This window comes from Pseudomonas fluorescens, from assembly GCF_900636825.1.
In the GTDB taxonomy this organism is placed as follows: domain Bacteria; phylum Pseudomonadota; class Gammaproteobacteria; order Pseudomonadales; family Pseudomonadaceae; genus Aquipseudomonas; species Aquipseudomonas fluorescens_BG.
Window position 1 is genome coordinate 228873 of the sequence record NZ_LR134318.1, and the last position, 57066, is coordinate 285938.

53 protein-coding genes (1 of these 53 cut by a window edge) are annotated in these 57066 nt (G+C 59.2%); 23 read left to right on the top strand and 30 right to left on the bottom strand.

The features are described from left to right. The 12 genes from EL257_RS01020 to EL257_RS01075 all read left to right on the top strand — a co-directional run. Nucleotides 1–1984 carry the 3' portion of a TonB-dependent receptor gene (locus tag EL257_RS01020; protein WP_126359022.1) on the top strand. 377 nt of this gene lie to the left of the window's left edge, so 1984 of the gene's 2361 nt are visible here — the last part of the coding sequence; its start codon lies beyond the left edge, outside the window; the stop codon is at nucleotides 1982–1984. A 22-nt stretch (nucleotides 1985–2006) separates the two neighbouring features. Continuing rightward, complete coding sequence (locus EL257_RS01025) at nucleotides 2007–3350, top strand: aryl-sulfate sulfotransferase (RefSeq protein ID WP_126359024.1); 1344 nt, start codon at nucleotides 2007–2009, stop codon at nucleotides 3348–3350. A 271-nt stretch (nucleotides 3351–3621) separates the two neighbouring features. Further along, the gene (locus tag EL257_RS01030; RefSeq protein ID WP_126359027.1) at nucleotides 3622–4446 is read left to right on the top strand and encodes an energy transducer TonB; all 825 of its coding nucleotides are present in this window, start codon (nucleotides 3622–3624) and stop codon (nucleotides 4444–4446) included. Nucleotides 4447–4531: 85 nt separating this feature from the next. Continuing rightward, complete coding sequence (locus tag EL257_RS01035; protein ID WP_126359029.1) at nucleotides 4532–5257, top strand: MotA/TolQ/ExbB proton channel family protein; 726 nt, start codon at nucleotides 4532–4534, stop codon at nucleotides 5255–5257. Nucleotide 5258: 1 nt separating this feature from the next. Further along, on the top strand, nucleotides 5259–5660 hold the full coding sequence (locus EL257_RS01040; RefSeq protein WP_126359031.1) for an ExbD/TolR family protein: 402 nt from the start codon (nucleotides 5259–5261) through the stop codon (nucleotides 5658–5660). Nucleotides 5661–6005: 345 nt separating this feature from the next. Next, nucleotides 6006–6587 carry an alpha/beta hydrolase gene (locus tag EL257_RS01045; protein WP_126359033.1) on the top strand — a complete coding sequence of 194 codons (582 nt, stop codon included), beginning with the start codon at nucleotides 6006–6008 and terminating at the stop codon, nucleotides 6585–6587. A gap of 53 nt (nucleotides 6588–6640) precedes the next feature. After that, nucleotides 6641–7561: a sigma 54-interacting transcriptional regulator gene (locus EL257_RS01050; protein WP_126359035.1), complete on the top strand. Its 921-nt coding sequence runs from the start codon at nucleotides 6641–6643 to the stop codon at nucleotides 7559–7561. A gap of 257 nt (nucleotides 7562–7818) precedes the next feature. Then, the gene (locus tag EL257_RS01055; protein WP_016772222.1) at nucleotides 7819–8616 is read left to right on the top strand and encodes a MetQ/NlpA family ABC transporter substrate-binding protein; all 798 of its coding nucleotides are present in this window, start codon (nucleotides 7819–7821) and stop codon (nucleotides 8614–8616) included. Nucleotides 8617–9155: 539 nt separating this feature from the next. Then, on the top strand, nucleotides 9156–9821 hold the full coding sequence (locus EL257_RS01060; protein WP_126359037.1) for an amino acid ABC transporter permease: 666 nt from the start codon (nucleotides 9156–9158) through the stop codon (nucleotides 9819–9821). Beyond that, on the top strand, nucleotides 9802–10461 hold the full coding sequence (locus EL257_RS01065) for an amino acid ABC transporter permease (protein WP_126359039.1): 660 nt from the start codon (nucleotides 9802–9804) through the stop codon (nucleotides 10459–10461). Before EL257_RS01060 ends, EL257_RS01065 begins: the two co-directional genes overlap by 20 nt. Then, nucleotides 10458–11240 (top strand): amino acid ABC transporter ATP-binding protein, encoded by a 783-nt coding sequence (locus EL257_RS01070; protein WP_126359041.1) that lies wholly within the window; start codon nucleotides 10458–10460, stop codon nucleotides 11238–11240. Before EL257_RS01065 ends, EL257_RS01070 begins: the two co-directional genes overlap by 4 nt. Beyond that, nucleotides 11237–12109: a transporter substrate-binding domain-containing protein gene (locus EL257_RS01075; protein ID WP_126359044.1), complete on the top strand. Its 873-nt coding sequence runs from the start codon at nucleotides 11237–11239 to the stop codon at nucleotides 12107–12109. The genes EL257_RS01070 and EL257_RS01075 overlap by 4 nt, the downstream gene beginning before the upstream one ends. 221 nt (nucleotides 12110–12330) lie before the next feature. Here EL257_RS01075 and EL257_RS01080 read toward each other — a convergent pair whose 3' ends face one another. Further along, a complete protein-coding gene (locus EL257_RS01080) occupies nucleotides 12331–13491 on the bottom strand; it encodes an AAA family ATPase (protein WP_126359046.1) in 1161 nt (386 codons plus the stop codon). Between the two features lie 199 nt (nucleotides 13492–13690). Here EL257_RS01080 and EL257_RS01085 point away from each other — a divergent pair, with 199 nt between their 5' ends. The 3 genes from EL257_RS01085 to EL257_RS01095 are packed head-to-tail and all read left to right on the top strand — an operon-like array spanning nucleotide 13691 to nucleotide 18905. After that, complete coding sequence (locus EL257_RS01085) at nucleotides 13691–14794, top strand: efflux RND transporter periplasmic adaptor subunit (protein WP_126359048.1); 1104 nt, start codon at nucleotides 13691–13693, stop codon at nucleotides 14792–14794. Next, entirely contained in the window at nucleotides 14791–15855 is a 1065-nt protein-coding gene (locus EL257_RS01090; protein WP_126359050.1) for an efflux RND transporter periplasmic adaptor subunit, read from the top strand. Before EL257_RS01085 ends, EL257_RS01090 begins: the two co-directional genes overlap by 4 nt. Further along, nucleotides 15852–18905, top strand: coding sequence for an efflux RND transporter permease subunit (locus tag EL257_RS01095; RefSeq protein WP_126359052.1), 3054 nt, complete (start codon nucleotides 15852–15854; stop codon nucleotides 18903–18905). The genes EL257_RS01090 and EL257_RS01095 overlap by 4 nt, the downstream gene beginning before the upstream one ends. A 90-nt stretch (nucleotides 18906–18995) precedes the next feature. On the opposite strand, the gene EL257_RS01100 is transcribed toward EL257_RS01095, so the two are convergent. The 12 genes from EL257_RS01100 to EL257_RS01155 form a co-directional block, all read right to left on the bottom strand. Continuing rightward, nucleotides 18996–19625 carry a class I SAM-dependent methyltransferase gene (locus EL257_RS01100; protein WP_126359054.1) on the bottom strand — a complete coding sequence of 210 codons (630 nt, stop codon included), beginning with the start codon at nucleotides 19623–19625 and terminating at the stop codon, nucleotides 18996–18998. 126 nt (nucleotides 19626–19751) lie between these two features. Further along, nucleotides 19752–20396 (bottom strand): methionine ABC transporter permease, encoded by a 645-nt coding sequence (locus tag EL257_RS01105; RefSeq protein ID WP_126359056.1) that lies wholly within the window; start codon nucleotides 20394–20396, stop codon nucleotides 19752–19754. Beyond that, the gene (locus EL257_RS01110) at nucleotides 20386–21507 is read right to left on the bottom strand and encodes a methionine ABC transporter ATP-binding protein (protein ID WP_126359058.1); all 1122 of its coding nucleotides are present in this window, start codon (nucleotides 21505–21507) and stop codon (nucleotides 20386–20388) included. Before EL257_RS01110 ends, EL257_RS01105 begins: the two co-directional genes overlap by 11 nt. Before the next feature lie 2 nt (nucleotides 21508–21509). Beyond that, a complete protein-coding gene (locus EL257_RS01115; RefSeq protein ID WP_126359061.1) occupies nucleotides 21510–22319 on the bottom strand; it encodes a MetQ/NlpA family ABC transporter substrate-binding protein in 810 nt (269 codons plus the stop codon). 125 nt (nucleotides 22320–22444) lie between these two features. Further along, nucleotides 22445–23803, bottom strand: coding sequence for an LLM class flavin-dependent oxidoreductase (locus tag EL257_RS01120; protein WP_126359063.1), 1359 nt, complete (start codon nucleotides 23801–23803; stop codon nucleotides 22445–22447). Further along, nucleotides 23803–24996 carry an SfnB family sulfur acquisition oxidoreductase gene (locus EL257_RS01125; protein ID WP_126359065.1) on the bottom strand — a complete coding sequence of 398 codons (1194 nt, stop codon included), beginning with the start codon at nucleotides 24994–24996 and terminating at the stop codon, nucleotides 23803–23805. The genes EL257_RS01120 and EL257_RS01125 overlap by 1 nt, the downstream gene beginning before the upstream one ends. Nucleotides 24997–25032: 36 nt before the next feature. Further along, a complete protein-coding gene (locus EL257_RS01130; RefSeq protein WP_126359067.1) occupies nucleotides 25033–26274 on the bottom strand; it encodes an SfnB family sulfur acquisition oxidoreductase in 1242 nt (413 codons plus the stop codon). A gap of 358 nt (nucleotides 26275–26632) precedes the next feature. Then, nucleotides 26633–27397: a hypothetical protein gene (locus EL257_RS01135; RefSeq protein WP_126359069.1), complete on the bottom strand. Its 765-nt coding sequence runs from the start codon at nucleotides 27395–27397 to the stop codon at nucleotides 26633–26635. A 473-nt stretch (nucleotides 27398–27870) separates the two neighbouring features. Then, complete coding sequence (tcyN, locus tag EL257_RS01140; protein ID WP_126359071.1) at nucleotides 27871–28620, bottom strand: L-cystine ABC transporter ATP-binding protein TcyN; 750 nt, start codon at nucleotides 28618–28620, stop codon at nucleotides 27871–27873. A 4-nt stretch (nucleotides 28621–28624) separates the two neighbouring features. Then, nucleotides 28625–29290, bottom strand: coding sequence for a cystine ABC transporter permease (tcyL, locus tag EL257_RS01145; protein ID WP_016772200.1), 666 nt, complete (start codon nucleotides 29288–29290; stop codon nucleotides 28625–28627). Then, nucleotides 29290–30090, bottom strand: coding sequence for a cystine ABC transporter substrate-binding protein (tcyJ, locus tag EL257_RS01150; protein WP_126359074.1), 801 nt, complete (start codon nucleotides 30088–30090; stop codon nucleotides 29290–29292). Before tcyJ ends, tcyL begins: the two co-directional genes overlap by 1 nt. Before the next feature lie 282 nt (nucleotides 30091–30372). Further along, complete coding sequence (locus tag EL257_RS01155) at nucleotides 30373–31365, bottom strand: D-cysteine desulfhydrase (protein ID WP_126359076.1); 993 nt, start codon at nucleotides 31363–31365, stop codon at nucleotides 30373–30375. Between the two features lie 190 nt (nucleotides 31366–31555). On the opposite strand from EL257_RS01155, the gene epsC reads away from it, so the two are divergent. From epsC to mgrA, 3 genes are all read left to right on the top strand, one after another. Further along, nucleotides 31556–32482 carry a serine O-acetyltransferase EpsC gene (gene epsC / locus EL257_RS01160; protein ID WP_126359078.1) on the top strand — a complete coding sequence of 309 codons (927 nt, stop codon included), beginning with the start codon at nucleotides 31556–31558 and terminating at the stop codon, nucleotides 32480–32482. Between the two features lie 395 nt (nucleotides 32483–32877). Beyond that, the gene (gene betT, locus EL257_RS01165) at nucleotides 32878–34839 is read left to right on the top strand and encodes a choline transporter BetT (RefSeq protein ID WP_172604527.1); all 1962 of its coding nucleotides are present in this window, start codon (nucleotides 32878–32880) and stop codon (nucleotides 34837–34839) included. A 183-nt stretch (nucleotides 34840–35022) separates the two neighbouring features. Further along, nucleotides 35023–36060 carry an L-glyceraldehyde 3-phosphate reductase gene (mgrA, locus tag EL257_RS01170; RefSeq protein ID WP_126359082.1) on the top strand — a complete coding sequence of 346 codons (1038 nt, stop codon included), beginning with the start codon at nucleotides 35023–35025 and terminating at the stop codon, nucleotides 36058–36060. A gap of 210 nt (nucleotides 36061–36270) precedes the next feature. Here the strand turns inward: mgrA and tauD are convergent, their stop codons facing one another. The 7 genes from tauD to EL257_RS01205 form a co-directional block, all read right to left on the bottom strand. After that, nucleotides 36271–37113 (bottom strand): taurine dioxygenase, encoded by an 843-nt coding sequence (tauD, locus tag EL257_RS01175; RefSeq protein WP_126359084.1) that lies wholly within the window; start codon nucleotides 37111–37113, stop codon nucleotides 36271–36273. 141 nt (nucleotides 37114–37254) lie between these two features. Then, complete coding sequence (gene tauC / locus EL257_RS01180) at nucleotides 37255–38088, bottom strand: taurine ABC transporter permease TauC (RefSeq protein ID WP_126359086.1); 834 nt, start codon at nucleotides 38086–38088, stop codon at nucleotides 37255–37257. Further along, nucleotides 38085–38879 (bottom strand): taurine ABC transporter ATP-binding subunit, encoded by a 795-nt coding sequence (tauB, locus tag EL257_RS01185; RefSeq protein ID WP_126359088.1) that lies wholly within the window; start codon nucleotides 38877–38879, stop codon nucleotides 38085–38087. The genes tauC and tauB overlap by 4 nt, the downstream gene beginning before the upstream one ends. Before the next feature lie 16 nt (nucleotides 38880–38895). Continuing rightward, the gene (gene tauA / locus EL257_RS01190) at nucleotides 38896–39873 is read right to left on the bottom strand and encodes a taurine ABC transporter substrate-binding protein (RefSeq protein ID WP_126359090.1); all 978 of its coding nucleotides are present in this window, start codon (nucleotides 39871–39873) and stop codon (nucleotides 38896–38898) included. A 208-nt stretch (nucleotides 39874–40081) separates the two neighbouring features. Further along, nucleotides 40082–41665 (bottom strand): glutamate--cysteine ligase, encoded by a 1584-nt coding sequence (gene gshA / locus EL257_RS01195; protein WP_126359092.1) that lies wholly within the window; start codon nucleotides 41663–41665, stop codon nucleotides 40082–40084. A gap of 247 nt (nucleotides 41666–41912) precedes the next feature. Next, on the bottom strand, nucleotides 41913–42296 hold the full coding sequence (locus EL257_RS01200; protein WP_126359094.1) for a PaaI family thioesterase: 384 nt from the start codon (nucleotides 42294–42296) through the stop codon (nucleotides 41913–41915). After that, on the bottom strand, nucleotides 42296–44620 hold the full coding sequence (locus EL257_RS01205) for a Tex family protein (RefSeq protein WP_126359096.1): 2325 nt from the start codon (nucleotides 44618–44620) through the stop codon (nucleotides 42296–42298). The genes EL257_RS01200 and EL257_RS01205 overlap by 1 nt, the downstream gene beginning before the upstream one ends. A 358-nt stretch (nucleotides 44621–44978) precedes the next feature. Here EL257_RS01205 and ompR point away from each other — a divergent pair, with 358 nt between their 5' ends. Together ompR and EL257_RS01215 are read left to right on the top strand one after the other, a co-directional pair. Further along, the gene (ompR, locus tag EL257_RS01210; protein ID WP_008080479.1) at nucleotides 44979–45719 is read left to right on the top strand and encodes a two-component system response regulator OmpR; all 741 of its coding nucleotides are present in this window, start codon (nucleotides 44979–44981) and stop codon (nucleotides 45717–45719) included. A 113-nt stretch (nucleotides 45720–45832) separates the two neighbouring features. Beyond that, nucleotides 45833–47146, top strand: coding sequence for an ATP-binding protein (locus EL257_RS01215; RefSeq protein ID WP_126359098.1), 1314 nt, complete (start codon nucleotides 45833–45835; stop codon nucleotides 47144–47146). 85 nt (nucleotides 47147–47231) lie between these two features. Here EL257_RS01215 and rimK read toward each other — a convergent pair whose 3' ends face one another. The 3 genes from rimK to EL257_RS01230 form a co-directional block, all read right to left on the bottom strand. Further along, nucleotides 47232–48137 (bottom strand): 30S ribosomal protein S6--L-glutamate ligase, encoded by a 906-nt coding sequence (gene rimK, locus EL257_RS01220; protein WP_121731683.1) that lies wholly within the window; start codon nucleotides 48135–48137, stop codon nucleotides 47232–47234. After that, entirely contained in the window at nucleotides 48134–48547 is a 414-nt protein-coding gene (locus tag EL257_RS01225) for an ATP-dependent zinc protease (protein WP_232013092.1), read from the bottom strand. Before EL257_RS01225 ends, rimK begins: the two co-directional genes overlap by 4 nt. Nucleotides 48548–48629: 82 nt before the next feature. Beyond that, nucleotides 48630–49409, bottom strand: coding sequence for an EAL domain-containing protein (locus EL257_RS01230; RefSeq protein WP_126367961.1), 780 nt, complete (start codon nucleotides 49407–49409; stop codon nucleotides 48630–48632). A 116-nt stretch (nucleotides 49410–49525) separates the two neighbouring features. Here EL257_RS01230 and EL257_RS01235 point away from each other — a divergent pair, with 116 nt between their 5' ends. Then, nucleotides 49526–49933 carry an RNA-binding S4 domain-containing protein gene (locus EL257_RS01235; protein ID WP_126359100.1) on the top strand — a complete coding sequence of 136 codons (408 nt, stop codon included), beginning with the start codon at nucleotides 49526–49528 and terminating at the stop codon, nucleotides 49931–49933. A gap of 87 nt (nucleotides 49934–50020) precedes the next feature. Here the strand turns inward: EL257_RS01235 and EL257_RS01240 are convergent, their stop codons facing one another. Continuing rightward, nucleotides 50021–50821, bottom strand: a complete 801-nt coding sequence (locus tag EL257_RS01240) for a phosphatase PAP2 family protein (RefSeq protein ID WP_126359102.1) — start codon at nucleotides 50819–50821, stop codon at nucleotides 50021–50023. 105 nt (nucleotides 50822–50926) lie between these two features. Between EL257_RS01240 and hslO the strand changes: the two genes are divergently transcribed. Both hslO and EL257_RS01250 read left to right on the top strand, forming a co-directional pair. Next, a complete protein-coding gene (gene hslO / locus EL257_RS01245) occupies nucleotides 50927–51829 on the top strand; it encodes an Hsp33 family molecular chaperone HslO (protein ID WP_126359104.1) in 903 nt (300 codons plus the stop codon). 182 nt (nucleotides 51830–52011) lie between these two features. Further along, nucleotides 52012–53553 (top strand): phosphoenolpyruvate carboxykinase, encoded by a 1542-nt coding sequence (locus EL257_RS01250; RefSeq protein ID WP_126359106.1) that lies wholly within the window; start codon nucleotides 52012–52014, stop codon nucleotides 53551–53553. 119 nt (nucleotides 53554–53672) lie between these two features. On the opposite strand, the gene EL257_RS01255 is transcribed toward EL257_RS01250, so the two are convergent. The 6 genes from EL257_RS01255 to EL257_RS01280 form a co-directional block, all read right to left on the bottom strand. Next, complete coding sequence (locus EL257_RS01255; RefSeq protein ID WP_126359108.1) at nucleotides 53673–54272, bottom strand: Fic/DOC family protein; 600 nt, start codon at nucleotides 54270–54272, stop codon at nucleotides 53673–53675. Further along, nucleotides 54272–54442 carry a YhfG family protein gene (locus tag EL257_RS01260; RefSeq protein ID WP_007917944.1) on the bottom strand — a complete coding sequence of 57 codons (171 nt, stop codon included), beginning with the start codon at nucleotides 54440–54442 and terminating at the stop codon, nucleotides 54272–54274. Before EL257_RS01260 ends, EL257_RS01255 begins: the two co-directional genes overlap by 1 nt. Further along, on the bottom strand, nucleotides 54439–54660 hold the full coding sequence (locus EL257_RS27855; protein ID WP_232013057.1) for a hypothetical protein: 222 nt from the start codon (nucleotides 54658–54660) through the stop codon (nucleotides 54439–54441). The genes EL257_RS01260 and EL257_RS27855 overlap by 4 nt, the downstream gene beginning before the upstream one ends. A gap of 75 nt (nucleotides 54661–54735) precedes the next feature. After that, entirely contained in the window at nucleotides 54736–55035 is a 300-nt protein-coding gene (locus EL257_RS01270; RefSeq protein WP_126359110.1) for a hypothetical protein, read from the bottom strand. Between the two features lie 359 nt (nucleotides 55036–55394). Then, the gene (locus EL257_RS01275; RefSeq protein ID WP_126359112.1) at nucleotides 55395–56537 is read right to left on the bottom strand and encodes a hypothetical protein; all 1143 of its coding nucleotides are present in this window, start codon (nucleotides 56535–56537) and stop codon (nucleotides 55395–55397) included. Between the two features lie 94 nt (nucleotides 56538–56631). Further along, entirely contained in the window at nucleotides 56632–56907 is a 276-nt protein-coding gene (locus tag EL257_RS01280) for a hypothetical protein (RefSeq protein WP_126359114.1), read from the bottom strand. Nucleotides 56908–57066: the final 159 nt, after the last annotated feature.

Below are 57066 nucleotides of genomic sequence, written 5' to 3' on the forward strand. Positions count from 1 at the left end.
CGATGGGCTGGAAGGCAGCGTTGGACTGTATATCGACAACGTCTATCTCGGCCGTCCGGGTATGGCGGTATTCGATCTGATGGACATCGAACAACTCGAAGTCTTGCGCGGCCCACAGGGTACGCTGTTCGGCAAGAACACCACCGCCGGGGTCATCAACATCAGCACCCGCGCGCCGTCGTTTACTCCTGAGCGCAGCATCGAAACGTCGGTAGGCGAGGACGGTTACTTCCAAACCAAGGGCACGATTTCCGGGCCGCTCAACGACGAACTGGCTGGCCGCTTTTCGGCCTATCGCACCCGCAGCGATGGCGATATCAAAAACGAATACAACGGCCATGATCTCAACGGCGGTTCGCGAGAAGGCTTCCGCGCGCAGCTGCTGTTCAAGCCCAACGAAGACTTCAACCTGCGCTGGATCGGCGACTACAACGAAGAAGACTCCAGCGCCGGCACTCGCGTGTTGTACAACACTGGCCCGACCATCAATGGCGTCAATCTCTATTCCGCACGCGCAGCGGCGGCGGGGGCGACACTGGTCAACGGCTCGCACCGCAAGGTCAATCTGGACAGCGACCAACACGTCACCGTGCACCAGGGCGGCACCTCGGTCGAAGCGAATTGGTCGCTGCCGAGTGATTTCAGTCTGACCTCGATCAGCTCTTATCGCTTCTGGAATTTCACCCCGAAAAATGACGACGGGCTCAACGTTCCGGCGAGCTACAACGCCGGTGTTTCGGTGGAGGACAAACAGTACTCACAGGAATTTCGCCTGGCTTCGCCCAAAGGCGAGTTCTTCGACTACGTCGTCGGCGCCTACTACTTCGGCTCTGATCTGGACAACAAATCCTTCGCCTATTACGGCCCGCAAGCGGACGTCTGGAACGGCACACCGGCCGGGGCGCTCGCCAACGTTGGCAGCGTCGGCAACGGCCACATCAAGACCGACAGTTTTGCGCTGTTCGCCCAAGGCACCTGGCACCTCAGCGAGCGACTGGATTTCACCGCCGGAGTGCGTGGGACTTATGAAGAAAAATCTGCCTGGGTGACGCGTGATGCTCCGGTCGGTGGCGCTGCTGTGGCGGGCGCGGCAGCGGCGGCGCGACGTGGTCGGGCCGGCGCCTACGATTCCGGCGACCTCAATCAGTACAGCTCCAGCCCGTCCGGTTTGCTCAATCTCAGCTATCGCATCACTGACGATGTGCTGGGCTACGCGACCGTGTCCCACGGCGAGAAATCCGGCGGGGTCAACCTGGCGGTCGGTTCGGCACCGACGGCTGGCGCCGATTCGTTGCTGATTGGCACCGAGCGCGCGAACAACGCCGAACTCGGTTTCAAAAGCACCCTGTGGGATCACCGCCTGCAACTCAATGCCAACGTTTTCTGGACGCAGGTCAACGCGTATCAGACCAATGCCTACGACGCTGAGAATCGCGTTCAATACCTGACCAACGCCGGTTCGGTGCGCTCGCGCGGCGTCGAGTTCGAAAGCACGCTGATCCCGCTGCGCGGCCTGACGCTGAACGTCAACGGCTCTTTCAATGACGTCAGCTACCTGTCCTACAAAGACGCACCGTGCCCGCCGGAAATCAGCCAGGCGCCGGGCGCGCCGGCCTCCTGCGACCTCAGCGGCCATCAAGTCGTCGGCGCGTCGAAATGGATCGGCAACGCCAATGGCGAATACAAATGGAATCTGGATAACGGCTTCGAACCCTACGTCACCGCCAGCTATGCATTCCGCTCGAAAGCGGTGGGCACGGTCGAGGATTCCGATTACGGACAAATCCCCAGCTACGCCGTGGTCAACCTCTCAACCGGCCTGCGCGGTGACTTCAACCAGGGTCAGTGGGATGTCTCGCTGTGGCTGAAAAACGCCTTCGACAAAACCTATTACACGACCCTGTGGACGGGCGGCAACGGCGGCTATGAAGGCCTGCTCGGCACGCCGCGCACGCTTGGCGTTACCGGTCGCTACGACTTCTGATTCATACGTGAGGAACTGCATCATGATACGCATCAAAACGGCTTACCCGGTGCTTTTGTCCAGCGTTGTTTTCAGCGCTGGCGCCTTCGCCGCACCCAGTGTTTATCCGACTGGCGTCACGCGTTACGACCCGAACAAGGCGTTCAATCAATACGTGATTTTCAGCGGCGCCGACAAACAGACCCACCTGATCGACATGAACGGCAACGAGGTGAAAACCTGGCCGCAGGCAGGTTTCCCCTCAGCGATCATCGACCCGCAACTGGTCGGTGGCGAGCGTGGCCATGTGCTTTTGCAACTGAGCGAAAAGGATCCCGGCAAACTCGGTTCGGCCGGTAACGGCTTGGGCAATCAGAGCGTCGGCGAGCTGGACTGGAACGGCAAAGTGGTCTGGCAGTGGGGCGACAAGGCGCCGGGTGGCGCAGCTCAGCAGCATCATGACCAAAGGCGTTTGAGCAACGGTAATACCGTGGTGCTGGCGAACAAGGTGCACAAGGTCAAAGGCTTCAAAGCACCGGAGGTGATTGATGATGCCATCTACGAAGTCAGCCCCGACGGTGTGGTGAAATGGCAGTGGCTGGCTTCGGAACACCTCAACGAATTCGGCTTCACCGCACAACAGCTGAAACTGGTGCGCGCCACTGACAACCCGGACTACTTGCACATCAACAACCTTAGTCTGGTCGGGCCGAACAAATGGTTCGACGCCGGTGACCAGCGCTTCAATCCGGACAACCTGTTGATCGATTCACGCAACGCCAATTTCATCGCGATCATCGAGAAAAGCAGCGGCAAAGTGGTCTGGCGTCTCGGCCCGAATCTAGCGCCGATCAACCCGAAAACCGCGCAGACACTGCCGCGTCCGGTGGATCAGTTTGTCGGCCAGCACGACGCGCACATCATCCCCGCCGGGCTGCCTGGCGCCGGCAATCTGCTGGTTTTCGATAACCAGGGCTCGGCGGGTTATCCGAACGTCACCCTCGGGCTGATTTCCGGCTCGCGAGTGCTGGAAATCGATCCGCAGAAAAACCAAATCGTCTGGCAATACAGCGCGGCCAATTCGAAGCAACCGGGGTGGGCGTTTTACAGCTCGTTCATCAGTAGTGCGCGGCGTTTGCCCAATGGCAATACGTTGATCGACGAGGGCATGCACGGGCGGTTTTTCCAGGTCACGGCCAGCGGCGAAAACGTCTGGGAATACGTCAGTCCGTATCTGGGCAAAGCGCCGGGCAGCGATGCTATCAGCAACTGGGTCTATCGGGCGCTGCCGGTGAGTTACGACTGGGTGCCTGCCGGAACGCCACGTTCCGAGACGGCGGTGATCGCCCCGGTGGTTGGCATTCAACAAACCAATGCCAGCCGTTAATGAGCGCTGACGAATGCCGTTAGCGAATACTTTTCATGCCGCAAAAGCATGACATTTCGGGTGGATCGTTACAGGCCTTGTAATACGTGGCTCCGATCGAAACGCGCAGCTTTCATATTTCCGAAAGATCTATGCATAACCGTAAAGATTACTTTCGGTGATAAGCGTCTGGGTCAATGATTGCCCCGTCGATCACGCCGTGGGGGCTTCACAAACGGGCGGGTCGGTCGTTTGGCTCGTAGAACGAAAAGAGACCGCAGGGAGTTAAACAATGGGCAATGTCCAGACCGCCGCCAGCGCAGGGGAATTGCTGTGGCGGCAGCCGCCAAGTGGCGAACTGGTCGATCTTGGCCGGGCGCATCGTGTGCCGTTGGGGCAACTGCGTTTGCAGCGTGCGCCGAAAGGTATCTTGAGCCGGCGCGAAATCGTTCTGCTCGCGGTACTCGCGCTGGTAGTGCATGGCGCAGTGATCTACTGGATCAGCCAGAAACCGACGCCAGTGCTGCCAGTGGTGCCGCCGGAAATTCCGCCGATGACCATCGAGTTTTCACACCCGGCCCCGCCCGCGCCGCCGGCAGTGGTGCCGCCACCGCCACCCGCGCCCGTGGTCGAGCCGCCACCGCCGGTAGAGGACGAATTGGCCGTAAAGCCACCGCCCAAGCCAGCGCCGAAACCGAAACCGGTAATCAAGCCAGCGCCAAAACCCGTACCGAAGGCGGTTGAGCAACCGCCGACACCGCCGAAACCCGTTGCTCCGCTCGCCGCGCCTGCGCCTGCCGCGCCTGCGCCTGCCGCGCCACCGGCGCCAGCGCCCGTGACCCCGGCGTCCGCCAACGCGGCCTACCTGAAGAACCCGGCGCCGGAATACCCGTCGCTGGCCCAGCGTCGCGGTTGGGAAGGCACGGTGTTGTTACGGGTTCATGTGTTGGCCAGCGGCAAACCGGGTGAAATCCAGATTGCAAAAAGCAGCGGCCGACAGCAACTCGACGACGCCGCGCTGAACGCCGTAAAGCGCTGGAGTTTCGTCCCCGCCAAGCAGGGTGATGTCGCTCAGGACGGCTGGGTCAGCGTGCCCATCGATTTCAAGATTCATTAATTGGTAATCAGCTGGCTTTATTCTCGCGGTGTGTCAGGAACCGTCATCGCGAGCAAGTTCGGCTCCCACACACGAGGGATACATCATGACGTTACTGGCATCTCCACTGGAGTCCATCGAAAGCGCGGTGATCTGGCTGCTGGTGGTTTTTTCCGTCGCTACCTGGGGCCTGGCATTGCTCAAGGCTGTGCAGTTCGGTCGATTGAAGGCGCAGGATCGACGTTTTCATCAGCGCTTCTGGGCGGCGTCGAGCCTTGATGCCGCAGCCGAGTTGAGCGAAACCCAACCCGGCGCTGCGGCGCGGGTGGCGCAGGCCGGTTACGCCGCGATTCAGGTGGGCGAAGCGCCGCAGGCGAATGATCTGAGCCAGGCGATCAATCATCAGGATCGACTGGAGCGCGCCCTGCGTCAGCAGATTGTCCGCGAACGCCGTTCGCTGGAAACCGGCCTGGCCGTGGTCGCGAGTATTGGCAGCACCTCGCCGTTCATTGGCCTGTTCGGCACGGTGTGGGGAATCATGGAGGCGTTGAAAGGCATCAGTGCGGCAGGCTCGGCGAGCCTGGAAACAGTCGCCGGCCCTATCGGCGCTGCATTGGTCGCGACCGGCGTGGGTATCGCCGTCGCGGTGCCAGCGGTGCTGGTTTACAACTACTTTTTGCGGCGTCTGAAACTGACCGCGGCGGATCTCGACGACTTCGCCCACGACTTCTACAGCCTGGCGCAGAAGAGTGCGTTCCGCGTGCTCATCCATCCGAGCGCGCACAAAGTGACCGCGCCGGGCAACGCGACAAAAGTGAAGGAGGCGTCCTGATATGGCCTTCTCCACGCAAGACACGGACGAGGTACTCAGCGAGATCAACGTGACGCCGTTGGTGGATGTGATGCTGGTGCTGCTCGTGGTGTTCATCGTCACCGCGCCGCTGCTGACCAACGCAATACCAATCAACCTGCCGAAGACCGAAGCGGTGGCGCCGGTCGAGCAGAAGGATCCGCTGGTGGTGAGCATCGACGGCGCCGGCAAACTGTTTATCAACAAGGATGAAATTCAGCCGGGCCTGCTCGAATTCAACCTCAAATCGGCCAAGGCCAAAGACCCGGAGGTGCGCGTGCAGTTGCAGGCCGACGACGGCGTCAACTACGGCGAAGTGGCGCGGGCCATGGCGTCGATCGAGCGGGCAGGCATCACCAAGTTGTCGGTGATCACCGCGCGTTAACAGATTCAAGTTTTCCGGGGCCGTCTCCTTGGCAGGGTGCGGCCCTTTTTTTATGTCTTCAGGAAAGCCCCTCACCCTAACCCTCCCCCAGAGGGAGAGGGGACTGACAGTGGTGGATGGGACAGTTACGCCGACGTGAAATACCGAGTCGTACGCAACTTCAAAGCCCACGCAAATCGGCTCCCTCTCCCTCCGGGAGAGGGCCGGGGTGAGGGGAAAAGATCGAAAGCCGTGTGCAAACCTCATATTCGATTCAGATCTTGATAAATAGCTTCTTATTCCTTAACGAATATAACTCCGCTCCCTATACTCGTCCCGGAACAGACACGACGCAGGAGAGCTCCCATGCGCAACGAATCAATTCGCTACCTGATTGTGCCGGGCTGGCAAGGATCGCCAGATGATCATTGGCAGACCCATTGGCAACACAGTCTGCCGAACAGCGCGCGGGTGGAGCAGGCCGATTGGCTGACTCCGCGCCGTGAAGATTGGGTCGCCGCGCTGGCCGAAGCGATTGCTGCCGACAGCACACCAGTGATTCTCATCGCCCACAGCCTGGGCTGCATCACGGTTGCGCATTGGGCGGCCACCGCGCCGCTGCAATACCTGCGTCAGGTGCGCGGTGCGTTGCTGGTCGCGCCTGCTGACGTCGAGCGCCCGGCCTGCGCGCCGGCCCTGCGTAACTTCGCGCCGATTCCGAGTGATCTGTTGCCATTCCCGAGCCAGGTCGTCGGCTCCGACAACGACGCTGCGGTCAGTGCGCCACGTGCGCTGGAAATGGCGCGCAACTGGGGGGCGGAGGCGGGGATTCTTGCCGGGGCCGGGCACATCAACGTCAAGTCCGGACATCAGCGTTGGGAGCAGGGCTTCGCCTACCTCTATCGCCTGCAAAACCGCCTCGAACACCACGCCCTTCGTCGCGCCTGATCTTGTTTTCTTCAACGCCCCCGCCTGATGGCGGTTTTGGGTGGGAGCCTGCCATGAGTTTCGAAAATTTCGGTCAGCCCTTGCTGACCTTTCCCGATGCAGAAAAAAGCCCTCTGAGCATCCGCGCCAAAGCCTTGGTGTTTGTCGATCCGCGTTCGCGGCAATTGCGTGAAGAGCTGGAGCAATTGGCGCCACGCGCGATCTCCGTGTTGATCCGTGGCGAAACCGGCACGGGTAAAGAATTGCTCGCACGCCATATTCATCGCGCCAGCGACCGCAGCGGTCTGTTCGTTTCGGTGAACTGCGGCGCGATCAGCCCGACCTATGCCGATGCCGAACTGTTCGGCTATGCCGCCGGCAGTTACAGCGGCTCGGCCAGCAGCCGCGCCGGTTGGTTCGGTTCGGCCAACGGCGGCACCTTGTATCTCGATGAAATCGGCGACTTGCCGTTGCCAATCCAGATCAAGTTGCTCGCGGCTCTGGAGAACCATGAAGTCACCCGCGTCGGTGCACACCAGCCGAGCCCGGTGGATGTGCGCTTGGTGGCCGCGACCAGTATTGATCTGGCCCAAGCGGTGGCTGCCGGGAAATTCCACGAACGGCTTTATCACTACCTCAGCGACGGCCATCTGGAGTTGCCGGCCTTGCGCGCGCGCACCGGCGATATCCTCTCGCTGGCCGAGTATTTCCTCGGCATCTACAGTCAGCGTCTCGATTTGCCTGTGCCATTGATCAGCGAAGCGGCGCAGCACGTGCTTGAACAACACAGCTGGCCGGGCAATACCCGCGAGTTGGAAAACGTCATTCACTTTGCGCTTTTGGTCAGCACCGGTGAAGAGATTCTGCCGGAGCACCTCAATCTGCCACCGCTCTTGACGCAGATCGAAGCCCAGATCAAACAAATCATCGCCACAGGCTCCACGACTGACCAAGCCGCCCTCAAAAAAATCCTGAAAAACGCCGGCCTCCTGTAGGAGCTGGCGCAGCCTGCGATCTTTTGATCCTGCTTCGGCGATTTAACCTGTTGAAAATCAAAAGATCGCAGCCTTCGGCAGCGGCTACACGTCTAAATCGCGTGTATGAACAAAATGGAATATGAACGTGAATAAACGTTATTGTCCGGGAATAACAAATCCGGGTATTGTCCGCGTCACGCCAGCGATATCACTTCACTGGCACACGTATTAATGCCGTCGTCGATGACGACCGTGATTTTCGATAAGGACACTGCATGAAAAAGGTTCTGTTGTTTACCGCATTGGCGGCTGCTCTGACGGCTTCTTTCGCCAATGCTGGCGAGAAACTGGTGGTTGCCGCAACGCCGGTGCCGCACGCTGAGATTCTCGAACTGATCAAGCCGACCCTCGCCAAAGAAGGCGTGGATCTGGAAATCAAAGTCTTCACCGACTACGTACAGCCAAACGTGCAAGTGGGCGAGAAGCGTCTGGATGCAAACTACTTCCAGACCCTGCCATACCTGAACAGCTTCAACCAGGGCAAATACAAGGATGACAAGTCCAAGTACCTGGTGACCGTGCAGGGCGTGCATGTTGAACCGTTCGGTGGTTACTCGAGCAAGTACAAGACCCTGGCTGAACTGCCGGACGGCGCGACCATCGCCATCCCTAACGAAGGCAGCAACAGCGGCCGTGCGCTGATCCTGCTGCAGAAGGCCGGTCTGATCGAATTGAAAGACCCGAAAAATGCCTTGGCAACGCCGAAAGACATCGCCAAGAACCCACACAACTTCAAGTTCAAGGAACTGGAATCGGCCCTGCTGCCGCGCGTTCTGAAGGAAGTTGATCTGGACATGATCAACACCAACTACGCGCTGGAAGCCAAGCTGAACCCGCAGAAAGATGCGCTGGTGATCGAGGGCGCTGACTCGCCGTACGTGAACTTCCTGGTGGCCCGTGAGGACAACAAGAACAGCGACGCGATCCAGAAACTCGCCAAGGCCCTGACCAGCCCGGAAGTCAAAGCATTCATCGAGAAAAAGTACAGCGGCGCGGTATTGCCGGCGTTCTGATCTGACGCTTTGATCCGATGTAAAAACGCCGATGAGCAGCGATGGTCATCGGCGTTTTTTGTGCGTGCTGGAAAGCTAAAGATCGCAGCCTTCGGCAGCTCCTACCTTGGAATACGTTCACTGTAGGAGCTGCCGAAGGCTGCGATCTTTTGATCTTGTCGATGCGTCAGGCCACCTGCGCCTTCAACGCCCGGCGCAACGCCCTCAGCAATTTCACGATGTCCTGCGGATCCAGTCGCTGCGGTACTTTTACATCCATGTTTATCTTCCTTGTGATGAATGGCCGAGAGAGTCTGGCCAAAAGCTGTTCGTCCTTGGAGAGCTTTCGTACAAAAAAGATCCGTCCTACAGCGCAAAGGAAAATTGCCTTCTTATTCCTTCCCCGCAAACCGACAAGATAGTTTTTTGAGTGATATCAATATGCTTTATCGGTATTTAAATTATTGTTTTTATACCTATAAAGTCAGTGCCTGCCGGACAGCCACCCGCGGTCCATGGATTGTTTCACCGTCGTTTACCGAGCGACGTCAGGACACTGCATGACTTTCGATTACACCTTTATCCTCAGCACCCTGCCGGCATTCCTCAAAGCCGTCGGGGTGACGCTGCAGGTCGGTTTCATCGCCATTGGCACCTCGTTGCTGGTCGCGCTGCTCAACGCGACGATCCTGGTGTTTCGCACACCGTACCTGCGCAAACTGGTCGGCCTGTATGTGGAGCTGGCGCGTAATACGCCGCTGCTCATCCAGCTGTTCTTCGTCTACTTCGCCTTGCCGGCACTGGGGCTCAAAGTCTCCGGTTTCGCTGCGGCGATCATCACCATGACGTTTCTGGGCGGTGCCTACCTCACCGAGGTGCTGCGCGCCGGCGTCGATGCGGTACCGCACGCGCAACTGGAGTCCGGGCGTTCGATCGGCCTGTCCCACGGCCAGTTGTTGCGCTACGTAATCCTGCCGCAGGCGGGGATCCTCAGCCTGCCGTCGCTGTTCGCCAATTTCATCTTCCTGCTCAAGGAAACCACCGTGGTCTCGGCGGTGGCGGTGCCGGAAATTCTCTACACCACCAAGAGCTATATCGCGCTCTATTACAAAACCTACGAAATGCTCGCCGTGCTGACGCTGATCTGCGTGCTGCTGTTCTTGCCGTTGTCGCTGTTGCTCAGCCGTCTGGAAAGGAGGCTCCAGCATGGCCAGTTCGGGTCTTGAGTTGCTTTGGGTGTCGTTGCCGCAGTTGGCCAAAGGCGCCGGACAGACCTTGTCGATCTCGTTCCTCAGCATCGCCATCAGCACCGTCGGCGGGGTGCTTTACGGTGTGATGCGCACGTTGAACGTAACGTGGCTCAACGCGATCTTGCGCATCTATCTGGAGCTGTTCCGGGCGATACCGGTGCTGGTCTGGTTGTACCTGCTGTTTTTCGGTCTGCCGATTTTCTTCGGCCTCAGCCTGCCGAGTTTCTGGTGCGCGGTGCTGGTGCTGTCGCTGTGGGGCGCCAGCGAGGTTGGCGAAGTGGCGCGCGGTGCCCTGCATTCGTTGCCGCGCGGGCAGCGCGAAGCGGGGTTGTCGATTGGCCTGAACGCGGCGCAGTTGTATGGCTACGTGCTGTTGCCGCAAGCGCTCAAGCGCATGACGCCGCCGACCATCAACGTCTACACGCGAATCATCAAGACCAGCTCGCTGGCGGTGTTGATCGGCGTGGTCGACGTGATCAAGGTCGGTCAGCAGATCATCGAGCGCACCTACGAATCGGTGCTGATTTACGGCGCGCTGTTCCTGTTCTTCTTTTTCATCTGCTACCCGCTCTCGGCCGCCTCGCGCGTGCTGGAGCGGCGCTGGACGCAAGCATGAGCGCACTGATCGAGTTTCGTGGCTTCAACAAGTTCTATGGTGCGCAGCAGGTGCTCAACGGCATCGATCTGCAGGTGCAGAGTGGCGAAGTGATCGTCATTCTCGGCCCCAGCGGCTGCGGCAAAAGTACCTTGCTGCGTTGCCTCAATGGCCTGGAAGACGCCCACAACGGCAGCTTGAAGTTCAACGGACGCGAGCTGTTGGACAAAGCCACTGACTGGCGCGAAATCCGTCAGCAGATCGGCATGGTCTTCCAGAGCTATCACCTGTTCCCGCACATGAGTGTGCTCGACAATCTGCTGCTCGGCCCGCTCAAGGTGCAGAAGCGTCAGCGTCGCGAAGCACAACAGCAGGCCGAAGCTTTGCTCGAGCGTATCGGCCTGCTGGACAAGCGCGATGCTTTTCCTCGTCAGCTCTCCGGCGGTCAGCAGCAACGCATCGCTATCGTCCGTTCGCTGTGCATGAACCCACGGGTCATGCTCTTCGACGAAGTCACCGCCGCCCTCGACCCGGAAATGGTCAAGGAAGTGCTGCAAGTCATTCAGGGTTTGGCCCGCGAGGGCATGACCCTGTTGATCGTCACGCATGAAATGGCCTTCGCTCGCGCGGTGGCCGACCGCATTGTGTTCATGGATGCCGGGCGCATCCTTGAACAAACCCCGCCCGAGATTTTCTTTTCGAACCCGCAAACCGCACGCGCGCAGCAGTTTCTGGAGAAGTTCTCCTTCGTGGCAACACTGCCAAAAACGAACCCGTCAAAGGAACTGGAACCGCTATGAAAACTGCCGCGTTGTTACTGCCCCTGCTCAGCCTCGCCTTACTCGCCGGTTGCGGCGAAACCGAGGAGCCGCCGAAGCCGAAAGTCGCCAGCGAAAGCGCAGCGCCGGCCGGTTATCTCGAAAAGATCAAGGCTCGCGACAAATTGATTGTTGGCGTCTTCACCGACAAACCACCCTTTGGTTTTGTCGATGAGAGCGGGCGCTACGTGGGTTTCGATACGGATATCGGCCGGCGTTTCGCCAAGGATCTGCTCGGCGATGAAAACAAGGTCGAGTTCGTCGCTGTCGAGCCCGCGAGTCGTATTCCATTCCTGCAAAGTGACAAGGTCGACCTGATTCTCGCCAACATGACCGTCACCCCGGAGCGCAAGGAAGCGGTGGAATTCACCAACCCGAACCTCAAGGTCGCCGTGCAGGCGCTTGTACCACAGGGTAGCTCGGTGAAAAAACTCGATGATCTGGCGACGCGCACCACGATTGTCACCACCGGCACCACCGCGGATATCTGGCTGACCAAGAACCACCCAGACTGGAAATTGCTCAAGTTCGAAAAGAACTCTGAGTCGCTGCAAGCCTTGGCCAACGGCCGTGGCGATGCCTATGCGCAGGACAACCTGGTGCTGTTCAGCTGGGCCAAGCAGAACCCGGGGTATCGCGTGCTCGAAGAAAAGCTCGGAGCCGAGGCGCCGATTGCGCCCGCAGTGAAAAAGGGCAATCTCGAATTGCGAGACTGGGTGAACAGCGAGCTGGCCGAACTGGGCGAGGAGAAATATCTGCTCAAGCTGTATGACCAATATGTGCGCAAAGAGCTGAGCGATGACACCAAGCCTGAGAGCGTGATTGTTGAAGGGGGCAAGTGGCAGGGGTGATTGTCTATGGGGGCGGTGGTGAGGCTTGGCCCTCACCCCAGCCCTCTCCCGGAGGGAGAGGGGGCCGACCGAGGTGTCCTGCGTCACACATCGACCTGAAAAACCGAGTCGATTATGGATTCAACACAGCAAGATCAGGTCGGCGCACCTCGAATAATCAACTCGGTCGGTCCCCTCTCCCCCGGGAGAGGGCTAGGGTGAGGGGCTTTTGACCGAACTACTCAATCCGGCCAATGCCACGCCGGTTCATCCAGCAGCCGCTGCCCGACAATCCCGGTTTGCCCCAGCGTCTTCTCCAGCACGATGCAATTGCACTGCGGATCTTCCTGCAGCGCCGAAATCAACCGCCGCGCATGGGACACCACCCACACCTGACATTGCTCCGAGGCGCGGATGATCAATCGCGCCAATGCCGGCAACAGATCCGGGTGCAGGCTGGTCTCCGGTTCGTTCAACACCATCAGCGTCGGCGGTCGCGGTGTCAGCAGTGCCGCGACCAGCAGCAGATAACGCAAGGTGCCGTCCGACAGCTCAGCCGCTGACAGCGGCCGCAGCAAGCCTTCCTGGAAAAACTCGATGGCGAAGCGTCCGCCGGCCAATGGCGCGATGTTCAGTTGCGCACCGGGGAACGCATCGCTGATCGCTGCACGCAACGCGTCGTGATCGCCGATTTCGAGAATCGTCTGCAAGGCTGCCGCGAGATCGCGGCCGTCGTGGTGCAGCACTGGCGTACGCGTGCCCAGTTGCGGCTGGCGCACCGGCGCGTCGGCGTCGCTGCGAAAGTGGTCATAAAAGCGCCAGCGACGGATGAACTCGCGCATCTGGAACACTTCCGGCGAGCTGCGCAGATTGCCGACCTGATCGAACAGACTGTCAAAATTCGGCGTGTGTTGCGCCAGTACATCCCAGGCGCGACCTTCGCGGGCGCGGATCATCGGGCCATTGCGGTCCACCAGCAGGCTCGCGGGGCGAAACACCGGGCCGGCCCAGATACATTCACGCTTGATTTCCGGATCGAGGGAAAAACACGAACGGCTCGGCTCCGGCAGGCCAAGGCCAATGGCATAGCTGAAATCCTCGCTGGCGAATCCCAGGCGCAAGCGTTTCACGCCGTGACGCACGGTCGGCTCGATCGCCACTTCACCGTTGCGCATGCGTCGGCTGATGGTTTCCGGTCCGGCCCAGAACGTCGAATCCAGCCCGCCCTCACGGGCCAACGCGTTAACCACGCCGCCCTGTGCGGTTTCTGCCAGCAGGCGCAACGCGCGATAAAGATTGGATTTGCCGCTGCCATTGGGCCCGGTGATCAGATTAAGACGCCCGAGCGGAATCACCAGTTTGTTGATCGAACGATAATTTGCCACCGCCAAGGTATTGAGCATGGAATTCCTTCTCTTCAGGCGCCCATTGCAGGCGCTGCTGCAGGCTGCGATCTTTGCTTTTAATGGTCAAGATCAAAAGATCGCAGCCTTCGGCAGCTCCTACAAGGAAATGTCAGGATCGTGCGAGCGAACGTTGAACCCTGTTCTAAGCTCACAGTCGTATCGTCACTTGCACGTTCGTACACAGGAAGGAGTCTGCATGGCGAGTCCCGGAATGAAAACAGCGGTCATGCTGAGTTTGTGCACTTTGCTCAGCGCTTGCGACGACAAGCAACCCGCGCAGGAATACTTGCCCCGCGTTTTTGTACAGGACGTCAAACCCGAGAACTACGCCGCCGCGGTGACCCTCACCGGCGACGTACAGGCGCGCGTGCAGACGCAGTTGTCATTCCGCGTTGGCGGCAAGATCATCCAGCGCATGGTCGACGTCGGCGACCGGGTCACGGCCAAACAGGTGCTGGCCAGGCTCGATCCCAAGGATCTGCAGACCAACGTCGACTCCGCCCAGGCCCAGGTTGTCGCCGAACAGGCCCGCGTGAAGCAAGCGGCGGCGGCTTTCGTGCGTCAGCAAAAACTCTTGCCCAAGGGCTACACCAGCCAGAGTGAATTTGACTCCGCGCAAGCGGCGTTGCGCAGCAGTCAAAGCGCATTGAGCGCGGCGCAGGCGCAACTGGCCAACGCGAAGGATCAACTCAGCTACACCGCGTTGATCGCCGATGCGCCGGGCATCATCACCGAGCGCCAGGCCGAAGTCGGCCAGGTCGTGCAAGCCACGGCGCCGATTTTCGGTCTGGCCCGGGATGGCGATCGCGATGCGGTGTTCAACGTTTATGAATCATTGCTGGCCGAGCGTCCTTCGGACAACCGCATCACTGTGAGCCTGCTCGACAATCCCGAGATCAAAACCACCGGCACCGTGCGCGAAGTTACCCCGGCGGTGTCGGCGCAGTCCGGTACCGTGCAAGTCAAAGTCAGCCTCGACAAACTGCCGCCGGGCATGCAACTCGGTTCGGTGGTCAGCGCCACCGCCAAGGGCAGCGGCGCCTCGGCCGTTGAACTGCCATGGTCGGCGCTGACGAAAAACATCAGCGACCCGGCAGTGTGGCTGGTCGATGACAAGGGCGAGGCGCAACTGCACACGGTCACCGTCGGCCGTTACCTCACTGGCAAGGTGATCATCAGCGCAGGCCTCAAGGGCGGCGAAAAAGTCATCGTCGCGGGCGGCCAGTTGCTGCACCCCGGCATGAAAGTCGAGATCGCCGAAAACACCTACAAGGATCTGCAACCGGGAGCGCAGCCATGAAGCGTCTCGGACTGCTGTGCATGACGCTGCTGCTGAGTGCTTGCTCGGAGAAGGAAAAGCCGCCGGAACCGGTGCGCCCGGTGCTGTCGGTTACGGTCAAAGCATTGAACGAAGAAAGCCTCGGTCGTTTTGCCGGCAGCATTCAGGCGCGCTACGAGAGCAACACCGGTTTTCGCGTGGGTGGGCGCATCGCCAGCCGAAATGTCGACGTCGGCGCTGAAGTGCAGAAGGGCACGTTGCTCGCCACCCTCGACCCGTCCGACCAGCAGAATCAGCTGCGCTCGGCCCAAGGTGATCTGGCCAGGGTCCAGGCGCAACTGATCAACGCCCAGGCCAACGCGCGTCGACAGCAAGCGCTGTTCGATCGCGGCGTCGGTGCGCAGGCACAACTGGACGTCGCCAACACTGACCTGAAAACCACTCAGGCCTCGCTCGATCAAGCGCGCGCCGCGGTCAATCAAAGCAAGGATCAACTCGCTTACACCGAGCTGCGATCCGATCACAAAGCCGTGGTCACCGCGTGGAATGCTGAAGCCGGGCAGGTCGTTACGGCGGGCCAACAAGTCGTGACCCTGGCCCAACCGGACATCAAGGAAGCGGTGATCGATCTGCCAGACAGCCTGGTCGACCAGATCCCCAGTGACGTGGTGTTTTCGGTGGCCGCGCAACTTGATCCGAGCATCAACACCACGGCAATCATTCGCGAGATCGAACCCCAGGCACAAAGCGCCACGCGCACCCGTCGCGCGCGGCTTACCCTGACTGACACGCCGGACGGCTTCCGCCTCGGCACCGCAATCAGCGTAACCCTCAGCTCGGCAATCAAGCCGCGTATCGAACTGCCGCTGACCGCGTTGCAGGAAGTCGATGGCAAGGCGCGTGTCTGGGTGATCGACACTCAAAGCAAAACCGTCAGCCCGCGCGATGTCAGCGTGATCAGCCGCACCGACAGCAGTGTGGTGCTGGCTGGCGGGGTGCAGAACGGCGAGCGTGTGGTCAGCGCCGGCGTCAACAGCCTCAAACCCGGACAATCGGTAAAACTTGACGAGGACAGTCAATGAAAGGCTCTTTCAATCTCTCCGAATGGGCCCTCAAGCATCAGTCTTTCGTCTGGTATCTGATGTTCGTCGGGCTGCTCATGGGCGTGTTCTCCTATTTCAATCTGGGGCGCGAGGAAGATCCGTCGTTCACCATCAAGACCATGGTGATCCAGACCAAATGGCCGGGCGCGACCCAAGAGGAAACGCTCCAGCAAGTCACTGACCGCATCGAGAAAAAACTCGAAGAACTCGACTCCCTCGACTACGTGAAAAGCTACACGCGCCCCGGCGAATCGACGGTGTACGTGTACTTGCGCGACACCACCAGCGCCGACGACATTCCGCAAATCTGGTATCAGGTGCGCAAGAAAATCGACGACATTCGCGGCCAGTTTCCCCAAGGAATCCAGGGGCCGGGATTCAACGACGAGTTCGGCGACGTCTACGGCTCGGTCTACGCCTTCACCGCCGACGGCCTGACCATGCGCCAGCTGCGCGATTACGTGGAACAGGCGCGGGCGGAAATCCGCAACGTGCCGGGGCTCGGCAAGATCGAAATGGTCGGCCAGCAGGACGAAACGATTTATCTGAATTTTTCCACGCGCAAACTTGCCGCGCTGGGCATCGACCAACGCCAGGTTGTGCAGAGTCTGCAATCGCAGAACGCAGTGACCCCGGCCGGTGTGATCGAAGCCGGGCCCGAGCGGATCTCGGTGCGCACCTCGGGTCAGTTCGCCTCGGAGAAGGATCTGGCCGAGGTCAATCTCAAGCTCAACGACCGCTTCTATCGCCTGGCTGACATCGCCGACATCAAGCGCGGCTACGTCGACCCGGCTACGCCGCAATTTCGCTTCGACGGCAAACCGGCCATCGGCCTGGCGATTGCCATGCAGAAGGGCGGCAACGTTCAGGAATTCGGCAAGGCCTTGCACGAGCGCATCGACCAACTCACGGCAGATTTGCCGGTGGGCGTAGGCGTGCACACGGTCTCCGATCAGGCGGTGGTGGTGGAAGAGGCCGTCGGCGGCTTCACCAGCGCCCTGTTCGAGGCGGTGATCATCGTGCTGGTGGTCAGCTTCATCAGCCTCGGTGTGCGCGCCGGTCTGGTGGTGGCCTGCTCGATTCCGCTGGTGTTGGCGATGGTATTTGTATTCATGGAATACAGCGGCATCACCATGCAGCGGATTTCCCTCGGCGCGCTGATCATCGCCCTCGGCCTGTTGGTGGATGATGCGATGATCACCGTAGAGATGATGGTCACGCGCCTGGAAATGGGCGAGACCAAGGAGCAGGCGGCGACGTTTGCCTACACCTCGACGGCGTTCCCGATGCTCACCGGTACGCTGGTGACCGTCGCCGGTTTCGTGCCGATCGGCCTCAACGCCAGCTCTGCCGGTGAGTATACGTTCACGCTGTTCGCGGTGATTGCCGTGGCGATGATCGTCTCGTGGGTGGTGGCGGTGTTCTTCGCGCCGGTGATTGGCGTGCACATCCTCAGTGACAAGGTGAAGGCGCATGACGCCGAGCCGGGCCGCGTCGGTCGCGCCTTCAACGGCGGCCTGTTGTGGGCCATGCGCAATCGCTGGTGGGCGATCGGCATCACCGTGCTGTTGTTTGTCCTGTCGATTTTCTGCATGCGCTTTGTGCAGAACCAGTTTTTCCCGGCCTCCGACCGTCCGGAAATTCTGGTCGATCTGAACCTGCCGCAAAACGCTTCGATCGACGAAACCCGCAAGGCTGTCGACAAGCTCGAAGCCACCCTCAAGGGCGATCCGGACATCGTGCGTTGGAGCACTTACATCGGCCAGGGCGCGATCCGTTTCTACCTGCCGCTCGACCAGCAATTGCAAAACCCGTACTACGCGCAGCTAGTGATCGTCAGCAAGGATTTCGAAGCCCGCGAGGCCTTGAGCCAACGCCTGCGCGAGCGTTTGCACAAAGATTTCGTCGGCATCGGCAGCTACGTGCAAGCGCTGGAAATGGGCCCGCCGGTGGGGCGTCCGATTCAGTACCGGGTCAGCGGCAAAGACGTCGATCAAGTGCGCAAACACGCCATCGACCTGGCCACTGAACTCGACAAGAACTCGCACATCGGCGAGATCATCTACGACTGGAACGAGCCCGGCAAAGTCCTGCGTATCGACATCGCTCAGGACAAGGCGCGGCAACTCGGGCTGTCGTCCGAAGACGTCGCGAACCTGATGAACAGCATCGTCAGCGGCTCGCCGTTGACTCAGGTCGATGACGATATCTATCTGATCAACGTGGTCGGGCGCGCCGTGGATTCCGAACGCGGCACCCCGGAAACCTTGCAGAACCTGCAGATCGTCACGCCGAGCGGCACGTCGATTCCGCTGCTGGCATTCGCCACCGTGCGCTATGAACTGGAGCAGCCGCTGGTATGGCGCCGCGACCGTTTGCCGACCATCACCATCAAGGCTTCGGTGCGCGACGAGATCCAGCCGACTGACCTGGTGAAACTGCTCAAGCCCTCAATCGATGCCTTTGCTGCGAAACTGCCGGTCGGCTACAAGGTTGCCACCGGCGGTACGGTCGAAGAAAGCGGCAAGGCACAGGGGCCGATTGCCAAGGTTCTGCCATTGATGCTGTTTCTGATGGCAACGTTCCTGATGATCCAGTTGCACAGCGTGCAGAAGATGTTCCTGGTGGCGAGTGTCGCGCCCCTCGGACTGATCGGCGTGGTGCTGGCGCTGGTGCCGACCGGCACGCCAATGGGCTTCGTGGCGATCCTCGGGATTCTTGCGCTGATTGGCATCATCATTCGCAACTCGGTGATTCTGGTGACGCAGATCGATGAATTCGAGAAGAAGGGTTACGCGCCGTGGGACGCGGTGGTCGAAGCGACTGAGCATCGACGCCGGCCAATCCTGCTGACTGCTGCGGCGGCGAGCATGGGCATGATCCCGATCGCTCGCGAAGTGTTCTGGGGGCCGATGGCCTACGCGATGATTGGCGGGATCGTCGTGGCGACGTTGCTGACACTGCTGTTCCTGCCGGCGCTGTACGTGGCCTGGTACAAGATTCGCGAACCGAAAAAAGACACTGCCTAAGGCAAAAGCAAAAGATCGCAGCCTGCGGCAGCTCCTACAGGGAAACGCATTTCAATGTAGGAGCTGCCGCAGGCTGCGATCTTTTGATCTTCAACCCACACGCCGCCAGACACTGGCCAACCAAGGCTGCTGCTCGCGCGGTAGCCCTGCCGGCCGGAAGTAATGCTCGAGTTCGACAAACCCCGCTGCCGTCAGCAACCCGCGCCACGCCTCAAGATCGTGATACGAGCCATAACGCGGCCCGTTCCAGCCTTCACGGTTATCTCCGCGTGGGTTGGAGCTGAACAACACGCCTCCCGTTTTCAACGCCGCATGCAATTGCTTGAGTACGCGCGGCAACTCCTGCAGCGGCACGTGAAACAGCACCGCATTGGCAAAGATCCCGTCAAAGCGTTCAGCCGGCAGATCGAGCTTCAGAAAGTCCTGCTGCAACACTTCGCACCCGCTGTCCTCACGGGCCATCCGCGCGAATTCCTGCGAACCGTCGAGGCCGACGGCAACATGCCCCATGCGGGTAAACGTCTGCAAATCCCGCCCCGGCCCACAGCCGAAATCCAGAATCGTGAAGGGCGCTGAACCCTGGATATGCCGCAACAACGCATCGATGTTCTGGCTGACATCGTGATCGCGGGTGCCTTCGCGAAAGTCTTCGGCCACCGAGTTGTAATGGCCGAGGGTGGTCGCGGTGATCTGGTCGAGATCGCTTGGAGTCTGCTTCATGGTCGACTGCGGTTCAGGGAGAGATTCTCCGACTATAAGCGAAAAAATCGCAGCCTGCGGCAGCTCCTACAGGGAAACGCATTCCAATGTAGGAGCTGCCGCAGGCTGCGATCTTTTGATCTTGCTTCAGCGTTTGTTCAACCCCCGCGCCAACCGGTCCCCACCCAACTGAATCACCGCCACCAACGCCACCAGCAACGCAATCACGGTCAACATGATCTGGCTGTCAAAGCGTTGATAGCCGTAGCGATAAGCGATATCCCCTAAACCGCCAGCACCAATCGCGCCGGCCATCGCCGATGAATTGATCATCGTCACCAGCGTAATGGTGAAACCACCGACAATCCCCGGCAGGGCTTCCGGCAACAGCACGTGCCAGACGATGTGCCAACGCCGGCAGCCCATCGCTTGTGCAGCTTCGACCAAACCATGATCGACCTCGCGCAGACTTACCTCGGCGATCCGCGCGAAGAACGGCGTGGCAGCGATCGTCAACGGCACAACCGCTGCCCAGACGCCATACGTGGTGCCGACAATCAAACGGGTGAACGGGATCAGCGCGACCATCAGGATCAGAAACGGGATCGAACGGAACAGATTGACGAACGCGCCCAAGGCACGATTCAACACTGGCGCTTCGTAGATGCCGCCCTTGTCGCTGGTGACCAGAATGACCGCCATGGGAATGCCCACCAAAAGCGCGATCAGCGATGACACACCAACCATCAGGAACGTGTCGATAAACCCCTGCCACAAGCGATCAAGCCACATAGCCCAACACCTCCACTCGTTGCGCCCATGGCGCGGCGCGTTCGCGCAGTTGGTCGGCGTCGAACACCGAGCCACGCACGGCCAATATCAATTGCCCCAGCGCATGCCCCTGAATCCGTTCGACGCCGCCCTGAAGCAACTGCACCCGGCCACCGAGCCCGGCGAAGAGTGCGGCCAGATCCGGCTCGTCACGGGCGCTGCCAGTAAACTGCAGACGCAACACCAGCGCGGCCTCGGAGGAGGGCGCCTGTGGCTGCAAACGACGTTGCAACTCGTCCGGCAGCGCGTGTTGCAGCGGCGCGAGCAAGGTTTGGCTGACCTCATGGCGCGGATTGCCGAACACCTCCCACACCGGGCCTTGCTCAACGATGCGCCCGTGTTCAAGCACCACGACGCGGTCGCAGATTTCGCGAATCACCGCCATCTCGTGGGTGATCAGCACGATGGTCAGCCCCAGGCGTTTGTTGATCTCGCGCAACAGGCCGAGGATCGATTGGGTCGTCTCCGGATCCAGCGCCGAAGTGGCTTCGTCGCACAACAAGATGTCGGGGTCGTGCACCAGCGCGCGAGCGATGCCGACGCGTTGTTTCTGCCCACCGGAAAGCTGTGCCGGATACGCATTGTGCTTGCTTTGCAGGCCGACCAGCTCCAGCAATTCGCGCACTTTTTGCTCGCGCTGCTCTTTCGGCACGCCAGCCACTTTCAGCGGCAGTTCAACGTTCTGCCAGACGGTCTTGGCCGACATCAGATTGAAGTGCTGAAAGATCATGCCGATGCGCCGCCGCAGTGCGACAAGGCGGTCTTCATCGAACCCGCCGATGTACACTTGATCGATCAGCACCCGGCCCGTCGTCGGTTGCTCCAGACGATTGATCGTACGGATCAGCGACGATTTGCCGGCGCCGCTGCGGCCGATAATGCCGAACACCTCGCCACGCTGAATCGCCAGATCGATGCCCTGTAACGCCGCGACCGGGCCCTGTCGGCCCTGGTAGGTTTTGCCCAGGCCGATGAAGCGTATGTGCGCGCGGTTGAGCTCAGGATGCAGTTCGGTTTGTTCAGCAGCGTGTGGCTCTGGAGTCTCCAGTCGCCGTTGGATCGCGGCCGTCATGTTCAGCTTTCCCAACCGGCCTGATACAGCTTGCCGTGAGACTTGTCCAACGCCGCGCGAACGGCGGGAGAATGCTGGTAAATGTCGACGAACTTGATCAGGCGTGGGTCAGTCTTGCTCTTCGGCTGGATAACGAACTGGATTACGTATTCCTTGTGATCGAGCCCGTCGAACAGCAGCGCCGAGCCGGCATCGAAGGTCTTCGCCAGGCGAATGTACGCCGGGTAACCCTGGACCAGATCGGCGTCGTCATAGGCGCGCACCAGTTGCACGGCTTCGACTTGCAGGATCTTGATCTTCTTCGGGTTGGTGACAATGTCGTCTTCGGTCGCCTTATAGCCGACGCCCGGCTTAAGGGTGATCAGCCCCGCTTTGGCGAGCAGTTGCAGACCGCGTCCGCTGTTGATCGGATCGTTGGCGATCGCGACGCTGGCGCCTTCAGGCAGGTCATCGAAGCTTTTGTATTTTTTCGAATAGAGACCGACGTTGTTGATGATGCCCGGGGCAAAAGGCACCAGATCAAAACCGGACGCGGCTTTGGCGTTTTCCAGGAACGGGATGTGCTGGAAATAGTTCACGTCGATGTCGCCGGCGGCGAGGCTGACGTTGGGTGCGATCCAGTCGGTGAATTCCACCAGTTCGACTTTGAGTCCCTGTTTGGAGGCCTCTTCAACGGCTGCTTCCAAGGGGATGGCGAAGGCGGCGGTGGTGCCGATTTTCAGCGGCGCATCAGCGGCGAATACCGTTGCGCTGAACAGGCCGAGGGCCAGGGCCAGTGCTTTGACTGGGTGGGACAGGATTTTTTTGGTCATGGTGGTTTTTCCAGTCAGTGCATGAAGTTGCGGTGTATTGAATGGCCACATCGCTGGCAAGCCAGCTCCCACAGGTTTCGTGAACGCCACAGACCCTTGTGGGAGCTGGCTTGCCAGCGATGCTTTTAGCGTCGGTACGAAGATCCGGTGTGTTGTTCAGGCAACTGCGCCTCACCGTGAAACAGCTTCTCGCGCAAGCTGCCGTCGTCGTACGCGGTCTTGTACGAGCCGCGCCGCTGCAATTCGGGAATCACCAGTTCGATGAAATCCACGTAGCTCTCCGGCGTGACAATCCGGGTCAGGTTGAAGCCGTCCAGACCGGTTTCGGCAATCCACGATTCCAGCTCATCGGCCACCTGCTCGGGCGAACCGACCACCGTGATGTAGCGACCGCCGAGGGCGTGCTGATCGAGCAATTTGCGCCGGGTCCAGTCGTTGTTCTGCAGATTTCTGGTGGCCGACTGGATGGCGTTGCTCTTCACGTACTGAATCGGTTCGTCGATTTCGTACCGGGAAAAGTCGATGCCGGTAGACGCGGAAAAATGCGCCACGCCGGCCTCGGCACTGGCGTAGCTGAGGTACTCGGCATGCTTGGCCCACGCCGCTTCTTCAGTGATGCCGACGATGACGTTGAGGCCCATGAACACTTTGATGTCTTGAGGATTACGCCCGGCTGCAACAGCGCTGGCGCGGACCTTATCGACCTGTACTTTGGTCGAGGGTCTGTTCTGGCCGCTGATAAATACGCACTCAGCGTGACGGCCAGCGAAGAGCAAGCCTCGATCGGAACTGCCGGCCTGGAACAGCACAGGCGTGCGCTGCGGCGACGGTTCGCAGAGGTGATAACCCTCGACCTGATAGAACTCACCCTTGTGCTCGACCTTGTGCACTTTTGCCGGGTCGGCGTAGATGCGCCGCGCGCGGTCGTTGAGCACCGCGCCATTTTCCCAGCTGCCTTCCCAGAGTTTGTACAGCACCTGCAGGTACTCGTCGGCCTGATCGTAGCGCCGGTCATGTTCGACCTGTTCGCTGAGGCCCATGGCTTTTGCGGCGCTGTCGAGGTAGCCGGTGACGATGTTCCAGCCGATGCGACCACGGCTCAAATGATCGAGCGTCGACATGCGCCGGGCGAACAGATACGGCGGCTCGTAGGTGAGATTGGCAGTGAGGCCGAAACCCAGATTTTTCGTCACCGCAGCCATCGCCGACACCAGCAACAGCGGATCGTTGACTGGCAACTGGATCGATTCCTTCAGCGGCACATCGACCGAGTTCTGATAAACGTCGTAGACGCCGACGATGTCAGCGATGAACAGTCCGTCGAACAGTCCGCGCTCAAGCAATTGCGCCAGTTCAGTCCAGTATTCAATGGTGTTGTAGCGCGTGGAAGTATCACGCGGGTGCGTCCACAAACCGTGATTGATGTGGCCGATGCAGTTCATGTTGAACGCGTTGAGCAGGATCTTCTTTTTTGCAGCGCTCATCAGATCGTCCCTCGTAACGGCGGGTTTTCGTCGTTGAGGTAGTAATTGCCCACCGCGTGATACTTCCAGCGCACCGGGTCGTGCAGGGTGTGCACGCGGGCGTTGCGCCAGTGGCGGTCGAGACCGTGTTCGATCAAGGTGGCTTGGCTGCCGGCCAGTTCGAATAATGTGCTGCCGGCGGCGAGGGAAATTTCCGTGCTGATCGCCCGCGCTTCGGCCACTGCAATCGACGCAGCGGCGACGGTTTCGGCGTTGGTCTCGGCTTGCGCCGCATCGAGAAATTCGCCGGCGCGTTCCAGCAGAGCTTCGGTGGCGTGCAGGCGAATGCTCAAGTGGCCGAAGCTTTTCAGCGTCAGTGGATCGTCGGTGGCTTTGTCATTGCCCGAATCGATCCACGGGCGGGTTTTGCTGCGCACAAAGTGCAGGGCGTCTTCATAAGCGGCGCGGGCAATGCCGGTATCGATGGCCGCGTGAAGAATCTGCGCCAGCGGACCGACGGTGGTCGGGCGTTCGAAAGCGCTTTGAAACGGCAGCACATCTTCAGCCGCCACATAGACATCTTCGAACACCACTGAGCCGCTGCCGGTGGTGCGCTGGCCAAAGCCGCTCCAGTCGTCGATTACGGTCAGGCCCTTGCTCTGGCGCGGGACGAAGGCCAGTTGCTGCACACCATTTTCATCGATCACCGACGTCGGAATGCGCTGCGCGTAAATCGCGCCGGTCGCATAGAATTTGCGCCCGTTGATGCGATAGCCATCGCCGTCGCGTGTGAGGCGGGTGACCCGGTCGTGTGCGGTCTTGGTGCCCAGTTCCGCCAAGGCATTACCGAAGCGTTGGCCGGCAAGGACTTCGGCATACAGTCGTTGTTTTTGTTGATCGCTGCCGTTCACCCGCAGCACTTCGAGTGCGTAGAAATGGTTCTGTGGAATCTGCCCGAGGGAACCGTCAGCCTGCGCGATCAGCGCGATGACTTTCGCCAGGGTCACGTTGGAAACGCCGGCGCCGCCGAATGCCTTCGGCACGGTGATGCCCCACAGGCCGGAGCGGGAAAATACCTCCAGCTCCGGCAGCGGCAGACGCCGCTCGCGGTCGCGCAGCGCGCTGTCGCGTTTGAAATCTTCGGCCAGGTCGCTGGCGACGATCAGGGCTTGCTCATCGCTGGTGATGACCGCGACGTGATGGGAAAGCGTCATGTTTTTCTCCACTGCTCTTGAGAAAGTGTGCGGTCGTCAGATCCAGGAATGGCGCGCCGGTAAAGTACCGTTGAGGCGATAGGCGCCGACTGCGTGATACTTCCAGCGCACCGGGTCATGCAGGGTGTGCACGCGGGCATTGCGCCAGTGGCGGTCGAGGTTGAATTCGGCGAGGGTGGCGCGACTGCCGGCCAGTTCGAACAGCTTCTCGCTGGCCTGCAACGAGATCTCGGTGGTCAGCACTTTCGCCTCGGCCACGGCAATCGACGCGCGGGCGGCGGATTCGGCAGTCAGCGGCGCGGCGTGCACCTGATCGAGCACTTGTCCGGCCTTGCGCAACAGCGCTTCGGCGGCGTGCAACTCGATCTTCAGTTTGCCGATGTCGGCGATCACATAGAGGTCATCACTGGCGCGTTCGACTTTGGCATCGATCCATGGTCGCGCGCGGGTTTTGACGAACTCGATGGCGTCATCGATCGCGCCGCGTGCGATCCCGGCGTCGATCGCCGCTTGGATCAGCTGCGACACCGCGCCTTGGGTGTTCGGGCTTTCATTGATCTTCCAGTTGTCGACCACCAACGCCGCTTCGACGCGCACGTTCTTGAGCAGAATCGTGCCGCTGGCCGTGGTGCGCTGACCGAAGCCCGACCAGTCGTCAACGATGCGCAAACCCGGTGTGCCGCGACGGACGAAGGCCAGCACTTGCTTGCCGTCATCGTTAAGCGCTTTCACCGCGACCCAATGTGCGAACAAGGCGCCAGTTGAGTAGAACTTCTGGCCGTTGATCACGTAATCATCGCCGTCGGCAGTGATCCGCGCTTTCAGTTCCAGAGTGTTATTGGTGCCGCGTTCCGGGCCGGCATTGCCGATGCGCCAGCCTTCAAGAACACTTTGGAACAGCTGCTTTTTCTGCTCTTGGTTGGCGCAGCCAAGCACCAGATGGATGATGCCGAACTGGTTCTGCGGAATCTGCCCGAGCGCCGGGTCGGCGGCGGAAACAATGGAGAAGACTTCGGCCAGCGTCACGAACGACACCTGCGGGCCACCGTATTCGCGGGGGATGGCAATGCTACCCAAACCACTGCGGGTGAACTGCTCGATTTCCGACCATGGCAACTTGCGCTGACGGTCGCGTTTGGCCGCCTGTACACGGGCGGTTTGCGCCAGCTCATGGGCAGCCTTGATGGCTTGGGCGTCGTTGCGCAAAACCTGCGCCGGCAGTAACAACGGGGCGATGTCCAGATCAGACTGGACGTGTGCATCGGCCAGACTGGACATCAGCGCCACTCCCTGGCTGCACGCAATGCCCTGGCGATCTGCACTGGGGTGATTGTGTTCCGGACCATACCTACCTCACATCTCATGAATAACACCGCAAGAGTGCGGCGAACGAAAGAATGTCCGGTGGTCCGGTGCATATACCCTAAGCGTGTATAAATATTAAATAAACTAACTTATAGGAATATGCATAGAAGGGGTGATGGTCGGGTTGGTTAACGGATTTTTCTGGGTTATGAGATCTGTGGCGAGGGGATTTATCCCCGATTGGTGCGCAGCGGCCCCGCTTTCAGGATCGAAAGCAGGGGCCTGCTGCGCAGTCCATCGGGGATAAATCCCCTCGCCACAACGAATTGGATCAAGGCTTGCGGGACTCAGCAGCCTTCAGTTCCGACCTCAGCGGTGGCTTCAGGTAGGGATTTACACAGCCGATCTTCAATATGCGTGGTGGCGCCCAGCTCGAATTGTTGCCGACGCGGTCGATGACGCAGTAAGTCACATCCAGGCGCAGATCCTCGCCGGCTTCGACAATCACCGCCGGCGGCACCCAAACCTGAATCGGCAACCCGACATCTGCTGCGGTGATCGTAGCCAGATCCATTCGTACATCACCCCAGCGCAGCGTGATTTCATCACCTTCGGCCATGTTCAGATAAGGCTCGATGGTCAGCGGTATGCCGCGTTTGATCTGATTGGCATTCACGCCCTGACGGCGGATGGTGTCGGGCAGCGTCACCGGGGCCAGTTGCTGGTTTTCGTCGGCGCATAGCGCTGCAGGCTGACCGCCGGGGCAATCGAGCTTCACCTGCACCGGTGTCGCCGGCGACAGCGCGGGATCCTGACCGATCTGCATCACCCGGTAATGAATGCGCGCCGAACCGCTGGCCACGAAACTCTCCGGAACCCGCAGGCTGACTGGCGCGTCGACATCTTCAACGGTCAGTAGACGAGAGGCGACATAACAGTTGTTCCAGAACAACTCGATCAGGTCGCCGGCGTCCATGCCGGGATAGGGCTGCACATCGACCACAAGGTGCGCGGCCGCTGTCAGATTGATACCGGTTTTTTGTGCGAGCGCCAGAGTCGGCGCTGCCAGTTCGAGGGTATGCGAAGTGCGGGTCATCGATTTCTCTCCTTGAAGCGTAGCAACGAAGTCCGTTTCTGAATAAACCAAAAGGCGTGAATTAACAGGCAATACAACTGGCTGATCTTGTTGCGACAAAATGCTGGATGAATGAACTAACTTGAAGCGCTTGGCGCCTAGATAAGAGCGTGCGGGAAGTGGAGTCAATAGATGGATTTAGTTAATCCATGAATTACGGGTTAATCAGAAGCTTCCTACATTGCTCAGGGCTTCTGCCTAGGCTGGAAGTGGAATAGGGCTACGGTTTGAGGGTGTTTTCGCCGTCTGCAAGACACTTGATTTTCAACTCTGCCCCAGAGTTCCAGGCGGATTTCTAACGGGTTGTACTGTTGCGGGAAATATATGCGTGGCGAATTTTATATCTTTGCAGGGCGGTTGTTGCAGAGGAGGTGTTAAACCTGGAGAAGCGCAACTTCCATCCATGGAAGTTGGCGATGGTGCGTTGAAAGTTCTCAGGCGTGATTCAGAAACTTGCTGAGAAACTGCTTGGTGCGTTCTTCTTTTGGATTGGCAAACAACGCCTTCGCTTCACCTTGTTCGACGATCACGCCCTTGTCGAAAAACACCACACGGTTGGCCACGTCGCGAGCAAAACCCATCTCGTGGGTGACGATCACCATGGTGCGTTTCTCTTCGGCAAGACCGCGAATGGTGGCCAGCACTTCACCCACCAGTTCCGGGTCGAGCGCCGAGGTTGGCTCGTCGAACAGGATCACTTCCGGCTCCATCGCCAGCGCACGGGCAATCGCCACGCGCTGTTGCTGGCCACCGGACAGACGACGCGGATAAGCGTCCTCCTTGCCCGCCAGGCCGACTTTGGCCATGAGCTTCTTGCCCAGGGCAATGGCGGCCTCGCGCGGCATCTTCTTGACCACGATCGGGCCTTCGATGACGTTTTCCAGCGCAGTGCGATGGGGGAACAGGTTGAAGTTCTGGAACACGAAGCCAACATGCTGGCGCAGGTTGCGCACCAACGCTTGCTGCTGGTTCAGCGGGCGGCTGGTATCGATCTCGATATCGCCGACCTTGATCCGGCCGCTGGTGGGTTGTTCAAGGAAATTCAGGCAACGCAGGAACGTCGTTTTCCCCGAGCCACTTGGGCCGATGATCGCGACGACTTCGCCTTCCTTCACCTCCAGATCAATGCCGTTGAGCACGACCTGATTCTTGAATTGCTTGGTCAGTTTTTCCACGACAATCATCGTGTCAGGACTCCTGATCGTGTCGATTGACCCGCTCTTCCAACTTGTTCTGCAAGTGCGAAAGCACCGTGGCGAGAATCCAGTAGATCAGTGCGGCGGCGAGATACATGGTGAAGACTTCGAAAGTCCGCGCGGTAATCAACTGCGCCTGACGGAACAGTTCGGGCACCTGAATGGTGGCAGCCAGTGCGGTGTCCTTGACCAGCGAAATGAAGCTGTTGCCCAGTGGCGGCAGCGCTGTGCGCATGGCTTGCGGCAGGATGGCCCGACGCAATGTTTGCGCCCGGGTCATGCCAATACTCGCCGCTGCTTCCCACTGGCCACGCTCGATCGAACCGATCGCGGCGCGAAGGATTTCACAAGCGTAGGCGGCCATGTTCAGCGAGAAGCCGATCAGCGCCGCTGGCAGCGGATCCAGTTCCATGCCCAGTTGTGGCAAGCCGTAATAAATCACGAACAATTGCACCAGCAACGGCGTGCCGCGAAAGAACGATACGTAGATGCGCGCCAGCCAGCTCACTGATTTGAAGCGCGACAGGCGCATCAGCGCCAGGCCGAAGCCGAGCAGCAAGCCGAAAAACATCCCGCCGAGGCTGAGGACTACCGTGTAGTACGCGCCCTTCAACAGGAAGGGCGCGGAGTCCAGTGCGAGTTGGAAAGCTTCTTCCATTATTTGGTGACGTCAGCGTTAAAGTATTTCTTCGACAGCTTCTCGAGAGTGCCGTCGGCACGCAGTTCTTCGAGCGCCTTGTTCACCGCAGCCAGCAGTTCAGGCTCGCCTTTGCGCAGGGCGATACCGGATTCCTGACGGGAGAAGGCTTCACCGGCAGCGACGGTTTTCGGCGCTTTCTTGGCGTATTCCAGAGCAGCCAGACGGTCGATCAGGATCGCGTCGGTACGACCGTTGTTCAAATCGGCGAACTTGGTCGGATCATCGTCGTAAGTGCGCACGTCAGCACCCGGCACGTTGGCGCGAACCCATTGTTCATAGTTGGTGCCCAGGCCGACACCGACTTTTTTGCCGGACAGGTCAGCGGCGGTCTTGATGTTCAGGGCCGACTCTTTGCTTTTCAGCACGAGGGCCTGAATGCCGGAGACGGTGTACGGTTCGGAGAAGTCATATTTTTTCTTGCGCTCGTCGGAGATGGTCACTTGGTTGACCACCAGATCCAGGCGCTTGGATTCCAGTGCCGCGAGAATGCCGTCCCACTTGGTTGGCTGAATCTTGGCTTTGACGCCGAGTTTCTGCGCCAGCGCTTCAGACAGCTCGACTTCGAAACCGGACAGCTTGCCGTTCTCGTCGACGAAGCTGAACGGTGGATAAGTGCCTTCCAGGCCGACGTTGAGAACGCCCTTGTCCTTGATCTGTTGCAACTGCTCACCGGCCACTGCCTGACCGATCAAGCCGGCGCTCAGTGCAAGACCCAGCGAACCGACCAGCAGAGTGCGACGTAGTGCGGAAAAATTCATGACAAGCCCCTGTGTTTTCTTATGGAAGACGCTTAAGGAATGTAGGCAAATGGGTGATTTGGACGACAGCGCTATCCTGCCTTAAAGCAGCTTATGCGTCTCGCCCGAAATTCGCCTGCGGCGAGACTATAAGATGCCTGTTTTAGACTTGAAAATACCTAATGCGGAAACTTTTATTCATTTAAGGAATATGCGCGTCTTCTTAAAGATCGCAGCCTGCGGCAGCTCCTACAGGTGATCCCATGTAGGAGCTGCCGAAGGCTGCGATCTTTTGATCTGCTCTTACAAAAAATCCTTGTAGGCAAACAACGCCGGCGCGCCACCGGTGTGCAGGAAAATGATCGGACCCTCGTCGAAGCTCTGCCGGCCAATCCCGTCGAGCAGACCGGCCATGGCCTTGCCGGTATAGACCGGGTCAAGCAGCAGACCCTCCTGACCCGCCAACAGTTTCACCGCCGCCAAAGTGCCGGCATTCGGCTCGCCGTAACGCGGGCCGAAATATTCGTCCCACAGCTCGACCTTGAAGCTGCTCGGCAAGTCGACGCCCAGCAGCTCAGCGGTGCGTTCGGCCAAACCCTGGACCTTCGGCCGCTGATCTTCTTCGCTGCGCGAAACCGTCACGCCAATTACCGGCAGTTGCGGCAGCGCCTCACTCAGCGCCAGCCCCAGACCACTGTGAGTCCCGGCACTGCCCGACGCCAGCACGACTGCGGCGAAATCGAGGCCACTGTCGTTGATCTGCTCAGCCAGCTCCAACCCGGCGCGCACATAACCCAAAGCACCGAGCGCATTGGAGCCGCCAATCGGCACCAGATACGGCTTCTTGCCGTTGCTGCGCAGGCGTACGGCGAGGGCGGCCAATTGTTCGTCGGCATTGTCGAGGTTATCGACCAGTTCGACCTTGGTGTCGAACAGATCCAGCAGCAAGCGGTTGCCATTGCCGGTGTAATTGCTGTCGTCGGTGCCCAGCGGGTTTTCCAGCAGCGCCACACAGCCCAGGCCAAGTTTCGCGGCCAGCGCAGCGGTCTGGCGAACGTGGTTCGATTGCAGCGCACCGGCCGTGATCAGCGTGTCAGCACCTTGCGCGAGCGCGTCGGCGGCGAGGTATTCGAGTTTGCGCAGCTTGTTGCCGCCCATCGCCAGCGGCGTCAGGTCATCGCGCTTGATGTACATCTCGCGACCGAGCCACGTGGACAGGCGTTCGAGTTTTTCCAGCGGCGTGGGTCGGCTCAGCAGTTCGAGACGGGGAAAGCGTTGCAGCTGTTGTTTGATCATGAGTCCGTACTGGCGCAGAAGAATGAAAGGACTATAGGCACGCGCTTTTGCCCGGGCAACCGCGAATCGCTTATAGCCAAATGGACTGAGCCCAGCACTATCGGTTCTTAATTCGCCTGCCGATGCGTGCCGTAAAGTAGTCGCCGTTGACGCGGCCAGACAGTCCGGCCGCCCGTGAGGAGTCTTTACCGTGAGCGAGCGTTCCAGTCATTGGCAATTGCAGACCATCGTCAGTCAACTGCGCAGCGCGCGGGATCAATGGCGGGCACAAAACGGCCGGGCGTCCGGTGAGCAGGGTGGTCGCGAATTGCCGTCGCGGGCGGCGATGGCGGAGATTCTTGAAGCGCTGTGCGGCGCATTGTTTCCGATGCGCTTGGGGCCGGTGGATCTGCGTGAAGAAAGCGAGGATTTTTATGTCGGCCACACCCTTGATGTGGCGCTGAATGCCTTGTTGGCGCAGACCCGTCTGGAGCTGCGTTACGTCGCCCGTCACAACGCGCAGGCCGATACCGAAGTCGAGGCCCGTGCGATCCAGATCGTCCAGGATTTCGCCTTGGCCTTGCCGGGGTTGCGCACGTTGCTCGACACCGATGTGCTGGCGGCGTACCACGGCGATCCGGCGGCGCGCAGTGTTGACGAAGTGCTGTTGTGCTATCCGGGGATTCTGGCGGTAATTCACCATCGACTTGCCCATCATTTGTATCGCGCGGGCTTGCCGTTGTTGGCGCGCATCAGCGCGGAAATCGCCCACTCGGCAACGGGCATCGATATCCACCCGGGGGCGCAGATCGGCCGCAGCTTCTTTATCGATCACGGCACAGGCGTGGTGATCGGTGAGACCGCGATCATTGGCGAGCGCGTGCGGATTTATCAGGCGGTGACCCTGGGCGCCAAGCGTTTCCCGGCGGATGAAGACGGTCAGTTGCAGAAGGGCCATCCGCGCCATCCGATCGTTGAAGATGACGTGGTGATTTATGCCGGGGCGACGATTCTCGGGCGGATCACTATCGGCAAGGGCTCAACAATTGGCGGCAACGTGTGGCTGACGCGTAGCGTGCCAGCGGGGGCGAATCTGACCCAGGCGAACCTGCAGCATGATGACGGGACGCAAAAATAGCCTGCAACGATGCGACCTGTAGGAGCTGACGAGTGAAACGAGGCTGCGATCTTTTGATTTTTGCTTTTAAACATCTGGATCAAAAGATCGCAGCCTTCGGCAGCTCCTACAGGGGTTAGCCATGAGTTTTCTTACCGTTGAACGAATTCCCTGAAACACGCGTCATACCCCTCCTTGGGCGACCCTGGGAAACCTACCGCCCAGCCCTGCGATTAGTCCTTAGCGCCCTATTCATGTTTAACTTGAACGTTCATTCAAATTAAACCGGTGGTTCGCTGCCCGCTCACAACAGGAGGCTTGCCTTTGCTGAGTCCGATCATTTCAGCCATGTTTCAAACCCTTGAGGTGCACGTTTCATGAGTGCCTCGTCTACCCCCGCCAGCGGTCTGGTGCGCATGAATCCGCCGGTGTTCTATTTCGCCGCGACGGTCATTCTGCTGTTTGGTCTTGTGGTCATTGCCATGCCTGAACAGGCTGGCGCCTGGTTGCTGGAAGCGCAGAACTGGGCGGCCAATACGGTCGGCTGGTATTACATGCTAGCGATGACCCTGTATCTGGTCTTCGTGGTGGTCACCGCCTTATCCGGCTACGGCAAGATAAAACTCGGTGCCGACCACGACGAGCCCGAATTCAGTTACCTGTCGTGGGCCGGCATGCTGTTCGCCGCGGGGATCAGCATCACGCTGTTCTTCTTTTGCGTCTCCGAACCGCTGACCCACATGCTGCAGCCGCCGCAAGGCGAAGCCGGCACCGCCGACGCCGCGCGGCAAGCGATGCAGATTCTGTTTCTGCACTGGGGCCTGCATGGCTGGGGCGTGTTCGCCTTCGTCGGCATGGCGCTGGCCTACTTTGCCTATCGGCACAACCTGCCACTGGCCCTGCGTTCGGCGCTGTATCCGCTGATCGGCAAACGCATCAACGGCCCGATCGGTTACGCGGTGGACGGCTTCGGCATCATCGCCACGGTGTTCGGTCTGGGTGCCGACATGGGCTTCGGCGTGCTGCACCTCAATTCCGGTCTCGACTACTTGTTCGGCATCGCGCACACCCAGTGGATTCAGGTGGGTCTGATCACGCTGATGATGGGGGCGGCGATCATCGTTGCCGTGTCCGGCGTCGATAAAGGCGTGCGGGTGATGTCCGACATCAACATGCTGCTGGCCTGCGCGCTGCTGCTGTTCGTGCTATTCGCCGGGCCGACCCAGCACCTGCTCAACACCTTGATCCAGAACATCGGTGACTATCTCGGCGCCTTGCCTATGAAGAGTTTCGATCTTTACGCCTACGACAAACCGAGCGACTGGCTGGGTGGCTGGACAGTGTTTTACTGGGCCTGGTGGATTGCCTGGTCGCCGTTCGTGGGCCTGTTCATCGCGCGGATTTCCCGCGGCCGCACCATCCGCGAATTCGTCTTCGGCGTGCTGTTGATCCCGCTCGGTTTCACCCTGGCGTGGATGTCGATCTTCGGCAACAGCGCGTTGGATCAAGTGCTCAATCACGGCATGAGCGCGCTCGGCATGTCGGCTATCGACAACCCGTCGATGAGCATTTACCTGCTGCTGGAAACCTATCCATGGAGCAAAACCGTTATTGCGGTGACGGTGTTCATCAGCTTCGTATTCTTCGTGACGTCTGCCGACTCCGGCACCGTGGTGCTCTCGACGCTCTCAGCGAAGGGCGGCAACCCGGACGAAGACGGGCCGAAATGGCTGCGGGTGTTCTGGGGCGCGATGACTGCGCTGATCACCAGTGCGCTGCTGTTCTCGGGCAGTATCGATGCGCTGAAGTCAGCGGTGGTGCTGACGTCATTGCCGTTCTCGCTGATCCTGCTGCTGATGATGTGGGGCCTGCACAAAGCCTTCTATCTGGAGTCACAGAAGCAGATCGCGCAGTTGCATTCGCTGGCGCCGGTCTCCGGTTCGCGGCGTGGCACCGGCGGGTGGCGACAGCGTCTGAGTCAGGCTGTGCACTTCCCTTCGCGCGACGAGGTGTACCGCTTCATGGACACCACGGTGCGCCCGGCGATCGAAGAAGTGACTGCCGTGTTCGTCGAAAAAGGTCTGCACGTTGTCACCCAGCCCGATCCGGCGCATGACAACGTCAGCCTGGAAATCGGTCATGGTGAACAGCATCCATTCATCTATCAGGTGCAGATGCGCGGCTATTTCACGCCATCCTTCGCGCGCGGCGGCATGGGTTCCAAGCAACTCAACAATCGTCGTTACTACCGCGCCGAAGTGCACTTGAGCGAGGGCAGTCAGGACTACGATCTGGTCGGTTACACCAAAGAGCAGATCATCAACGACACCCTCGACCAGTACGAACGGCACATGCAGTTCCTGCATCTGGTCCGTTGATCGACGGCTGAGCGCCGGGTTTGTTCAGGACTCGGCGCTCAGTGCGAGCGCACGCCGGTTCTGGCAGTTTTGTGAAACGTTTCAGCTCTTGATCGAGTCTTTATCTGTCAGCGCAGTCGTCGGCGTATGCTTGGCTCCTCGCAACGCCGTCGATACCGTTAAAAACCGATAAGAGAGCACTCGATGACCTACACCGCTGCCGAAAACCGCTACGACTCCATCCCCTACCGCCGCGTCGGCCGCAGCGGTCTGGTGCTGCCAGCGCTATCGCTGGGCCTTTGGCACAATTTCGGCGACAGCACGCCGATCGCCACCCAGCGCGCTCTGCTGCGCACGGCCTTCGATCTGGGCATCAACCACTTCGACCTCGCCAACAACTACGGCCCGCCGTATGGCAGCGCCGAGATCAATTTCGGACGCCTGCTTCGCGAGGACTTCAAGCAGTATCGCGACGAGCTGATCATCTCCAGCAAGGCCGGTTGGGACATGTGGCCCGGCCCTTACGGTCAGGGCGGTGGCTCACGCAAATACGTGCTCGCAAGCCTTGATCAGAGCCTGCAACGCCTCGGTCTCGATTATGTGGATATCTTCTATTCGCACCGTTTCGACCCGGACACGCCACTGGAAGAAACCGCCAGCGCCCTCGCCACGGCCGTGCAACAGGGCAAGGCGTTGTACATCGGTATCTCGTCTTACTCCGGGGTGAAAACCCGTGAGATGGCGGCGCTGCTGAAAGAGTGGAAAGTGCCGCTGCTGATTCATCAACCGGCATACAACCTGCTCAATCGCTGGGTGGAAAAAGATCTGCTCGATACCACCGATGAACTCGGCACGGGCGTGATTGCTTTCACCCCGCTGGCACAAGGTCTGCTCACCGACAAATACCTCAACGGCGTACCGGCAGATGCGCGGGTCAATCGTCCGGGCGGCGGTTCGTTGCAGGCTTCGCACTTGTCCGACGCCAACATCGCTCACGTGCGCGCGCTGAACGAAATCGCCCAGCGTCGCGGGCAAAGTCTGGCGCAACTGGCGCTGGCGTGGACGCTGCGCGATCCACGGGTGACCTCGGCGTTGATCGGGGCGAGCCGGCCGGAGCAGATTATCGAGAACGTCGGCGCGTTGAAGAATCTGAACTTCAGCGCTGAAGAACTTGCGGAGATTGACCGGTTTGCCCAAGAGGGTGGGATCAATCTGTGGGAGAAACCTTCGACGGCGGAGTGATTACGATTGGGTTGGATCAGCAGGATCCAACCCCCTCACCCCAGCCCTCTCCCCCAAGGGGCGAGGGGGAAAGGGAGCCGATCTTCATGCTCTTGAAAATTGAGTGCATCTCGAAATTTCAGGTCGATGTAGTTCGCCCAATCAACCCGGTCAGTCCCCTCTCCCTCCGGGAGAGGGTTAGGGTGAGGGGCTTTTGGCTGTAAAAACGATTCAACGAAAAAACGGCACATCCCCCAACACCGTCGCCCGCTGCATCACCCGTCGCGCGGGGCGGTAATCGTCAACCGCGTAATGCTGGGTCACGCGGTTGTCCCAGAACGCGATGTCGTCTTTCTGCCAGCGCCAGCGAATGGTGAATTCCGGCCTGGTCGCATGGGCAAACAGCAACTTCAAAATCGCGTCGCTCTCGGTTTCCGACAGCTCATTGATTTTCGAGGTAAACCCCTCATTGACGAACAGCGATCGCCGTCCGCTCACCGGATGGGTGCGAATCACCGGGTGTGACAGCGGTGGATTCTTGCGCCGCGCCTCTTCCCACTGCGCCAATGCCTCAGGCGTATTGCCGTAGCGCTCCAGCGGAAACGAGCGAGTGAAGTCGTGAGTCGCGGTCAGCCCTTCGAGCAAGACCTTCATCGGCGCCGACAGCGCTTCGTACGCAGCAATGCCGCTGGCCCACAGCGTGTCGCCACCAAATTCCGGCAGCAACTTGGCGCTGAGTACCGCGCCCATCGCCGGCGTCGGCAGGAAGGTCACGTCGGTGTGCCAGATCGCGTTGTCGCGCACGTCGGTGACGGCGGTGTCGAGGATCAGCACCTCCGGTTGTTCCGGTACGTTCGGGTAGATCGGGTGGATGTGCAGGTCGCCGAAATAATGCGCGAAACGTGCCTGTTGCGCCGGTTCGATCGGCTGGTTGCGGAAGAACAGCACCTGATACTTGAGCAGCGCCTGCTCGATGGCGTCGCGGTGTTCCGGGCTCAACGGCTGGCTGATGTCGACGCCGCCGATCTGCGCGCCGAGTGCCGAACTTAACGGGGTGATGTTGAGAATGCTCATGGTCTTTGTCTTCAATTCCGGAGTCATCGTCCCCCTGTAGGAGCTGCCGCAGGCTGCGATCTTTTGATCTTGTTTTCAAGAAGATCAAGATCAAAAGATCGCAGCCTGCGCCAGCTCCTACAGGGGTGATTAAAAAATGCTTTAGTGCGCCTGGCCGTGCCAAGGCACCAGTTTGCGCTGCAATGCGCGCAAGCCCATTTCCATGGCGAAGGCGATCAGGGCGATGACCAGGATTCCCAGCACCACCACGTCGGTAACAAGGAATTGCGCAGCGGACTGCACCATGAATCCCAGTCCGCTGGTGGCCGCGATCAATTCAGCAGCGACCAGCGTTGACCAACCAACCCCTAGACCAATGCGCACTCCAGTGAGAATGTCCGGCAATGCACTCGGCAAAATCACATGCCGAATCAGCTGTGCGCGAGTGGCGCCCAACGACTGCGCCGCACGCAATTTCGCCGGATCAACCGTACGCACGCCGGTCGCCGTGGCGATGGCAATCGGGGCGAAAATCGCCAGATAAATCAGCAGTACTTTCGACAGCTCGCCGATGCCGCACCAGATCACGATCAGCGGCAGATAAGCCAGCGGTGGAATAGGGCGGTAGAACTCGATCAGCGGATCGAGCACGCCACGGGCGATGCGGTTGGCACCGATGGCAATGCCGACGGGGACGGCGGTCAGAATGGCGAAACCCAGGCCCAGACCGATGCGACTCAGGCTGGCGCCCAAGTGCTGCCACAACGTCGAATCCATATACCCCGTGGTCGCCAGCAACCAGCTCTTTTGCAGCACGGCGGAGGGTGGCGGCAGGAACAGCGGTTCAATCAGGCCAGTAGCGGTCACCGCCCACCAGATCGCCAGCAAGCCGAAGAGGGTCAACAGGCTGATCCAGCGTGTGCTCAAACTGCGGCGCACCGGGAGGGCTACCGAAGATGTTTTTACCGCCGCAGCGGAAATGTCGTAACTGCTCATGCGCGCTCCTGCCGTTGCACGGCGCTGCGTTGCGAAAAGACTTTGCTCAGCACGTGCTCGCGGGTTTCGATGAAATGCGGATCCGACTTGATCGCCCGGGCCGATTCGCCAGCGGCATACCGCTGACCGAAATCCAGCTGCAGACGCTCCACGATCTGCCCCGGGTTCGGCGCCAGCAGGATCAGGTCGGTGGCGAGGAACACGGCTTCTTCGATGTCGTGGGTAATCAGGAAAACCGGCTTGGCGGTGCGCTGCCAGACTTGCAGCAATAGCTCCTGCATCTGCTCGCGGGTGAATGCATCGAGTGCGCCGAACGGTTCGTCCATCAGCAATACGCGCGGATCGGCAGCGAGGGCGCGGGCGAGGCCGACGCGCTGTTTCTGGCCACCGGACAGTTGCCAGATACGCCGGTCTTCAAACCCGGCAAGATCGACCAGCGCGAGCATTTCCCGCGCCCGTTGTTCACGTTTGCTTTTGCCGACGCCGGCCAGTTCGAGGCCGAACGCGACGTTGGCCAGCACGTCCTGCCAAGGCAGCAACGCATCGTCCTGAAATACCACGCCACGTTCGGCGCTCGGGCCTTTGACCGGCACACCGTCGAGGGTGATGCGCCCGGCGCTCGGCTCGACGAAGCCAGCAATCAGGTTCAACAGCGAAGTCTTGCCACTGCCGGACGGGCCGAGGGCAACCAGCAATTGCTGCGGCCCCAGGTTCAGGGAAATGTCCGCCAGCACAGGTTCCGGGCTGCCCGGGTACTGTGCGCTGATGCGCTCCAGCTGTAGCAAGGCCATCGCAGTTGTCTCCCGATCAGTTGGTGATGAATTTGGCGCTGACGTACGGCGCGTAATCCGGCAGCACGGCTTCGACCTTGCCCTGTTCCTTGAGGAATACGGCGGTGTCGGTGATGGCTTTGGTGGTCGGCGCGCCGAGGTCGCTGACCTGGTCCGCCGCCAGTGGATAGACGTTGCCTTGCAGCAATAACGGAATGTCGCTGGCCTTGGCGCCAGACAGCTTCACCAGTTTGTCGACATTGGATTGATTGGCCAGCCAGGCCTTTGGATCCTTGCGGTAGTCGGCATAGGCATCCAGGGTGACCTTGGCAAACGCGGTGACAATTTCCGGGTGCTTCTCGGCGAAGTCTTTGCGCACGATCCACGCATCGAAGGTCGGCGCGCCGAACTTCGCCAACTCGCCGGAGGTGATCAGCACTTTGCCGTTTTCCTTGGCCACGCCGAGTGCCGGATCCCAAACATAAGTGGCGTCGATATCACCGCGTTTCCACGCCGCGATGATTGCCGGCGGTGCAAGATTGAGCACGGTGACTTGCGACGGATCGATGTTCCAGTGCTTCAGCGCTGCAAGCAGGCTGTAGTGACCGGTGGACACGAACGGCACGGCGATTTTCTTGCCGATCAGATCCTGCGGGGTCTTGATGCCCGAGCCGTCGCGAGCGACCAAGGCTTCAGCGGCGCCGATCTGCGTGGCGATGAGGAAGGTTTCGACCGGGACTTTGCGAGTGATTGCAGCGGTCAACGGGCTCGAACCGAGGTAGCCGATCTGCACGTCGCCGGATGCGATGGCGGCGATGATGTCGGCGCCGTTGTCGAACTTGCGCCACGCGATGTCGGCATTGGTGGCTTTTTCGTATGCGCCATCGGCCTGGGCGACTTTCGCCGGGTCAACGGTGGTTTGGTAGGCGACGGTGAGATCGGCGGCCTGAGCCAGAAAACTTGCGGCGGCCAGCGAGGCAGCGGCGAGCAGGCGAAGCGGGAAATTCAGTTTCAATTGAGAGCTCCAGATCAGGCGACCGAATGTCGGCGTGAAAGGAGACTAAATGATCTAAGAATCGCTAAATAAATAACTTTTTAGAATTAGCTTATGAGCGGAAAAAACATGCACAAAGCAAAAGATCGCAGCCTGCGGCAGCTCCTACAGGAAATCTCATTCCCATGTAGGAGCTGCCGCAGGCTGCGATCTTTTTACCGACAAGCTTTTAATTACTGATTGCGAGAATGCTCGCCTGATACGAGCCAACGAACACGTCGAAGTCACCGACTTCGTTCTGCTCCAGCTCAGCCTGCGCTGCCAGTGAAGTGCGCGCCAGTTCCTCAAACTTCGCCTGTTCATCCGCTGCCAACGGCTCGCTACGGAAAAACGCGGCATGCGCCTGGCTCTGACGCAACGAGAACTGCGCAAAGCTTTCCTTGTGCTCAGCCATCGCCGCCAGCACCTGCGCCGACGGTGTCAGCGACGGATCGCTGACCTTGGCCAGCTGTGCGTCCAGCGCTTTGCTGTGGGCATCGCCGCCATGGCTCTGATCCAGCAACGCCGCCAGCGGGGCGATTTGTTCCAGCAGTTCGGCTGCCCAGGTCTTCATTTCGACCGCTTCGCCGTCGCGCTGCAATTGCAGGCCCGGACGGCGACCTTCTTTCACTACGCTGAGGAAGTTCGCGGTGGCGTTGCCGCACGACGTGTTGGTCAGCAACGGGCTGTCGTTCAGCGCGCAATACAGCAGGAACGCGTCGAGGAAGCGCGACTCGGTCAGGTCGATGCCCAGCTGCAGGAACGGGTTGATGTCCAGGCAGCGCACTTCAACGTACTGGATGCCACGGGCCATCAGCGCCTGAATCGGCCGCTCGCCGGTATAGGTCACGCGTTTCGGGCGGATGTTGGAGTAGTACTCGTTTTCGATCTGCAGGATGTTGGTGTTGAGTTGCACCCACTCACCGTCCTTGTGCGTACCCACTTCAACATACGGCGCGTAGGGTGTGGCTACGGCTTTGCGCAGGCTGTCGGTGTAGCTCACCAGATCGTTGTAGCAAGGCGTCAGACCGGCCTGGGCGTTGCTCTGATAACCGAGGTCGCTCATGCGCAGGCTGGTCGCGTACGGCAGATACAAAGTGTCGGGATCCAGCTGTTCGAGCTGATGCGAACGGCCGCGCAGGAAACCGGCATCCAGCGCTGGCGAAGCACCGAACAGGTACATCAGCAGCCAGCTATAGCGGCGGAAATTGCGGATCAGCGCGATGTAGGACACGGACTGGAAGTCGCGGTCAGTGCCGACGAAACCTTCCTTTTCGCGCAGCAGCGGCCAGAGCTTTTCCGGCAGGGAAAAATTGTAGTGAATCCCGGCGATGCATTGCATGGTTTTGCCGTACCGCAGGGCCAGGCCCTTGCGATACACATACTTGAGCTGACCGATGTTGGAGGTGCCGTAATAGGCGATCGGAATGTCTTCCTCGGCCGGCAACGGGCACGGCATCGATGGGCTCCACAGGTATTCGTTGCCGAGTTTGCTGTAGGCGAAACGATGAATCTTGTCCAGGCTCGCCAGCGTGTCGGCCGGGTCGGGCAGCGCAGGCGTGATGAATTCCAGCAGCGACTCGGAGTAGTCGGTGGTGATCTGTTCGTTGGTCAGCGCGGAACCCAAAGCTTCGGGGTGCGGCGTTTGCGCCAGGCGACCTTCGCTGGTCACGCGCAGGCATTCACGTTCGATACCGTGCAGGCACTGCTCGAGCAGAGAGAGGTTAGCGCGCTCGCCGAGCATAGCCAGGCGGCGGTTGAGAAGTTCGCTCAATTTGGATTCCTTCACGCGTCAGTCGCCCCAATATGGGGGTGGGCAGGACGGTCTACAAGGGTGAAGTTGAAACTGGCGTTATCGCCTGGTTTTTCTAGCCAATCAGCCGCACACATAGCCTGTAGGAGCTGCCGCAGGCTGCGATCTTTTGATTTGGTTTTTCAATAGCAAGGTCAAAAGATCGCAGCCTGCGGCAGCTCCTACAGAATTCGTTGCGCCGAAATTAACTCAAAACGATGACCGGTAGCTACAGGACAGCGAACGTGCCTTGTGCTTTCGCGACCAGTTTGTCGCCCTGCATCACCTCGGCTTCGACCACCAGCGTGCGCCGGCCCGGGTGAATGACCCGCGCCGTGCACATCACCTCGCCGTCGGAAACGGCGCGGATATAGTTGATCTTGCATTCGATGGTCACGCTCTGCTGATCGAAGCCGTGGGTGCTGGAACAGGCCAGCCCCATGGCGATGTCGACCAGACTGAACAGCGCACCGCCGTGCAATTTGCCGCCGCGGTTGCGCAGTTCAGGCTCCAGCCCCAGGGCGACTTGCGCCACCCCGGTTTCCAGGCTGTGCAGGCGGCAGCCCAACAGCTGGAAAAATGCGCTTTCGACGAGCCCGGCCGGAATCTCCATCAGCGTTTCTTCAATTGCTTGGCGTTGGCGAACAGCGAGGCCATCGCATTGTTCACCGGCGAGGCCGTGACGGTTTCCTTGCGTGGCGCGTTGTTCGACGGCTGGCGCTGTGCCGAGCCCGGACGCGAGCCACGGGCACCGTCGATTTTTTCGCCCGGCGTGTCGCCCATGCGCATCGACAGGCCGACGCGTTTGCGCGGAATGTCGACTTCCATGACCTTCACTTTCACCACGTCGCCGGCCTTCACCGCTTCACGCGGATCCTTGATGAATTTCTCCGACAGCGCCGAAATGTGCACCAGACCATCCTGATGCACACCGATGTCGACGAACGCGCCGAAGGCCGTCACGTTGGTCACCACGCCTTCGAGGATCATCCCCAGTTGCAGGTCCTTGAGATCTTCGACGCCTTCCTGGAACTCCGCGGTCTTGAACTCCGGGCGCGGGTCGCGACCGGGTTTTTCCAGTTCTTGCAGAATGTCGGTGACGGTCGGCAGACCGAAAGTCTCATCGGTGAATTTTTTCGGGTCGAGACGCTTGAGGAACTCGGCGTCGCCGATCAGCGAGCGGATATCGCGGTCGGTTTCAGCCGCGATGCGTTGCACCAGCGGATAGGCTTCCGGGTGCACTGCCGACGAATCCAGCGGGTTGTCGCCATTCATTACCCGCAGGAAACCGGCGGCCTGCTCGAAGGTTTTTTCGCCCAGACGCGCGACTTTCTTCAGCGCCGCACGGGTTTTGAATGCGCCGTGCTCATCGCGGTGAGCGACGATGTTTTGTGCCAGCGTCGCGTTAAGGCCGGAGATGCGTGCCAGCAGCGCGACCGACGCAGTGTTCACGTCTACGCCGACGGCGTTCACGCAGTCCTCGACCACCGCATCCAGACCGCGCGCCAGTTTCAGTTGCGAAACGTCGTGCTGATACTGGCCGACACCGATGGATTTCGGATCGATTTTCACCAGTTCGGCGAGCGGATCCTGCAGACGACGGGCGATGGACACCGCGCCACGAATCGACACGTCGAGGTCTGGGAACTCCTTGGCGGCCAGTTCCGATGCCGAGTACACCGATGCGCCAGCCTCGGAAACCATGACCTTGGTCATTTTCATTGCCGGGTATTTTTTGATCAGCTCGATCGCCAGCTTATCGGTCTCGCGGCTGGCGGTGCCGTTGCCGATGGCGATCAGGTCAACCGAGTGCTTGGCGCACAGGGCGGCCAGAATGGCGATGGTCTGGTCCCATTTGTTGTGCGGCACGTGCGGGTAGACCGTGGCGTGATCGAGCAGCTTGCCGGTCGAATCGACCACGGCCACTTTGCAACCGGTTCGCAGGCCCGGATCGAGGCCCAGGGTTGCACGCGGGCCGGCAGGGGCGGCCAGCAGCAGGTCGTGCAGGTTGTGGGCGAAGACGTTGATCGCTTCGGTTTCGGCGCCGTCGCGCAGTTCGCCGAGCAGGTCGGTTTCCAGGTGCGTGTAGAGCTTGACCTTCCACGTCCAGCGCACCACTTCACCGAGCCATTTGTCGGCTGGGCGATTCTGGTTCTGGATACCGAACTGCTGGCCGATCATGCCCTCGCACGGGTGCATGGTGCCTGGCAGTTCGTCGCCGACCTTCAGTGCCGAGCTGAGAATGCCTTCGTTGCGGCCACGGAAAATGGCCAGCGCACGGTGCGATGGCATGCTTTTCAGCGGTTCGTCGTGTTCGAAGTAGTCGCGGAACTTGGCGCCTTCTTCTTCCTTGCCGGCAATCACGCGGGCACTGAGAGTGGCTTCCTGTTTCAGGTAGTTACGCAATTTTTCCAGGAGACTGGCGTCCTCGGCGAAGCGTTCCATCAGGATGTACTTCGCGCCTTCCAGCGCAGCCTTCACATCGGCCACGCCTTTCTCGGCGTCGACGAAGCGTGCGGCTTCGGTTTCCGGAGACAGATTCGGGTCGTTGAACAAACCGTCGGCCAGTTCGCCGAGGCCGGCTTCCAGGGCAATCTGGCCCTTGGTGCGGCGCTTTTGCTTGTACGGCAGGTACAAGTCTTCGAGGCGGGTTTTGGTGTCGGCGAGCTTGATGTCGCGCTCGAGTTGCGGGGTAAGTTTGCCTTGCTCCTCGATGCTGGCGAGGATGCTGATACGCCGTTCGTCGAGTTCTCGCAGGTAGCGCAGACGTTCTTCCAGATGACGCAACTGGGTGTCATCGAGGCTGCCGGTGACTTCTTTCCGGTAACGGGCGATGAAGGGAACGGTAGAGCCTTCATCGAGTAGCGCGACGGCCGCTTCGACCTGTTGTGGGCGTACGCCGAGTTCCTCGGCAATGCGGCTGTTGATGCTGTCCATAAAACCACCTGACATAGTGTGAAAGCAGGCTCGCAGGCGCACAAATAAAGGCCCGGAGTCTGATTGAGCGGCTAGAAAATTGCCGCTGCCTGGATCAACAGGCAGACCGTTGACCCGTTAAATCGAACAATTACTGCGCAGGCGAGGAAAAAGTCCCTGCCACCTGCGGTAACGATTCAGACGTTGCCTGGCACAAAACGCCGCGCATTATAACCAGCGTTCTGTCATTCGGGGGCGTTGCAGTCTGTAGGCATAAACCCCGGTTTTATGGCAGTGAAGGAAAAATCTGCTAACAATGCACACGGTGCGTATAACGGCAGCTACGCCATAATGCGCGCCGAGCTAAAAGGAGCATCCAATGAGCAGCACTGCACAAACTGCTGAAGGCGAAAAAATTCTCATCGTTGACGACGATCCAGGGCTGAGCAGCCTGCTGGAACGCTTTTTCGTCAGCAAGGGCTACCGTGCCCGCACCGTTCCGAACACCGAGCAAATGGATCGTCTGTTGTCGCGCGAGGTGTTCAATCTGGTCGTTCTCGATCTGATGCTGCCGGGCGAAGATGGCCTGACCGCGTGCCGCCGTCTGCGCGCCGCGAACAATCAGATTCCGATCATCATGCTCACCGCCAAGGGCGACGAGATCAGTCGCATCAAGGGCCTGGAACTGGGCGCCGACGATTATCTGGCCAAGCCGTTCAACCCGGACGAGCTGATGGCGCGGGTCAAAGCGGTATTGCGTCGTCAGGCCGCACCGGTGCCGGGCGCGCCGGGCAGCGAAGACGAAAACGTCACCTTTGGTGATTACGTGTTGTCGCTGGCGACTCGCGAACTGAAGCGCGGCGACGAAGTGCACATGCTCACCACAGGTGAGTTTGCGGTACTCAAGGCGCTGGTGATGAACGCGCGCCAACCGTTGACTCGCGACAAGCTGATGAACCTGGCCCGTGGCCGCGAATGGGATGCCCTCGAGCGTTCCATCGACGTGCAGATTTCCCGTCTGCGCCGGATGATCGAACCCGACCCGTCCAAACCGCGTTACATCCAGACTGTCTGGGGCGTGGGTTACGTGTTCGTGCCGGATGGCGCCGCCACCAAGTGATCGGCGATTTGTAGGAGCGGGTCTGTCGGCCCGGGTTGAGTGACCCGGCTCGCAGACTCGCAATCCGCAATATGCGAGCATTGCTCGCTCCTGCAAGTGTGTAGCGGTTATTCATGAAAACCCCCGTCTGGTTCCCCCAAAGTTTTTTCTCCCGCACCCTCTGGCTGGTGCTCATCGTCGTGCTGTTTTCCAAGGCGCTGACTCTGGTTTATCTGTTGATGAACGAGGACGTGCTGGTCGACCGTCAATACAGCCACGGCGTCGCCCTGACGCTGCGCGCCTATTGGGCAGCCGATGAAGAAAACCGCGCGAAAATTGCCGATGCCGCGACGCTGATACGCGTGGTCGGCGCCGGTGTCCCGGAAGGCGAGCAGCACTGGCCGTACAGCGAGATTTACCAGCGGCAGATGCAGGCGGAGTTGGGCGCCGACACCGAAGTGCGGCTGCGCATGCACTCGCCGCCGGCGTTGTGGGTTCGCGCGCCGAGCCTGGGTGATGGCTGGCTGAAAGTGCCGTTGTATCCGCATCCGTTGCGCGGTCAGAAAATCTGGAACGTGCTCGGCTGGTTCCTCGCCATCGGCCTGCTGTCGACGGCATCGGCATGGATTTTCGTCAGCCAGCTGAATCAGCCGCTCAAGCGTCTGGTCTACGCCGCACGGCAACTCGGCCAGGGTCGCAGCGTGCGCCTGCCGATCAGCGATACGCCGAGCGAGATGACCGAGGTTTATCGCGCCTTCAACCAGATGGCGGAAGATGTCGAGCAGGCCGGCCGCGAGCGCGAATTGATGCTCGCCGGGGTTTCCCACGACTTGCGCACACCCTTGACCCGGTTGCGCCTGTCGCTGGAATTGATGGGCGACCGCAATGACCTGACTGACGACATGGTGCGCGACATCGAAGACATGGACGCGATCCTCGACCAGTTCCTCGCGTTCATTCGTGACGGGCGTGACGAATCGGTGGAAGAGGTCGATCTCAGCGATCTGGTGCGCGAAGTCGCTGCCCCATACAACCAGAACGAAGAGAAAGTGCGTCTGCGCCTGGAGCCGATTCAGCCGTTTCCGTTACGTCGGGTGTCGATGAAAAGACTGCTCAACAACCTGATCGGTAATGCCTTGAATCACGCCGGCAGTAATGTCGAAGTCGCGGCTTATGTGTCCGGTGACGTCAGCGCACCGTACGTGGTGCTGAGCGTGATGGACCGCGGGGCGGGGATCGATCCTTCGGAACTCGAGGCGATTTTCAACCCGTTTACCCGGGGCGATCGGGCCCGGGGCGGGAAGGGCACGGGTTTGGGACTGGCGATCGTCAAGCGGATCGCGGCGATGCATGGCGGCAATGTCGAATTGCGCAATCGCTCCGGTGGCGGGCTCGAGGCGCGGGTAAGGTTGCCGCTTGGATTGATGTTGCCCAGAGATGCGGTCTAAAAGCAGCTTCAAGCTTCAAGCTTCAAGCTTCAAGCAAATGCGCTTTTAGCTCGCAGCTTGAAGCTTGCCACTAGAAGCTGCTTCTCTAGCCTTTGCCTTTGGTGCGGGTCATATTCGGCCCGCCATTCTTCTCAAGATGCTCGATGATGATCCCGGCCACGTTCTTCCCCGTGGTGGTCTCGATCCCTTCCAGCCCCGGCGACGAGTTCACCTCCATCACCAGCGGCCCGTGATTGGAGCGCAGGATATCCACACCCGCCACTGCCAGGCCCATGACCTTGGCGGCGCGTAACGCAGTCATGCGTTCTTCCGGGGTGATCTTGATCAGGCTGGCACTGCCGCCGCGGTGCAGATTGGAACGAAACTCACCGGGTTTGGCCTGGCGCTTCATTGCTGCAATGACTTTGTCGCCGACAACGAAACAGCGGATGTCCGCACCGCCAGCTTCCTTGATGTATTCCTGCACCATGATGTTCTGCTTCAGGCCCATGAACGCTTCGATCACCGATTCCGCTGCGGTCGCGGTTTCGCACAGCACAACACCGATGCCTTGCGTGCCTTCCAGCACTTTGATCACCAGCGGTGCGCCGTTGACCATGGCGATCAGGTCGGGAATGTCATCCGGCGAATGAGCGAAGCCGGTCACCGGCAAACCGATGCCGCGCCGCGACAGCAGTTGCAGCGAACGCAATTTGTCCCGCGAGCGGGCAATCGCTACCGATTCGTTGAGCGGAAAAACCCCCATCATTTCGAACTGACGCAACACCGCACAGCCATAAAACGTCACCGACGCACCGATCCGTGGAATCACCGCATCAAAGCCTTCAAGCGGCTTGCCGCGATAGTGGATCTGCGGCTTGTGGCTGGCGATGTTCATGTAGGCGCGCAGGGTGTCGATCACCACCATTTCATGCCCGCGCTCGGTTCCGGCTTCGACCAGACGGCGGGTGGAATACAGACGCGGATTGCGCGACAGCACAGCGATCTTCATGCAACACCTGTGGAAGAGGTAGATACCGGGAACACCGGCTTGTCTTGTACATATTTGATACCCGGATTGACCACCAACTGGCCATCGATCAGGGCTTTGGAACCGAGTAACAGGCGATAACGCATGGACTTGCGGCAGGCGAGCGTGAACTCGATCGGCCAGACACGATCACCGAGCGCCAATGTGGTGCTGATCACATAGCGCTCCTGCGCATGGCCGTTGGAGCTTTTGATGGTTTTGCGCGTTACCAGCGGCGCTTCACAGCGGCGGTGGCGCAACTGCACCACGGTGCCCAGATGCGCGGTGAAGCGCACCCATTTTTCGCCATCGCGTTCGAACGGTTCGATGTCGGTGGCGTGCAGGCTGGAGGTGCTGGCACCGGTGTCGATTTTGGCGCGCAGGCCCGCCACTCCCAAATCCGGGAGCGCCACCCACTCACGCAGACCGACAACGGTCAAATGATCAAATGTTTTCAATGAAAGAAACCAACGATTAACGCGTCCAGACCTCGGGTGAAATCCGGGCCAACGCTTTGAACGCAGGTTTGGCGAACCAGTAACCCTGCATCAGAAATATTCCACAGTCCGCGAGGAAATCCCGTTCACCGGCGCTTTCGATACCTTCGGCGATGACTGTAACGTCCAACTCCGCACAGATTGTGACAATCCCCCGAACGATCGCCTGACGGACACGGTCTTGATCGACATCGCGGATCAGCGCCATGTCGAGTTTGATCAGGTCCGGTTGGAAGTCAGCCAGCAGATTGAGCCCCGAATAACCGGCACCGAAATCGTCGATGGCGGTCTTGAAGCCGAATTCGCGGTATTCACGCAGAATATTGGTCAAATGGCGATAGTTATCTACGTGCTCGCTTTCCAGGGTTTCGAAAATCAGTCGGTTGATCGGGAAATTGTGTTTTTTTGCCGCCTCCAGGGTGCTGCGAATACATAGCTCTGGACGATAGACGGCGTTGGGCATGAAGTTGATCGACAAGTGTGTCTGCATATTTAGATCGGCCGCGCCCTGGATGGCGCGGGTCCGGCAGAGCTGGTCGAAGCGGTAGCGGTTATCTTCTGTAACCTGATCTAACACGGTAAATGCGCCTTCCCCCGCCACGCCCCGAACCAGTGCTTCATGGGCAAATACCGTCTGGTCGCGCAGGTCGACAATCGGTTGGTAGGCGAAAGAAAAGTCAAAGTCCAGCGGCTCGCTTTGCTGGCAGCCCTGGCAACCGGCCTTGGCCGAGGTTAATGAGGTTGGAAATTTAGTCACTCGATCACTCCACGCCGTTGTGCCGGCCCAGATCACAGTCTATCTGGAGGGCCGAATTCTTGCGCCCCACAGAAACGGTAGTACAGTTCCGACTATTGGCTGAACGAGGAATTCACATGGCACAAAAAAGCGAAGAGGACGACAAGGTTCGTCTCGACAAATGGCTGTGGGCCGCGCGTTTTTATAAAACCCGTGCGTTGGCAAAAGCGGCCATCGAAAGTGGCAAGGTGCATTGTCGAGGTGAGCGCTGCAAGCCTGGCAAAGAACCCCGCATCGGCGATGAGTTCGAAATACGTACCGGTTTTGAAGTGCGCACCGTGAGAGTGGAAGCGCTGTCGATCGTGCGGCGTGGCGCACCCGAGGCGCAGACGTTGTACGCGGAGACCGAGGCGAGCATTGCCAAACGTGAGGCGGCTGCGGCAATGCGCAAGGCGGGGTCGCTGGGCGTCAGCACCGATGGCAAGCCGAGCAAGAAGCAGCGGCGGGATCTGTTCAAGTTACGCGGCGGCAATAACGACGAGTAAAAAGATCGCAGCCTGCGACGGCTCTTAGACCATCGCGCCTTCCTGTAGGAGCTGCCGCAGGCTGCGATCTTTTAACGTCGCCACCATTTAGCGGGCGGAAACAACACTCATCCGGGCAACCCCCGGTAATTTGCCCAATAGTCCAAAAATCGGCGCCGTCACCTTCAACCAGCCATTCGCTGAGTGAAAGGCAAATGGCGTGTAATAGCCCCAGCCCAACGCCCACACCGCCAGCAACACACCACCGATGTAATCGTCCTGACCCCAATGCGCTCCGGCCACCAGTCGCGGCAGCATGAACAGCACCGCCAGGCCCCAGACCGTCAGAAACTGCCCGCCCGTGCGGCTGAACACGCCCATGAACAGTGCCCAGATCAACAGCACCGAAGCGTGATCACCGGGAAAACTCTGGCTGGAGCGATCTTTCAGTTCCCAGGTTTTTTCCAGATTCGGGAAGTAATCACTGATGTGCACGGCCCCCTCAAGCACCATGGACGGGCTGCTGTGCTGCCAATCCATGTAGTCGGCGAACTTGGAAAACAGCGCACGAATCACCACCATCAACAACAGGATCGAAAGAAAGCCGAAGAATGCCCGGCGTACATCGACCGCTTTGAATACCCAGTCGCCCTTGATCAACAGCGTCAGCAGGACCAGGCCAACGACGATATCGAACGGACGCAGACTTGCAATTGCCCAGATGTGGAGCCATATCGGGTTGCTGGCCAAAGGATTGTTGAGTGAGCGGAACAGCCACTCGTCGAAAATCACACACAGCATCTGGCCCGTAGGCCATAACCAGAAAGCCAGTAGCGCCAGCGGCACTACGTTGCACAGAACCAGCCGGCCGAGGTTCCACCTTGATTGGAACAAATCCGGATTGTTCATAAAATGCCTCCAATGGCCGAACAGTCAGCACCAAAAATTGTGCCGAGAAGCGCGAATTTTCATGTTTTGTAACCATTTTGTCATCACATTCAGATACCCGAACTTATGACCAACCTACCGGATACCGATTTCACCCAACGCTTCATCTTCGATGACAGCGACACCCGCGGCGAACTGGTGGCGCTTGAGCGCAGCTACGCCGAAGTCCTCGCCAAACATCCGTACCCGGAGCCGGTGGCCCAATTGCTGGGCGAACTGATGGCGGCGGCCTCTTTGCTGGTCGGCACGCTGAAATTCGACGGCTTGCTGATTCTGCAGGCGCGCTCGGAAGGCCCCATCCCGATGCTGATGATCGAGTGCTCGAGCGACCGCGAGATTCGAGGTCTGGCACGTTATGACGCCGAGCAGATCGCCCCGGACGCGACCCTTGCCGACCTCATGCCCAATGGTGTTCTGGCCCTGACCATCGACCCGAACGTCGGTCAGCGCTACCAAGGCATCGTCGACCTCGACGGCGAAACGCTGTCCGATTGTTTCACCAACTATTTCGTCATGTCGCAACAAGTGGGCACTCGCTTCAAGCTGTTCGCCGATGGCCGTCGTGCTCGTGGTTTGCTGCTGCAACAACTGCCAGCTGACCGTCTGAAAGACGAAGAAGATCGCGCCGCCAGTTGGCAGCACATCACCGCGCTCGCCAGCACGTTGACCGCCGATGAATTGCTCAGCCTGGATAACGAAACCGTGCTGCATCGTCTGTACCACGAAGAGGAAGTGCGCCTGTTCGACGTGCAGGGTCTGCGCTTCCGGTGCAGCTGCTCACGGGAACGCTCGGGCAATGCGCTGGTCAGTCTGGGTCTGGAAGATGCGCAAGCCTTGGTGGCCGAACAGGGTGGCACCGTTGAGATCGATTGCCAGTTTTGCAACGAGCGTTATCTGTTCGACGCAGCCGATATTGCTCAATTGTTCGCTGGCGCAGGTGTCGACACGCCGTCAGATACCCGGCACTAAAACGGTTCAGCGCAGGTAAATTCACTGCGTAACGACGGAATATCGCCGTTACGACGGGAGGACCCTACTCTTTTTGGGCGTTTCTGGCATAATCCGGCCCACTTTTTGTCGCGGTAGTAGTGCACGACTTTCTACTACAAAACGTTTGGAGCACACTCGGCCACTGGCCGACGGGGAATCTCATGACGCAAGCCAATAACGCCGTGTACACCGATCTGAGTGTTGATGATCTGGTAAAAGAAGCCTTGAATCGCGGTGAGGGCGAGCTTGCCGATACCGGCGCTTTGGTTGTTCGCACCGGTCACCGTACCGGCCGTTCGCCAGTCGACCGTTTCATCGTTGACGAGCCTTCCACCCAGGCAGCCATTGCCTGGGGTCCGATCAACCGCAAGTTCCCGGCCGACAAGTTCGATGCGCTGTGGAACCGCGTAGAAGCATTCAACAACGCGCAAGAGCACTTCGTTTCCCACGTGCATGTAGGCGCGGCTGAAGATCACTACCTCGCCGTGAAAATGACCACCCAGACTGCCTGGCAGAACCTGTTCGGTCGCTGCCTGTTCATCAACCCGGCCCAGTACAACCCGGCTGGTCGTGAAGAGTGGCAAGTGCTCAACGTGGCCAACTTCGAGTGCGTGCCTGAGCGTGACGGCACCAACTCCGACGGTTGCGTGATCATCAACTTCGCGCAGAAAAAAGTGCTGATCGCCGGCATGCGTTACGCCGGTGAGATGAAGAAAGCCATGTTCTCGGTGCAGAACTTCCTGCTGCCGGCCGCCGACGTGCTGCCAATGCACTGCGCTGCCAACATCGGTGAAGAAGGCGACGTGACCCTGTTCTTCGGTCTGTCGGGCACCGGTAAAACCACCCTGTCTGCCGACGAAAGCCGTTACCTGATCGGTGACGACGAACACGGCTGGGGCGAAGGCGTGGTGTTCAACATCGAAGGCGGTTGCTATGCCAAGTGCATCGACCTGTCCGAGAAGAACGAGCCAGTTATCTGGAAAGCGATCAAGCATGGTGCGGTGCTGGAAAACGTTGTCATCGACGACGCCAAGCACGCCGATTACGCCGATGTCAGCCTGACCCAGAACAGCCGCGCCGCCTACCCGCTGGAGCACGTTGCCAAGCGTTCCGAGAAGAACCTGGGCGGCGAGCCAAACGCGGTCATCTTCCTGACCTGCGACCTGACCGGCGTCCTGCCTCCAGTCTCGATCCTCAATGAAGAACAAGCGGCCTACCACTTCCTGTCCGGTTACACCGCTCTGGTGGGCTCGACTGAAATGGGTTCGGGCAGCGGCATCAAGTCGACCTTCTCGACTTGCTTTGGTGCGCCATTCTTCCCACGTCCGGCCGGCGAATACGCAGAGCTGCTGATCAAGCGCATCCGCGGCTTCGGCTCCAAAGTCTATCTGGTCAACACCGGTTGGACCGGTGGTGGCTACGGCGTCGGCAAGCGCTTCAACATCCCGACCACCCGCGCGGTGATCGCAGCGATCCAGAGCGGCGCGCTGATCGGCGCAGCCACCGAACACCTCGACACCATCAACCTCGACGTGCCATTGGCCGTTCCGGGCGTCGACACCAACCTGCTCAACCCGCGCAACACTTGGGCTGACAAGGTTGCATACGACGAGGCTGCGAAAGCATTGGCCGGTCTGTTCATCGAGAACTTCAAGAAGTTCGAAGTGAGCGACGCGATCAAGGCTGCAGGGCCGAAGTTGTAAGACTTGGTTTGTAGTGAATGAAAAAGCCGCCCTTTAGGGGCGGCTTTTTTGTGGGCGAAAACAAGACTAACTGGCAATATTCCCGCAGAAAATGGCCTTAACTACCAGAATACTGCCACTTAAAGAGCCAGCTTTTCGCCAATGCAGCGGTCAAAGATCGCCACTAGCCCCCGATAATCACATGACACAGCATCAATGTTTGCTGGGACCCAAGCGTCATCTTTAACGAGCCACCAATCGACTGGGAAGCCTGCGTTAATAATGATTTGTTCAAACAATAGACGTTGCGCTCGGCCATTACCTTCGCGAAAAGGATGGATGACATTCAAATCGCCATAAGCCTCAGCGATGTTCACCACAAGTTCTGGTTTGCCCATTCCCGCGAACCACGCCGAGCGCTCCATCACGCTAAAGATTTTTTGCGCTTCTGGAAGAATTCGCTCTGCAGTACAGAAAAATGTTTGTCCCTTTTTGATGTTAACGGTACGCAACTGCCCGGCCCAATCGTAAACATCGCAAAAAAGAGTTTTATGGGCGTGCTGCAGGACACTTAAATCATAAGGAGGGGGGAGAAGACGAAATCGACTGATCGCGATTTCCGAGAGCTCTCGCTCTGCTTTTTGCAGTTCTTCCTCAGAGTGGATGTCGAGCAAGTTACGCAGAACATCACTATGAGGGTAGCAATAGGGGTCTTGTCCGACCCCATATTTGTCCGTCATTAACGTGCAGTCTGACGATATTTTTCAATGACCGATTCCCTTGATGGAAGCGGTTTCTCGGCATCGGCACGGCTGGTATCGAAACCTTCCAGACGTAAGCTCGCCAGATAGTTTGACCGGCGTACTTTGTCGTAATAAGCCTGCTTCTGCTGGAACGTCAATTCGCTCATTTCATAGGCCTCTTGGTGCAGGACTCCAGTGTAGCGCAATCGTGTGGAGTGATAGGTCTGGATTTTCGATCCTTAAAGCGAGGCTGTTCATCGAGAGTCTGTTGGTTTTTTTGAATCATTTTGCCAGCCTTGGATATACGCGATGGTGCACATTCACCACGCAGAATTTCGTCAATTTCTCGCACGCTTTCCATCAGCTCATCAAAGAATTTGCTCATGGTTGCTCCCATGGTTGATTACCGTTTTTTTGATCGCTCTTACAGAGTGCAAAAGAGCGATACGATCACTCGATTTCAGGCTGGAGCCTTCCAGTTGAGCATCTGCTGCTGTGCGACTTGCAGCAGGTCACAGCCATCCTGCGTCAGCAGATAGAGGGCGTGGGTGATGTGGGGGATGTCTTCGACGTCGGCTTGTTTGAAGTTGAGGCAGTAGAGGGTGCGTAGCAGGTCGCTTGAAGCGCGCAGGCGCTGGACGGCGCATTCGAGGATGTCTTGTGGATTGGCCATTGTGTCGATGATCAGGGGCTTGGTGTCGGTGAGGTTGGATTCGAGTGGGCGGTAGCGATCAGGGGTAAGCGGGTTCCATGCTTTCATAATGTGTATTCCAGATGTCGTGAAGTGTCGTCCCCACCGTGACCAAGCGATGGGAGGCGAACTGTGTTCAGGTTGGTCAACCGGAGGAACACACAATCCGGCACGCTCGAAAGCGTCCCGAACACAGTCACCATGAAGCATGCAGACATTTGAAGTGTCGGCAGCATACAACGGACGTGTTTGTGTGTTCCATCAGGTGACCAAGCCTGAGTCGCTGATTAGGCAGCGACAGCCACGACTATAGATTTGACTTACCAAGCCGCGATAGGCGGCAAGGGAGTCTGGGTTTGTAGGAATGGGACGAATACCAGATAGGCCATTGCTGTAGGTTTTTTCGTCCGTTCACGCGCCCACGGCCTTCAGCCAATAACCCGATACGCCGCCACATCCAGCACACTCGTCGTCAGCCCCGTCGCAGGCGCGTAGATTGGGCCTTTCACCGCCGAGAACGGCACTCCTTTGCTGCCCAGAGACACGTAGCGTTCGCCTTTATCCAGTTCGGTGAAGTAGGTGTAGGAGATATTGTGCATCCGTTTGTACCGGGCTTCATCGCGGACGATGCCGTTGGTGAGGTTTTGCAGGTCGGCCTGGGTCAGGTTGAGGGTTTTGTTCAGTTGTACGCCCCAGCGCTTGAGGCACGTTTCGGCGTAGTGACGGACCACGCGGCCAGGTTCCACCAGGGTTTTCAGGTCGCTTGCGCTGGCAGGCACGCCACCGTCAGCTGTGGCGTTGCCGGCCATGGTCGCGTGGCGGCCGGCCATGGGGTAGACGCTGGTTTTGGTGCCGGTGGCGGTCTGTGGAATGACGCAGCTGAAACCCTTGGAGCGTTCATCGCGGGCATAGAAAGCGACATATTCTTTGACGTTGGCGCCGAGTTTTACCCGGTTTTCCTGGAAGTTTCCGATACCCGGAACAGGGTCCAATGCAAAGATGTTCACCGGAATGTTTTTAAGTTGGCTGTCCTTTAACATAGCATTGGCCAGCATGTGGCAACTTATGCCGCCTCGGCTCCAACCCACCAGATTGACGCGGGTGGGAATAATGCCATCTTTGCGGAACGTTCTGATGATCCCTTCCTGTAACTTCTGTTGAGTAATGCTGCGGTCGCCGTAGTTGTACTTTCGCCACATCCACGAGCCTTCGACTTTGACATCGTCAATAGGAATGCCGGCGGCTTTGAGGCGGTTGTATTCGGCCTCGGTCAGTTGCTCGCGCTGCCAGTCGCATTTGCCCTTGATGACGTTGAGGGCATGCTGCACGTTTTCCTCCCAGCCCTTGCCGAACAGAGTGCCGGTAAGGCCGTACTCCTTGGTTTTGGTGAACAGATCGTCAGCTTGCAGGTTGCCGCTGCCGGGTCCGTCGACGACGATCCATTCGGCGAACTCGCGGCCGCTATGGTTGGAAGCCAGCGTGGAAACCAGTTCGCCGTTCCAGAAGTTTTCATGGGTAGTGTCAAACTTGTTGGAACCGGTGCCGCAAAAAAATATGGTTAGAACTGTCATGGTGTTGCTCTCGTTTAGTTGTAAGAGCGAACAAGTTAGTGTCAGTTGCATGTATAAATAAAGCGCGGTGGTGTTTCCGCATTTGTAATGCGTATTAGTTATATGTTGTTTGCGGTGTTCTCTGTTTGGCAACTTCAAGTAAGTCGCAACCGTCCTGCACCAGCAGATAAAGGGCATTGACGATGTTGGGAATATCTTTCACGTCAGCCTGTTTGAAACATAAGCAGTAGAGTGTTTCCAGCAAATCACCGGCTGCGCGCAGACGCTGATCGGCGGCGTTGATCAGGTCAGTCTGGCTGCAGTGGCTGTCGATAAGCAGTACCGGATTTTCGCTGTAGCAAGTCTTGAGTGGGCGATAGCGGTTGATCATGTTGAGGCGTGTCCTGTTCGAAGGCGCTGGGGCGGGCCGGCAACGGGTTTGCAGCCGCGCCGGCCACTATAGAAGGGCGATTCTCTGTGGGACAAGACAGCCGCAATGGACAGTATTCGTAGGGGTTTTTCCGTGTTTTGAGGAAATGTCCTACGTGTT

Excerpts from the sequence above, each read along its gene's own strand:
- EL257_RS01280 (WP_126359114.1), bottom strand. The coding sequence starts at position 56,907 with ATGATCAACCGCTATCGCCCACTCAAGACTTGCTACAGCGAAAATCCG.
- EL257_RS01115 (WP_126359061.1), bottom strand. The coding sequence starts at position 22,319 with ATGACCAAAAAAATCCTGTCCCACCCAGTCAAAGCACTGGCCCTGGCC.
- EL257_RS01025 (WP_126359024.1), top strand. The coding sequence starts at position 2,007 with ATGATACGCATCAAAACGGCTTACCCGGTGCTTTTGTCCAGCGTTGTT.
- tauC (WP_126359086.1), bottom strand. The coding sequence starts at position 38,088 with ATGAGCAGTTACGACATTTCCGCTGCGGCGGTAAAAACATCTTCGGTA.
- EL257_RS01235 (WP_126359100.1), top strand. The coding sequence starts at position 49,526 with ATGGCACAAAAAAGCGAAGAGGACGACAAGGTTCGTCTCGACAAATGG.
- EL257_RS01100 (WP_126359054.1), bottom strand. The coding sequence starts at position 19,625 with ATGAAGCAGACTCCAAGCGATCTCGACCAGATCACCGCGACCACCCTC.
- tcyN (WP_126359071.1), bottom strand. The coding sequence starts at position 28,620 with ATGATTGTCGTGGAAAAACTGACCAAGCAATTCAAGAATCAGGTCGTG.
- EL257_RS01135 (WP_126359069.1), bottom strand. The coding sequence starts at position 27,397 with ATGACCCGCACTTCGCATACCCTCGAACTGGCAGCGCCGACTCTGGCG.
- EL257_RS01120 (WP_126359063.1), bottom strand. The coding sequence starts at position 23,803 with ATGAGCGCTGCAAAAAAGAAGATCCTGCTCAACGCGTTCAACATGAAC.
- tcyJ (WP_126359074.1), bottom strand. The coding sequence starts at position 30,090 with ATGAATTTTTCCGCACTACGTCGCACTCTGCTGGTCGGTTCGCTGGGT.
- EL257_RS01155 (WP_126359076.1), bottom strand. The coding sequence starts at position 31,365 with ATGATCAAACAACAGCTGCAACGCTTTCCCCGTCTCGAACTGCTGAGC.
- EL257_RS01035 (WP_126359029.1), top strand. The coding sequence starts at position 4,532 with ATGACGTTACTGGCATCTCCACTGGAGTCCATCGAAAGCGCGGTGATC.
- EL257_RS01090 (WP_126359050.1), top strand. The coding sequence starts at position 14,791 with ATGAAGCGTCTCGGACTGCTGTGCATGACGCTGCTGCTGAGTGCTTGC.
- EL257_RS01075 (WP_126359044.1), top strand. The coding sequence starts at position 11,237 with ATGAAAACTGCCGCGTTGTTACTGCCCCTGCTCAGCCTCGCCTTACTC.
- EL257_RS01125 (WP_126359065.1), bottom strand. The coding sequence starts at position 24,996 with ATGACGCTTTCCCATCACGTCGCGGTCATCACCAGCGATGAGCAAGCC.
- EL257_RS01060 (WP_126359037.1), top strand. The coding sequence starts at position 9,156 with ATGACTTTCGATTACACCTTTATCCTCAGCACCCTGCCGGCATTCCTC.
- EL257_RS01205 (WP_126359096.1), bottom strand. The coding sequence starts at position 44,620 with ATGGACAGCATCAACAGCCGCATTGCCGAGGAACTCGGCGTACGCCCA.
- EL257_RS01270 (WP_126359110.1), bottom strand. The coding sequence starts at position 55,035 with ATGAAAGCATGGAACCCGCTTACCCCTGATCGCTACCGCCCACTCGAA.
- tauB (WP_126359088.1), bottom strand. The coding sequence starts at position 38,879 with ATGGCCTTGCTACAGCTGGAGCGCATCAGCGCACAGTACCCGGGCAGC.
- tauD (WP_126359084.1), bottom strand. The coding sequence starts at position 37,113 with ATGAGCATTCTCAACATCACCCCGTTAAGTTCGGCACTCGGCGCGCAG.
- mgrA (WP_126359082.1), top strand. The coding sequence starts at position 35,023 with ATGACCTACACCGCTGCCGAAAACCGCTACGACTCCATCCCCTACCGC.
- EL257_RS01095 (WP_126359052.1), top strand. The coding sequence starts at position 15,852 with ATGAAAGGCTCTTTCAATCTCTCCGAATGGGCCCTCAAGCATCAGTCT.
- ompR (WP_008080479.1), top strand. The coding sequence starts at position 44,979 with ATGAGCAGCACTGCACAAACTGCTGAAGGCGAAAAAATTCTCATCGTT.
- EL257_RS01110 (WP_126359058.1), bottom strand. The coding sequence starts at position 21,507 with ATGACGGCCGCGATCCAACGGCGACTGGAGACTCCAGAGCCACACGCT.
- EL257_RS01040 (WP_126359031.1), top strand. The coding sequence starts at position 5,259 with ATGGCCTTCTCCACGCAAGACACGGACGAGGTACTCAGCGAGATCAAC.
- EL257_RS01105 (WP_126359056.1), bottom strand. The coding sequence starts at position 20,396 with ATGTGGCTTGATCGCTTGTGGCAGGGGTTTATCGACACGTTCCTGATG.
- tcyL (WP_016772200.1), bottom strand. The coding sequence starts at position 29,290 with ATGGAAGAAGCTTTCCAACTCGCACTGGACTCCGCGCCCTTCCTGTTG.
- EL257_RS01215 (WP_126359098.1), top strand. The coding sequence starts at position 45,833 with ATGAAAACCCCCGTCTGGTTCCCCCAAAGTTTTTTCTCCCGCACCCTC.
- EL257_RS01055 (WP_016772222.1), top strand. The coding sequence starts at position 7,819 with ATGAAAAAGGTTCTGTTGTTTACCGCATTGGCGGCTGCTCTGACGGCT.
- EL257_RS01255 (WP_126359108.1), bottom strand. The coding sequence starts at position 54,272 with ATGACGGACAAATATGGGGTCGGACAAGACCCCTATTGCTACCCTCAT.
- EL257_RS27855 (WP_232013057.1), bottom strand. The coding sequence starts at position 54,660 with ATGAGCAAATTCTTTGATGAGCTGATGGAAAGCGTGCGAGAAATTGAC.
- EL257_RS01130 (WP_126359067.1), bottom strand. The coding sequence starts at position 26,274 with ATGTCCAGTCTGGCCGATGCACACGTCCAGTCTGATCTGGACATCGCC.
- EL257_RS01050 (WP_126359035.1), top strand. The coding sequence starts at position 6,641 with ATGAGTTTCGAAAATTTCGGTCAGCCCTTGCTGACCTTTCCCGATGCA.
- EL257_RS01070 (WP_126359041.1), top strand. The coding sequence starts at position 10,458 with ATGAGCGCACTGATCGAGTTTCGTGGCTTCAACAAGTTCTATGGTGCG.
- EL257_RS01250 (WP_126359106.1), top strand. The coding sequence starts at position 52,012 with ATGACGCAAGCCAATAACGCCGTGTACACCGATCTGAGTGTTGATGAT.
- EL257_RS01045 (WP_126359033.1), top strand. The coding sequence starts at position 6,006 with ATGCGCAACGAATCAATTCGCTACCTGATTGTGCCGGGCTGGCAAGGA.
- EL257_RS01080 (WP_126359046.1), bottom strand. The coding sequence starts at position 13,491 with ATGCTCAATACCTTGGCGGTGGCAAATTATCGTTCGATCAACAAACTG.
- hslO (WP_126359104.1), top strand. The coding sequence starts at position 50,927 with ATGACCAACCTACCGGATACCGATTTCACCCAACGCTTCATCTTCGAT.
- rimK (WP_121731683.1), bottom strand. The coding sequence starts at position 48,137 with ATGAAGATCGCTGTGCTGTCGCGCAATCCGCGTCTGTATTCCACCCGC.
- EL257_RS01260 (WP_007917944.1), bottom strand. The coding sequence starts at position 54,442 with ATGAGCGAATTGACGTTCCAGCAGAAGCAGGCTTATTACGACAAAGTA.
- EL257_RS01065 (WP_126359039.1), top strand. The coding sequence starts at position 9,802 with ATGGCCAGTTCGGGTCTTGAGTTGCTTTGGGTGTCGTTGCCGCAGTTG.
- EL257_RS01030 (WP_126359027.1), top strand. The coding sequence starts at position 3,622 with ATGGGCAATGTCCAGACCGCCGCCAGCGCAGGGGAATTGCTGTGGCGG.
- EL257_RS01240 (WP_126359102.1), bottom strand. The coding sequence starts at position 50,821 with ATGAACAATCCGGATTTGTTCCAATCAAGGTGGAACCTCGGCCGGCTG.
- EL257_RS01275 (WP_126359112.1), bottom strand. The coding sequence starts at position 56,537 with ATGACAGTTCTAACCATATTTTTTTGCGGCACCGGTTCCAACAAGTTT.
- betT (WP_172604527.1), top strand. The coding sequence starts at position 32,878 with ATGAATCCGCCGGTGTTCTATTTCGCCGCGACGGTCATTCTGCTGTTT.
- EL257_RS01085 (WP_126359048.1), top strand. The coding sequence starts at position 13,691 with ATGGCGAGTCCCGGAATGAAAACAGCGGTCATGCTGAGTTTGTGCACT.
- EL257_RS01200 (WP_126359094.1), bottom strand. The coding sequence starts at position 42,296 with ATGGAGATTCCGGCCGGGCTCGTCGAAAGCGCATTTTTCCAGCTGTTG.